Annotated in this window: 46 protein-coding genes; 24 read left to right on the forward strand and 22 right to left on the reverse strand. The window is 72.6% G+C overall.

Annotated elements, in window-relative coordinates; all coding sequences use genetic code 11:
• The first annotated feature begins 457 nt into the window (after nt 1-457).
• Nucleotides 458-907, forward strand: coding sequence for a PTS sugar transporter subunit IIA (locus tag M8J73_RS22835; protein ID WP_055540798.1), 450 nt, complete (start codon nt 458-460; stop codon nt 905-907).
• A 77-nt stretch (nt 908-984) separates the two neighbouring features.
• Nucleotides 985-2,655 carry a phosphoenolpyruvate--protein phosphotransferase gene (gene ptsP, locus M8J73_RS22840; RefSeq protein ID WP_249828996.1) on the forward strand — a complete coding sequence of 557 codons (1,671 nt, stop codon included), beginning with the start codon at nt 985-987 and terminating at the stop codon, nt 2,653-2,655.
• Between the two features lie 85 nt (nt 2,656-2,740).
• On the opposite strand, the gene M8J73_RS22845 is transcribed toward ptsP, so the two are convergent.
• A complete protein-coding gene (locus M8J73_RS22845) occupies nt 2,741-3,637 on the reverse strand; it encodes a DUF8829 domain-containing protein (protein ID WP_249828997.1) in 897 nt (298 codons plus the stop codon).
• 96 nt (nt 3,638-3,733) lie between these two features.
• Complete coding sequence (locus tag M8J73_RS22850) at nt 3,734-5,713, reverse strand: acetoacetate--CoA ligase (RefSeq protein WP_249828998.1); 1,980 nt, start codon at nt 5,711-5,713, stop codon at nt 3,734-3,736.
• Nucleotides 5,714-5,924: 211 nt separating this feature from the next.
• Between M8J73_RS22850 and M8J73_RS22855 the strand changes: the two genes are divergently transcribed.
• Nucleotides 5,925-8,291 carry a glycoside hydrolase family 31 protein gene (locus tag M8J73_RS22855; protein WP_249828999.1) on the forward strand — a complete coding sequence of 789 codons (2,367 nt, stop codon included), beginning with the start codon at nt 5,925-5,927 and terminating at the stop codon, nt 8,289-8,291.
• Nucleotides 8,292-8,333: 42 nt separating this feature from the next.
• On the opposite strand, the gene M8J73_RS22860 is transcribed toward M8J73_RS22855, so the two are convergent.
• Nucleotides 8,334-8,870 (reverse strand): NUDIX domain-containing protein, encoded by a 537-nt coding sequence (locus tag M8J73_RS22860; protein ID WP_249829000.1) that lies wholly within the window; start codon nt 8,868-8,870, stop codon nt 8,334-8,336.
• Nucleotides 8,871-9,148: 278 nt separating this feature from the next.
• On the opposite strand from M8J73_RS22860, the gene M8J73_RS22865 reads away from it, so the two are divergent.
• From M8J73_RS22865 to glpK, 5 genes are all read left to right on the forward strand, one after another.
• Entirely contained in the window at nt 9,149-9,574 is a 426-nt protein-coding gene (locus tag M8J73_RS22865; protein ID WP_055539504.1) for a Zn-ribbon domain-containing OB-fold protein, read from the forward strand.
• Nucleotides 9,571-10,761, forward strand: coding sequence for a lipid-transfer protein (locus tag M8J73_RS22870; RefSeq protein ID WP_055539505.1), 1,191 nt, complete (start codon nt 9,571-9,573; stop codon nt 10,759-10,761). Before M8J73_RS22865 ends, M8J73_RS22870 begins: the two co-directional genes overlap by 4 nt.
• A 340-nt stretch (nt 10,762-11,101) precedes the next feature.
• Nucleotides 11,102-12,754 (forward strand): GGDEF domain-containing protein, encoded by a 1,653-nt coding sequence (locus tag M8J73_RS22875; protein ID WP_249829001.1) that lies wholly within the window; start codon nt 11,102-11,104, stop codon nt 12,752-12,754.
• A 760-nt stretch (nt 12,755-13,514) separates the two neighbouring features.
• A complete protein-coding gene (locus M8J73_RS22880) occupies nt 13,515-14,300 on the forward strand; it encodes an MIP/aquaporin family protein (RefSeq protein ID WP_055541247.1) in 786 nt (261 codons plus the stop codon).
• A gap of 108 nt (nt 14,301-14,408) precedes the next feature.
• On the forward strand, nt 14,409-15,929 hold the full coding sequence (gene glpK, locus M8J73_RS22885; RefSeq protein ID WP_055541246.1) for a glycerol kinase GlpK: 1,521 nt from the start codon (nt 14,409-14,411) through the stop codon (nt 15,927-15,929).
• Between the two features lie 55 nt (nt 15,930-15,984).
• On the opposite strand, the gene M8J73_RS22890 is transcribed toward glpK, so the two are convergent.
• The 4 genes from M8J73_RS22890 to M8J73_RS22905 are packed head-to-tail and all read right to left on the reverse strand — an operon-like array spanning nt 15,985 to nt 20,322.
• Nucleotides 15,985-16,590 carry a GTP-binding protein gene (locus M8J73_RS22890; RefSeq protein ID WP_055541245.1) on the reverse strand — a complete coding sequence of 202 codons (606 nt, stop codon included), beginning with the start codon at nt 16,588-16,590 and terminating at the stop codon, nt 15,985-15,987.
• A gap of 52 nt (nt 16,591-16,642) precedes the next feature.
• Nucleotides 16,643-17,038 carry a DUF742 domain-containing protein gene (locus M8J73_RS22895; protein WP_055541244.1) on the reverse strand — a complete coding sequence of 132 codons (396 nt, stop codon included), beginning with the start codon at nt 17,036-17,038 and terminating at the stop codon, nt 16,643-16,645.
• A 9-nt stretch (nt 17,039-17,047) separates the two neighbouring features.
• The gene (locus tag M8J73_RS22900; RefSeq protein WP_055541243.1) at nt 17,048-17,485 is read right to left on the reverse strand and encodes a roadblock/LC7 domain-containing protein; all 438 of its coding nucleotides are present in this window, start codon (nt 17,483-17,485) and stop codon (nt 17,048-17,050) included.
• A complete protein-coding gene (locus M8J73_RS22905) occupies nt 17,482-20,322 on the reverse strand; it encodes a sensor histidine kinase (protein WP_055541242.1) in 2,841 nt (946 codons plus the stop codon). The genes M8J73_RS22900 and M8J73_RS22905 overlap by 4 nt, the downstream gene beginning before the upstream one ends.
• Before the next feature lie 419 nt (nt 20,323-20,741).
• On the opposite strand from M8J73_RS22905, the gene M8J73_RS22910 reads away from it, so the two are divergent.
• The 4 genes from M8J73_RS22910 to M8J73_RS22925 all read left to right on the forward strand — a co-directional run bounded on the left by M8J73_RS22910 (nt 20,742) and on the right by M8J73_RS22925 (nt 26,585).
• Nucleotides 20,742-21,290 carry a hypothetical protein gene (locus M8J73_RS22910; RefSeq protein WP_055541241.1) on the forward strand — a complete coding sequence of 183 codons (549 nt, stop codon included), beginning with the start codon at nt 20,742-20,744 and terminating at the stop codon, nt 21,288-21,290.
• A 298-nt stretch (nt 21,291-21,588) separates the two neighbouring features.
• Nucleotides 21,589-23,055, forward strand: a complete 1,467-nt coding sequence (locus tag M8J73_RS22915; protein WP_249829002.1) for an aldehyde dehydrogenase family protein — start codon at nt 21,589-21,591, stop codon at nt 23,053-23,055.
• Nucleotides 23,056-23,235: 180 nt separating this feature from the next.
• Nucleotides 23,236-24,840: an APC family permease gene (locus M8J73_RS22920; RefSeq protein WP_055540881.1), complete on the forward strand. Its 1,605-nt coding sequence runs from the start codon at nt 23,236-23,238 to the stop codon at nt 24,838-24,840.
• Nucleotides 24,841-25,034: 194 nt separating this feature from the next.
• Nucleotides 25,035-26,585: a GMC family oxidoreductase gene (locus M8J73_RS22925; RefSeq protein ID WP_055540882.1), complete on the forward strand. Its 1,551-nt coding sequence runs from the start codon at nt 25,035-25,037 to the stop codon at nt 26,583-26,585.
• 108 nt (nt 26,586-26,693) lie between these two features.
• Here M8J73_RS22925 and M8J73_RS22930 read toward each other — a convergent pair whose 3' ends face one another.
• The 5 genes from M8J73_RS22930 to M8J73_RS22950 all read right to left on the reverse strand — a co-directional run bounded on the left by M8J73_RS22930 (nt 26,694) and on the right by M8J73_RS22950 (nt 34,787).
• Entirely contained in the window at nt 26,694-31,409 is a 4,716-nt protein-coding gene (locus M8J73_RS22930) for a hypothetical protein (RefSeq protein ID WP_055540883.1), read from the reverse strand.
• 57 nt (nt 31,410-31,466) lie between these two features.
• Nucleotides 31,467-32,345, reverse strand: a complete 879-nt coding sequence (locus M8J73_RS22935; RefSeq protein ID WP_055540884.1) for a hypothetical protein — start codon at nt 32,343-32,345, stop codon at nt 31,467-31,469.
• Nucleotides 32,342-32,500, reverse strand: a complete 159-nt coding sequence (locus tag M8J73_RS22940; RefSeq protein WP_157873246.1) for a hypothetical protein — start codon at nt 32,498-32,500, stop codon at nt 32,342-32,344. Before M8J73_RS22940 ends, M8J73_RS22935 begins: the two co-directional genes overlap by 4 nt.
• Nucleotides 32,497-34,023, reverse strand: coding sequence for a hypothetical protein (locus M8J73_RS22945; protein ID WP_055540885.1), 1,527 nt, complete (start codon nt 34,021-34,023; stop codon nt 32,497-32,499). Before M8J73_RS22945 ends, M8J73_RS22940 begins: the two co-directional genes overlap by 4 nt.
• 68 nt (nt 34,024-34,091) lie before the next feature.
• Entirely contained in the window at nt 34,092-34,787 is a 696-nt protein-coding gene (locus tag M8J73_RS22950) for a GntR family transcriptional regulator (protein ID WP_055540886.1), read from the reverse strand.
• 211 nt (nt 34,788-34,998) lie between these two features.
• On the opposite strand from M8J73_RS22950, the gene M8J73_RS22955 reads away from it, so the two are divergent.
• From M8J73_RS22955 to M8J73_RS22975, 5 genes are read left to right on the forward strand one after another with little or no spacing between them, the layout of a single operon-like run.
• Complete coding sequence (locus tag M8J73_RS22955) at nt 34,999-36,321, forward strand: MFS transporter (protein ID WP_055540887.1); 1,323 nt, start codon at nt 34,999-35,001, stop codon at nt 36,319-36,321.
• A complete protein-coding gene (locus M8J73_RS22960; RefSeq protein WP_079055059.1) occupies nt 36,318-37,205 on the forward strand; it encodes a putative hydro-lyase in 888 nt (295 codons plus the stop codon). Before M8J73_RS22955 ends, M8J73_RS22960 begins: the two co-directional genes overlap by 4 nt.
• Before the next feature lie 31 nt (nt 37,206-37,236).
• Nucleotides 37,237-37,995: a LamB/YcsF family protein gene (locus M8J73_RS22965; RefSeq protein ID WP_055540888.1), complete on the forward strand. Its 759-nt coding sequence runs from the start codon at nt 37,237-37,239 to the stop codon at nt 37,993-37,995.
• Nucleotides 37,992-38,603, forward strand: a complete 612-nt coding sequence (locus M8J73_RS22970) for a 5-oxoprolinase subunit B family protein (protein ID WP_055540889.1) — start codon at nt 37,992-37,994, stop codon at nt 38,601-38,603. Before M8J73_RS22965 ends, M8J73_RS22970 begins: the two co-directional genes overlap by 4 nt.
• Nucleotides 38,600-39,472 carry a 5-oxoprolinase subunit C family protein gene (locus M8J73_RS22975; RefSeq protein ID WP_055540890.1) on the forward strand — a complete coding sequence of 291 codons (873 nt, stop codon included), beginning with the start codon at nt 38,600-38,602 and terminating at the stop codon, nt 39,470-39,472. The genes M8J73_RS22970 and M8J73_RS22975 overlap by 4 nt, the downstream gene beginning before the upstream one ends.
• A gap of 86 nt (nt 39,473-39,558) precedes the next feature.
• Here the strand turns inward: M8J73_RS22975 and M8J73_RS22980 are convergent, their stop codons facing one another.
• The 5 genes from M8J73_RS22980 to M8J73_RS23000 all read right to left on the reverse strand — a co-directional run bounded on the left by M8J73_RS22980 (nt 39,559) and on the right by M8J73_RS23000 (nt 44,970).
• Nucleotides 39,559-40,407 carry an SGNH/GDSL hydrolase family protein gene (locus tag M8J73_RS22980; protein ID WP_055540891.1) on the reverse strand — a complete coding sequence of 283 codons (849 nt, stop codon included), beginning with the start codon at nt 40,405-40,407 and terminating at the stop codon, nt 39,559-39,561.
• Nucleotides 40,404-41,591: a glycosyltransferase gene (locus tag M8J73_RS22985; RefSeq protein ID WP_055540892.1), complete on the reverse strand. Its 1,188-nt coding sequence runs from the start codon at nt 41,589-41,591 to the stop codon at nt 40,404-40,406. The genes M8J73_RS22980 and M8J73_RS22985 overlap by 4 nt, the downstream gene beginning before the upstream one ends.
• A complete protein-coding gene (locus M8J73_RS22990) occupies nt 41,588-42,718 on the reverse strand; it encodes a glycosyltransferase family 4 protein (RefSeq protein ID WP_249829003.1) in 1,131 nt (376 codons plus the stop codon). Before M8J73_RS22990 ends, M8J73_RS22985 begins: the two co-directional genes overlap by 4 nt.
• 139 nt (nt 42,719-42,857) lie before the next feature.
• Nucleotides 42,858-44,276, reverse strand: coding sequence for a HEAT repeat domain-containing protein (locus M8J73_RS22995; RefSeq protein WP_055540731.1), 1,419 nt, complete (start codon nt 44,274-44,276; stop codon nt 42,858-42,860).
• 301 nt (nt 44,277-44,577) lie between these two features.
• Complete coding sequence (locus M8J73_RS23000) at nt 44,578-44,970, reverse strand: ankyrin repeat domain-containing protein (protein ID WP_055519899.1); 393 nt, start codon at nt 44,968-44,970, stop codon at nt 44,578-44,580.
• 311 nt (nt 44,971-45,281) lie between these two features.
• Between M8J73_RS23000 and M8J73_RS23005 the strand changes: the two genes are divergently transcribed.
• The gene (locus M8J73_RS23005; protein ID WP_055540730.1) at nt 45,282-45,476 is read left to right on the forward strand and encodes a hypothetical protein; all 195 of its coding nucleotides are present in this window, start codon (nt 45,282-45,284) and stop codon (nt 45,474-45,476) included.
• A gap of 37 nt (nt 45,477-45,513) precedes the next feature.
• The gene (locus tag M8J73_RS23010; protein WP_249829004.1) at nt 45,514-47,064 is read left to right on the forward strand and encodes an ATP-binding protein; all 1,551 of its coding nucleotides are present in this window, start codon (nt 45,514-45,516) and stop codon (nt 47,062-47,064) included.
• 332 nt (nt 47,065-47,396) lie between these two features.
• Here M8J73_RS23010 and M8J73_RS23015 read toward each other — a convergent pair whose 3' ends face one another.
• A complete protein-coding gene (locus tag M8J73_RS23015) occupies nt 47,397-48,896 on the reverse strand; it encodes an SCO1417 family PLP biosynthesis transcription factor (protein ID WP_249829005.1) in 1,500 nt (499 codons plus the stop codon).
• 101 nt (nt 48,897-48,997) lie between these two features.
• Here M8J73_RS23015 and yczE point away from each other — a divergent pair, with 101 nt between their 5' ends.
• From yczE to M8J73_RS23035, 4 genes are all read left to right on the forward strand, one after another.
• Nucleotides 48,998-49,648, forward strand: coding sequence for a membrane protein YczE (yczE, locus tag M8J73_RS23020; protein WP_055537999.1), 651 nt, complete (start codon nt 48,998-49,000; stop codon nt 49,646-49,648).
• Nucleotides 49,645-50,412 (forward strand): glycerophosphodiester phosphodiesterase family protein, encoded by a 768-nt coding sequence (locus M8J73_RS23025; RefSeq protein WP_055537998.1) that lies wholly within the window; start codon nt 49,645-49,647, stop codon nt 50,410-50,412. The genes yczE and M8J73_RS23025 overlap by 4 nt, the downstream gene beginning before the upstream one ends.
• Before the next feature lie 41 nt (nt 50,413-50,453).
• Nucleotides 50,454-51,809, forward strand: coding sequence for an MFS transporter (locus M8J73_RS23030; RefSeq protein ID WP_055537997.1), 1,356 nt, complete (start codon nt 50,454-50,456; stop codon nt 51,807-51,809).
• 266 nt (nt 51,810-52,075) lie between these two features.
• Nucleotides 52,076-52,450 carry an RNA polymerase-binding protein RbpA gene (locus tag M8J73_RS23035; RefSeq protein ID WP_003977404.1) on the forward strand — a complete coding sequence of 125 codons (375 nt, stop codon included), beginning with the start codon at nt 52,076-52,078 and terminating at the stop codon, nt 52,448-52,450.
• Nucleotides 52,451-52,577: 127 nt separating this feature from the next.
• Here the strand turns inward: M8J73_RS23035 and fxsA are convergent, their stop codons facing one another.
• The 4 genes from fxsA to M8J73_RS23055 all read right to left on the reverse strand — a co-directional run bounded on the left by fxsA (nt 52,578) and on the right by M8J73_RS23055 (nt 56,838).
• Nucleotides 52,578-53,168 carry an FxsA family membrane protein gene (fxsA, locus tag M8J73_RS23040; protein WP_055542151.1) on the reverse strand — a complete coding sequence of 197 codons (591 nt, stop codon included), beginning with the start codon at nt 53,166-53,168 and terminating at the stop codon, nt 52,578-52,580.
• A 46-nt stretch (nt 53,169-53,214) separates the two neighbouring features.
• Complete coding sequence (locus M8J73_RS23045) at nt 53,215-54,030, reverse strand: polyprenol monophosphomannose synthase (RefSeq protein ID WP_055542150.1); 816 nt, start codon at nt 54,028-54,030, stop codon at nt 53,215-53,217.
• 691 nt (nt 54,031-54,721) lie between these two features.
• The gene (locus M8J73_RS23050) at nt 54,722-56,326 is read right to left on the reverse strand and encodes an amidohydrolase (protein WP_055542149.1); all 1,605 of its coding nucleotides are present in this window, start codon (nt 56,324-56,326) and stop codon (nt 54,722-54,724) included.
• A 71-nt stretch (nt 56,327-56,397) separates the two neighbouring features.
• A complete protein-coding gene (locus M8J73_RS23055; protein ID WP_033532524.1) occupies nt 56,398-56,838 on the reverse strand; it encodes an Lrp/AsnC family transcriptional regulator in 441 nt (146 codons plus the stop codon).
• A gap of 268 nt (nt 56,839-57,106) precedes the next feature.
• Here M8J73_RS23055 and M8J73_RS23060 point away from each other — a divergent pair, with 268 nt between their 5' ends.
• A complete protein-coding gene (locus tag M8J73_RS23060; RefSeq protein ID WP_055542148.1) occupies nt 57,107-57,532 on the forward strand; it encodes a hypothetical protein in 426 nt (141 codons plus the stop codon).
• The last annotated feature ends 139 nt before the right edge of the window (nt 57,533-57,671 follow it).

Genomic DNA, 57,671 nt, shown 5'->3' on the forward strand with positions numbered 1-57,671 from the left:
CCCGACCGAACCGGCCGGAGACGGGGTATCAACATATCTGGCGTTGATTTTTGGCACGCTGTTGAGTTCTCAAGGAACGGACGCTTCCTTTGTACTCACCCGATCTTCTCGGGCTTTCCTCCGGGCGCTTCCCTTCGGTGTTTCCAACACTACCAGTGTTTTTCCGTCCCCCTGACCACTCTCCCGCAGACATGCGGAAGCGGACCCCGAGATAGGATCTGACAAGTTGGTTGCCGCTTGGGGCGGGACGCTCAGTGGCGCTGCTCGGCCCCGAGCAGGTCTACGACTGTACAGCGGGCTCTGGAGCGCGTGCAAATCCGCTGGACTGGTGGTCTAGACCACTAGGCGGTATCTTCCGTGGGGAACCCCGCTTCTGACATACGCTGCTGGGCAGAGCCTCCCGTGCCAAGCGGTGCCGGCTCGTACGCGCAGCAGCTCCACCCCTGGGAGGCTTCCCATGACCACCGTGACGTCCCCGCTCGCAGGACGCGCCATCGGACTGGCCGCAGTACCGGACCCCGTCTTCTCGGGAGCGATGGTCGGCCCCGGAACGGCGATCGATCCCGCGCATGACGTGACCGAGGCCGTCTCCCCCGTGGACGGAGTCATCGTCTCGCTGCACCCGCACGCATTCGTCGTGGTCGATGGCGAGGGGCACGGTGTGCTGACGCATCTCGGGATCGACACCGTGCAGCTGAACGGCGAAGGGTTCGAGCTGCTCGTCACCAAGGGCGACACCGTGCAGCGCGGGCAGGCCGTGGTCCGCTGGGACCCTGCCGCCGTCGTGGCCGCCGGCAAGTCGCCGATCTGTCCTGTCGTGGCCCTGGAGGCCACGGCCGACGCCCTCTCCGATCTCCGCCTCGACGGAGACGTGAAGACCGGTGACACGCTCTTCGGCTGGCAGTGACGCCAGGTCCGTACCGCACGGGAAGTTCCACAACCACCGCGGCGGCGGGGCCCGCCGCACTACCGGAGACGGGTGAGATGGAGACAACGCTGCGAGGCGTCGGTGTCAGCCACGGTGTGGCGATCGGCGAGGTTCGGCACATGGGCACGGCGGTACTGGAGCCGCCTGCCAAGCAGATACCGGCGGAGGACGCGGAGCGCGAGCAGGGACGGGCGCGCAAGGCCGTGGACGCCGTCGCGGCCGATCTGATGGCGCGGGGCAATCTGGCGGGCGGCGAGGCCCAGGCGGTCCTCGAGGCCCAGGCGCTGATGGCCCAGGACCCGGAACTGATGGCGGACGTGGAGCGCCGAATCGCCGTGGGGAGCACGGCGGAGCGTGCGGTCTACGACGCGTTCGCCTCGTACCGGGCCCTGCTGGCGGGCGCCGGCGAGTACCTCGCGGGCCGGGTCGCCGACCTCGACGACGTGCGGAACCGTATCGTCGCCCGGCTGCTCGGGGTGCCCATGCCGGGTGTGCCGGACAGTGACGAGCCGTATGTCCTCATCGCCCGCGATCTGGCTCCGGCGGACACCGCGCTGCTCGACCCGACGCTCGTGCTCGGTTTCGTCACCGAGGAAGGCGGGCCGACCAGTCACAGCGCGATCCTGGCACGGGCGCTCGGGGTGCCGGCCGTCGTCGCGCTGCCGGGCGCCGGGGAACTCGCCGAGGGCACGGTCATCGCCGTGGACGGCAGCACCGGTGAGATCTTCGTGAACCCGAGCGCGGACAAGAAGGCCGAACTGGAGGCCGCCGCCGCGGAGCGCAGGGCCGCGCTGGCCGCGTCCAGCGGGCCGGGAGCCACCTCGGACGGGCACAAGGTGCCGCTGCTCGCCAACGTCGGCGGTCCCGCCGACGTGCCGGCGGCCGTGGAGGCCGGGGCCGAGGGCGTCGGACTGTTCCGCACCGAGTTCCTCTTCCTGGACGACAGCAAGCAGGCGCCGTCGGAGGAGAAGCAGGTCGAGGCGTACAGGCAGGTGCTGGAGGCGTTCCCCGAGGGGCGTGTGGTCGTCCGTGTGCTCGACGCGGGCGCCGACAAGCCGCTGGACTTCCTGACGCCGGCCGACGAGCCGAACCCCGCGCTCGGTGTGCGGGGGCTGCGGACGCTGCTGGACCACCCCGAGGTGCTGCGCACACAGCTGACGGCGCTCGCCAAGGCCGCCGAGGGGCTGCCGGTGTACCTCGAGGTCATGGCGCCGATGGTGGCTGACCGCACGGACGCGAAGGCGTTCGCCGACGCGTGCCGTGAGGCCGGGCTGCGGGCCAAGTTCGGGGCCATGGTCGAGATCCCGTCGGCTGCTCTGCGGGCGCGGTCGATCCTGCAGGAGGTCGAGTTCCTGTCGCTGGGGACCAATGACCTCGCGCAGTACACGTTCGCGGCCGACCGGCAGGTGGGCGCGGTGTCACGGCTGCAGGATCCGTGGCAGCCCGCGCTGCTCGACCTGGTCGCGCTGTCCGCGGAGGCGGCGAAGGCCGAGGGCAAGAGCTGCGGTGTGTGTGGTGAGGCGGCTTCGGATCCGCTGCTCGCGTGTGTGCTGACGGGTCTGGGTGTCACCTCCCTGTCCATGGGTGCGGCGTCGATCCCCTACGTGCGGGCGACGCTGGCGAAGTACACGTTGGCGCAGTGCGAGCGCGCTGCGGCTGCCGCTCGGGCGGCGGACACGGCCGAGGAGGCGCGCGGCGCGGCTCAGGCGGTGCTGTCGGGCGAATGACCTCGCGCTGACTGCGTGCTGGTTTCGTGCTGATCGGTGGCGGTCGAGGGGCGCTCCACCTGCGGGTGGGGCGCCCCTCGCGCGTTCAGTGGAGGTGTCCGTCCGTGGTGGTGCCTCCGGGGCCGAGGTCGGGCGGGGTGCAGTAGTCGACGCCGGACTCCGGGGAGACGAGGTCGCCGGACATCACGTCGGTGCAGTAGGCGTCGAAGACCTCTCCCGCGGTGAGGGGTTCGAGGCCGTCGCCGCGCAGGCGCCAGCCGTAGACCCGGTCGGTGGTGTCGGGGGCGCTGGTGCGCATGACGAGTCCGCCGGGGCTTCGGGTGGCGATGCCGAGGGCGAGGACGGTGGCGAACTCCAGGGCCTCGGTCTCGTCCAGGCGGGTGGCCCCGTCGGGGTCCTGTTCCGCGCGGATGACGGCGATGAGTGCCTGGGGCTTGGAGGAGACGCTGCACACGAGGTGGCGTTCGCCCGGGGCGGCCGTGTCGAGGATGCGGGTGAGGAGGTCCGTGGCCCGGGCGAAGGCCGTGCGTCCGATGTCCTCGCCGCAGCAGGCGCAGGTGCCGATCTGGGCGAGGAGCGTGGTGGCGTACTCCCAGGTGGCCTTGCGGACCGCTTCGTCGATCAGTTCGGGGACGAGTTCGGTGAGGGGTTGTCCTTCGTAGGGGACGGCGGCGCCCGTCGCGGCCAGTTCGGCGGTGAAGCGGGTGCGGCTGGAGGGGATGTCCGGTTCCAGGCCGGTCTCGGTGCAGAACTCCGCGTACTCCTCGGGGTCGAAGAGGGCGACGGTGGTGTGGTTGCCCTGCTCGGCGCGGGTGCGGAGCAGGGCTTCCACTTGGTCGAGGTAGGTCGTGTGGTCGTCGAAGGTGAAGCTGCGGTAGCGCCGCATGGCCGTGAAGTCGTGCTCGTCCGCGAGCAGGCCGATGGTGCCCGCGATCTCGCGGCGCAGGACCCTTCGCATGCTCTGGTGGCCGGTGTGTGCCATGGTTTCCCCCTGTGCGAGCAGTCGATCAATGCTCACTCACAGTAACCGGGGGCACTGACAACGGGTGCCGGGCCGGTGTCCGGCACCCGGTGTCCGTCAAGCTCGTTCGCGGGCTCGTTCGCCGGCCAGGCCCTCGTAGAAGCGCAGCAGGTCGAGGTTGTCGATGGAGCCGGGGTTGACCGCCTTCTCCATGGGGGTGCCCTGGAGGAGGCGCTTGACGGGGACCTCGATGCGTTTGCCGGTGAGGGTGTGGGGGATGCCGGGGACCTCGATGATCTCGTCGGGGACGTGGCGTGGGGAGAGCTGTTCGCGGATGGTGCGCTTGATGCAGTTCAGGAGGGCTTCGTCGAGGGTCGCTCCCGGGGCGAGGTGGACGAAGAGGGGCATCCAGTAGCCGCCGTCGGGCTGTTCGATGCCGATGACGAGGGATTCCTTGATCTCCGGGAGCCGTTCGACCGCTTCGTAGATGTCGGCCGAGCCCATGCGGACGCCCTGGCGGTTGAGTGTGGAGTCGGAGCGGCCGTGGATGACGACGGAGCCCCGTGAGGTGACGGTGATCCAGTCGCCGTGGCGCCAGACGCCGGGGTAGGTGTCGAAGTAGCTGTCGTGGTAGCGGGTGCCGTCGGGGTCGTTCCAGAAGTGGATCGGCATGGACGGCATGGGGTTGGTGACGACGAGTTCGCCGACCTCGTCGGTGAGGGGTTTGCCGCTGGGGTCCCAGGACTGGAGGTCGGTGCCGAGGCAGGGGGCCTGGAGTTCGCCGATGTGGACGGGGAGGGTGGGGACGGCTCCGGCGAAGCAGGAGCAGACGTCGGTGCCGCCGCTGACGGAGGCGATCCACAGGTCCTCGCGGACCTCGTCGTGGAGCCAGCGGAAGCCGTCGGGCGGGAGCGGGGAGCCGGTGGTGCCGACGCACTGGACGCGGGAGAGGTCGTAGTCGCGGCCGGGGTGGACGCCGGCCTTGGCGCAGGCCATGACGTAGGCGGCGGAGGTGCCGAAGAGGGTGGCGCCGGTGCGTTCGGCGACGCTCCACTGGGCGCCGGTGTCCGGGTACCCGGGGCTGCCGTCGTAGAGGACGACCGTGGTGCCGGTGAGGAGGCCGGAGACGAGGAAGTTCCACATCATCCAGCCGGTGGAGGTGTACCAGAAGAAGCGGTCCTCGGGGCCGAGGTCGCAGTGCAGGCCGAGCTGTTTGAGGTGCTCGACCAGGATGCCGCCCTGGGACTGGACGAGGGCCTTGGGCAGGCCGGTGGTGCCGGAGGAGTAGAGCACCCACAGGGGGTGGTCGAAGGGGACCTGCTCAAAGGTCGGCTCGGTGTCCGCGGAGGTGAGGGCCGACCACTCCAGGGCGCCTTCGGGGGCGTCGGTGCCGAGGAGGGGGATGTGGACGACGGCGCGCAGGGTGGGCAGTTCGCGGCGGAGTTCGGCGACGGTGTCGCGGCGGTCGTGTTCCTTTCCGCCGTAGCGGTAGCCGTCGACGGTGAACAGCACGACGGGTTCGACCTGCTGGAAGCGGTCGAGGACGCTGCGGGCGCCGAAGTCGGGGGCGCAGGAGGTCCAGACGCCGCCGACGGCGGCCGTGGCGAGGAGGGCGACGACGGCCTGGGGGATGTTCGGGAGGTAGCCGCTGACGCGGTCTCCGGGGCGTACGCCGAGGGCGCGCAGGGCGTCGGCGAGGGCGCCGACCTGGCGGCGTAGTTCGGCCCAGGTCACGGGGCGTGGTGCGTGGGTCTCGTCGACGTGGAGGAGGGCCGGTTCGTCGGCGCGGGTGGTGGCGGCGCGCAGGGCGTGTTCGGCGTAGTTGAGGGTGGCTCCGGGGAACCACTGGGCGCCGGGCATGGCGCGGTCGCCGAGCACGCGCGCGTAGGGGGTGGAGAACCGTACGTCGAACCACTCCGTGACGGCTTTCCAGAAGGTCTCGAGTTCGTCGACGGACCAGCGGTGCAGGGCCGCGTATCCGCCGTCGGCGGGGGCTCCGTGGTGCTCGGCCGCCCAGGTGTGGAACTGGGTGATCCGGGCCCGGGCGATGCGGTCCGCGTCGGGCTGCCAGAGCGGCGAGGGGTTCGCTGAGGTCATGGGTCGGCTCCCGGACTGTGCGCGTCGTGTGCGTCGGGCGCGCACGAGCGGGGTGTGCGCGTGACGCGGCCACCACGGACGATGCCATGTGATCGACTTCGGCACCAGGGTGTGCCGTGGTCGGTCGGCGACATGAAGTGTGCCGTCACCATGGGTGAACGGAAGTTGAACGACTCACACAAACGGGCCGGTCAATGGCAGGGTGAGCCGCATGGACGGTCGTGACCTGGTGCGTTCGGTGAAGGCGATCGGTTCGGCGGGGGCGGTTCAAGGGCTGCGTACCGTGCGGGCCGCGTGGCGCAGGAGGCGTTCCGACGCCACCGGGTTGGTGGCGCGGGGCGCCGAGCGGGCGCGCGTGCCGGGGTTGGTGCGGGACGTGGAGCCGGGGCCGGGCGGCGGGGTCGTGCGGTTCGACCGGACGGAGCTGCGGATCACCGTCGATGTGAACGGGGCCGTTTTCTGGGGCTGGGACGGGGCCGGGCAGGAGCCGTCGTACGCCCTCGCGGGCCGGTGCCCGGAGCCGGATCCGCGGGCCGAGCTGGAGCCGGACAAGGACGGCGGCTGGCGGGTCGTGGCCGAGCGGGTGACGGTCGTGGTGTCGCGGCACGGGGCGGTGGAGGTGTGTACGCCCGGTGGGGTGATGTTGCGGCGTGATCTGCCGCCCCGTTGGTGGGAGCCGGTGGGCGGGGGCGAGGCACGGTGGACGCAGCGCTCGGAGGTCGCGGCCGATGCCCGGTTCTTCGGACTGGGCGGGCGCTCGGCGGGGCCCCGGCTGCGTGACGGAACGTATCGGCTGTGGAACACGGATCCCGGGCACGCGTTTGAGCCTGGTGATGATCCGTTGTACATCACGATGCCGGTGCAGATGGTGGTGGCCGACGCGGGGACGCATCTGGTGTTCCACGACTCCACGTGGGACGGCACGGTGACGTTGCGCGGGGGCGAGGAGGGCGCTGGGTCGGGGCACGACCGGGCCGGCGCGTCTGAGCTGCGGATGTCCGGGGGGCCGCTGCGCTGCTGGGTGATCGTCGGTACTCCCGCGCGCGTGCTGCATGCGTGGGCGGCGCTCACGGGCGCTCCGGCGCTGCCACCGGCGTGGGCGCTCGGGCACCAGCACGCGCGGTGGGGGTTCGGCAGCGAGCAGGAGGTGCGGCGGGTCGTCGCGGGGTACCGGGAGCACGGGCTGCCGCTCGACGCGATCCATCTGGACATCGACCACTACGACGGCCACCGGGTGTTCACGGTGGACGCCGAGCACTTCCCGAAGCTGCCGGACCTCGCCGAGGAGCTGCGGGGGCAGGGCATCCGGCTGGTGTCGATCGTCGACGCGGCGGTCAAGGCGGAGCCCGGGAACGCCGTGTACGACAGCGGGACGGCGGAGGACGCGTTCGTGCGGGATGCCGCGGGGCGGGTCGTGGAGGGGCTGGTGTGGGCCGGGGAGTCGGTCTTCCCGGACTTCACGCGGGCGCGTACGCGCGCGTGGTGGGGCGGTCTGTACGAGGAGAGGCTCGCGCAGGGCTTCGCCGGGTTCTGGCACGACATGAACGAGCCGACGTCGTTCGTGGCGTTCGGGGAGAACACGCTGCCGCGGTCGGCCCGGCACGATCTGGAGGGCCGGGGCGGCGACCATCGGCAGGCGCACAACGTCTACGCGCTGTGCATGGCGCGGGCCGGCTACGAGGGGCTGCGTGAACTGGTGCCCCAGGAGCGGCCTTTCGTGTTCTCGCGTTCCGGGTGGGCCGGGATGCAGCGCTACGGGGGCGCGTGGTCCGGGGACGTGGCGACAGGCTGGCCGGGGCTGCGGGCGTCGCTGTCGCTGGTGCTCGGGCTCGGGCTGTGCGGGGTGCCGTACTCGGGTCCGGATGTGGGCGGTTTCGACGGGAGCCCGTCGGCGGAGCTGTTCCTGCGGTGGTTCCAGCTGGGGGCGTATCTGCCGTTGTTCCGTACGCACGCGAGCATGCGGGCGGGGCGCAGGGAGCCCTGGGAGTTCGGGGACGAGGTCGTCGAGCACGCGCGCGTGGCGCTCGTCGAGCGGCGGCGACTGCTGCCGTACTTCATGACGCTGGCCCACTGGGCGCGGCGTACCGGGGCGCCTTATGTGCGCCCGGTGTGGTGGGGTGCGCCGGAGAACAGGGCGTTGCGGGACTGTGAGGACGCGTTCCTGCTGGGTGGCTGTCTGCTGGTGGCGCCGGTGCTGGATCCGGGTGTGGACCGGCGTACGGTGCAGCTGCCGCGGGGGCGCTGGTACGACACGGTGACCGGGAAGGCGTACCAGGGGCCCGGGCAGGTGGTGGTCGACGCGCCCTTGTCGCGGATCCCGGTTCTCGCGCGCGCGGGTGCCGTGGTGCCGGTCCGGGGCGCCGACGGCGGCCTGGAGCTGGAGGTGTGGGCACCCGCGCGCGGGCGGACGGGGGGCGGGCTCGTGGTGCCGGACGCGGGCGACGGCTGGGACGAGCCGGAGGTCGAGCGGTACACGACGCGCTGGGAGGGGCGGCGTGTGGTGGTGGAGCGGGACGGGGACGGAGGGCCGGTCGAGCCCGCGTACCCGGTGCGGGTGCGGGGGCTCGACCAGGACTGAGCGCGGGGTCGGCTCAGATGCAGCGGTCAGCGCGGGTTCGGCTCAGATGTAGCGGCCGTCGAAGAACGCCTGTACGGCCAGGGTGTGCAGCGGGAAGGCGAGTTCGGTCGGTCTGCGCAGCAGGTGCCAGCCCTCCGTCTCGTCGGTGGCCGCGGGCGGCGGGAGGTTGGCTGCCGGGCGTTCGGGGAGCAGGCCGAACAGGAGCAGGTGGCCGTCGGGTGAGCTCATGGCGTCGGCGAGGCGGACGTCGCGGTCGGCCGCGCAGATGCCCGTCTCCTCCTTGAGCTCGCGGACGACGGCGTGCCGCCAGTCCTCCCGGTGGTCGATGAAGCCGCCGGGCAGGGCGGTGCCCCCGCGCGCGGGGGCGATGGTCCGTGTGATCACGACGAGGGCGGTGCCCTTGGTGTCGTACACGGGCTGGAGGGCCACCGCGACGGGGAGCGGATTGCGGTAGGCCACGGTGTGGCAGGCCCCGCAGGTGCGGGGCCAGCCGGAAACGCCCTCACCGTAGGGCGCTCCGCAACTGGAACAATGCGAGTCCGGTGCGGAGTTGGCGGTTGGGTGTTGATTTGCGGACACGCGGCGGACTGTATCCGATCATCTGCTGGTCGTCCTGTCGGGGCGCCGCAATGCGCCACCGCGCGGCCGGCGGGCGGGGACGAGTGAGGGGCGGCCGGAACCACCCCCGTGGGCCCCGGCCACCCCTCACGGATACTGCGACGCCGGAAGGGGCTGGTTGGTTCGCTCCGGGGCCTGCTCAATTCGAATCGCCCGTGACAGACTTTGAACGGTCCAAGTTTCTGACGATCCATCAGATTTGTTGCCGGGGAGGCGCCTTGTCGCACGGTCGCACACCTGTGGTCACGGGCTGGTTCACCGGGGAGGGCGACGGGTTCCGTCTGCTCGGCACGTGCTGCTCGGCGTGCGGTTCGGTGTTCTTCCCGCGCGAGGACGTCTTCTGCCGCAATCCCGGGTGCGGCGGCGAGGAACTGCGGGAGGTGCCACTGTCCCGGCGAGGTCACGTGTGGTCGTACACCGACGCCCGGTACCGGCCTCCGTCACCCTACGTGTCCGATCCGGAACTTCCCTGGGAGCCGTACGCGTTGATCGCTGTGGAACTGGCCGCGGAGCGTCTCGTGGTGCTGGGGCAGGCCGTTCCCGGGGTCACCGTCGCCGATCTGGCGGTGGGCATGGAGGTGGAAGTCGTCCCCGGCGTGCTGCACGAGGACGCGGGGACGACCTGGACGACGTGGCACTGGCGGCCGACGGGGGTGACGGCGTGACGGGTGAGGTGGCGGTGCTCGGCGCGGGCATGCACCCGTGGGGCAAGTGGGGCAGGAGTTTCGTCGAGTACGGCACCGCGGCCGCGCGGGCCGCGCTGGACGACGCCGGGATCGACTGGCGGGACGTCGGTTCGATCGTCGGGGCCGACACGGTGCGTGGCGGCTATCCGGGGTACGTGGCGGGGGCGACCTTCGCCAAGGCGCTGGGCTGGCAGGGCGCTCGGGTGACGAGCGTGTACGCGGCCTGCGCGTCGGGGGCGCAGGCGGTGGCCGCCGCCCGGGCCCAGATCCTCGGCGGCCTCGCGGACGTCGTGCTCGTCGTGGGTGCGGACGCGGCGCCGAAGGGGTTCTTCCGGCCCGCGGGCGGGGACCGACCGGACGACCCGGACTGGCTGCGGTTCCGGGTTCTCGGCGCGACCAACCCGACGTACTTCGGGCTGTACGCGCGGCGCCGCATGGCGGTGCACGGTGACACCCAGGAGGACTTCGCCCGGGTCAAGGTGAAGAACTCGGCGCTGGGGGCGCTCAATCCGTACGCGCGGTACCGCAAGCGGGTGACCGCCGAGGAGGTCGCGGCCTCCGCCATGGTCGCGGACCCGTTGCGGCTGCTGGACATCTGCGCGACCTCGGACGGGGGTGCGGCACTCGTGCTGTCCAGCGTGGAGTTCGCGCGGCGGCACGGCGTGGCCCGGCCGGTGCGGATCCGAGCGGTGTCCACGGTGACGCCCCGCTACCCCACCACGGTGCTGGACCTGCCGGACATCGCCACGGACTCCGCGGTGGCCGTGGAGCCGAGTGCCGAGACGTTCCGGGCGTCGATCGCGCGGGCGGCGTACGAGGAGGCGGGCCTCGGACCGGACGACCTGTCGCTCGCCGAGGTCTACGACCTCTCCACGGCGCTGGAGTTGCAGTGGTACGAGGACCTTCGGCTGTGCGGCGAGGGCGAGGGGGCGAAGCTGCTGCGGGACGGGGTGACGGCCCTCGGCGGGCGCATACCGGTGAACACGAGCGGTGGCCTCGCGTCCTTCGGCGAGGCGGTTCCGGCGCAGGCGATCGCCCAGGTATGTGAGCTGGTCCGGCAGTTGCGGGGCGAGGCCGGTGACCGGCAGGTCGCGGACGCCCGTGTGGGGCTCAGCGCGAACCAGGGGCTGTTCGGGCATGGGTCAGCGGTGATCGTGGTGCGGTGACGGTGTGGTCGGGAGGGCGGTGTTCGAGGTGCGGTGACGCCTGCCGTCGGGAGGGCGGTGTTCGAGGTGCGGTGACGCCTGCCGTCGGGAGGGCGGTGATCGTGGTGCGGTGACGCCTGCCGTCGGGAGGGCGGTGATCGTGGTGCGGTGACGCCTGCCGTCGGGAGGGCGGTGATCGTGGTGCGTCGGGCCCTCTGGTGGGGCTGTGGCCCGGGCCGGGTCGGCCGGGTGTCCGAGCGGGGCGGACAGGTGTGCGTCCAGGTTGTGCCGGACCGGGAAGCATGCGTGAACAGCTCATGAACCGGGTTCCGGAGGGTGCGGGCGGCGTCATCATGCTGCCGTGCCTTCCTGGTCGGACACGCTCCGCTTCGCCTTCCAGCCGATCGTCAATCTGACGACCGGAGGGGTGTCGGCGCTGGAGATACTCGTGCGCCCCGAGAGCGGCGACGTGCTGGCTGAGGCCCGCCGGAACCCCGAACTCGACGGCAGGCTCGCCGCGTCCGCCATCCGGGCCGCGGCCCGGATGGAGACACTGCTACCGCTGCATGTGAACGTCTTCGCGGCGACGCCGGCCGATCTGGGCGGCCTGGCCGCGCTACGGGACGCCGTACGGGACGTGCGGCGGCTGCCGTGGGAGGTGACCGTCGACATCGTGCCGCCGTACACGCACGTGCCGCGGTCGGCCCTGCTGGAGGCGGTCGCCGGCCTTCGGAGCGAGGGTTTCCGGATCTGCGCGGACGGGGTCGGGGACGGCGACGTGCCGCTGCGCACGCTGGTGGATCTCGCGCCCGACATGGTGAAGCTGGACGCGTCGCTGCTCGCGCGGCCCGCAGCCGTGCGGGCGATGCGGACGCTGTGCGACGAGATGGGCGCGCTGTTGTCGGTCGAGGGGGTGGAGACGGAGGGGCAGTGCGCGGCCGCGCGGGCGGCGGGCGCGCAGTTGGCGCAGGGCGAGTTGTTCGCGCCGCCCGCCCGGCTGCCCGTGGCGGACGTGTACGTACCACGGCTCTCCACCGTGGCCCCGGTGCCGGTGTCCGGGCCCTCGGTACGGCAGTTCCTGCGTCCGGCCGCGTTGTTGCCCGCGTCGGCGTCGGCGGGTGAGGTGCGGGCGCTGCTCACCGGGGCTCCCGAGGTGTCGGGGGTGCTGCTCGTCGACGGCTGCGGGAGTCCGGTGCGGTCGGTGCACCGGTCGCGGTTCCTGCTGTCGCTGTCGGGGCGCTACGGGCACGCGCTGTACGCCGACCGGCCGGCCGCGCGGCTTGCCGATCCGCCCCGTGCGGTCGGGGTCGACGCCACGGCCTGGGAGGTCCTCGACGTGGTGGCGGTCGGCGATCGGGACCGTACGTCGGACGATGTCGCGGTGGTCGACCGGTCCGGGCGGTGCGTGGGTGTCGTACGGCCGGCGGATCTGCTGCGGGCGCTCGCCGAGAGCCGGGTCGAGGAGGCGGCGGGGCTCAATCCGCTGACTCGGCTGCCGGGTTCGGACGCGCTGATGGGTGAGGTCGACCGGTGGCTCGCGGAGGGGCGGGCATTCGCGTTGAGCTGGCTGGACATCGACCACTTCAAGCAGGTCAACGACGGGGCGGGGTTCGCGGCGGGCGACGAGCTGATCCGGTCCGTGGGGCGGGCGTTGCAGCGAGCCGCGTCCGGGACGACCCGGGTGGGCCACATCGGCGGTGACGACTTCCTGGTCCTCGCCGAACCGGACGCACTCGATCCGTTGGCCGGGGTGATGCTCGACACCCCCTGGTCGGCGGGCGGACGCGCGGTCACGCTGTCGCTCGCCACGGTCGTGTGCGCCCCCGGCAGCGTCCCGGACCATCGGCAGGCCGCCGCGTTCCTGGCACCGCTGAAGCAGGCCGCCAAGGCGCTGGGCGGGGCCAGTTGGGTGGTGGGGAGGGCCGGTCGGCCGGGGCACGAGGTGCGGCGCGGAATCGAGGCGGTGGAGGTCGGGGCCGGGTCGGGGCAACCGGGGCGGGGCCGGGCCGGGTGACAGGCGGGGGCTCGCCTGCTGCTCGCCGGAGAGTCGGCGAGTCGGCGAGTCGGCGAGTCGGCGAGTCGGCGAGTCGGCGAGTCGGCGAGTCGGCGAGTCGGCGAGTCGGCGAGTCGGCGAGTCGGTGGGCAACGTCGAAGGGCCCCCCGGTGAGCCGGTTCCGAGGGCGACACGCTGGGGTTCAGCGGCGTGCGCAACGGTCCCCGTTGTCGGCGGAGTTCGGCACGGGCCGGGGGCACGCGCGCGTGAAGGCCGCCATGGGCGTCGGCCCGACCGGCAGAGGCCAAGCAGCGACACGAGCGCGGAGGTCCGGCCTCGCCGCTGACCGCCACACGCCCGTCCCAGACCGCCACACGCCCGTCCCACGTCCTGCGCCCCCGCACCCCGTCCAAGTCCCTGACCGCCAAGCCCCCGAGACGCGCCCCTCCAGCGGTGCCGGGCCGTCATGGTGGTCGGTGTGTCGGGCGGTCCTTCGTGAGCATTGTTCGTCCGTGTCCTTGACGCCCCCTGGGTGCCGGTGAACACTTCCGGTGTCAGTCGGCATCGCCGCATTCGGGCGTCTTTGTGCACTGCGCCGCTCGGGTCTCCCGCCTGCCTATCAGGCCCTCCCCCACGGGCGATTCGGCTGCTACGGCACGCTCGTCACGGACGCCGGGCGGGGCGCGGGACTCTCCCTGCCTTCGGCTGAAGTAGCCATGGGAACGCACCCTGCACGCATGGTCCGGGGTCGATCACCCCGGGCCGGGGCCTAGGAGCCGCCATGAGCAACGGAGACATATTCCTCGGCGAGGTCATCGGTACGGCGATCCTGATCCTCTTCGGCGCCGGTGTGTGCGCCGCCGTCACCCTCAGGTTCTCGAAGGCGAGGGCATCGGGCTGGATCGTCATCGCGTTCGGCTGGGGCTTCGCCGTCCTGGCCGGCGCCTACACCGCCGCTCCCCTGTCCGGCGGGCACCTGAACCCGGCGGTGACCGTGGGCGTCGCGGTCGACACGGGAACGTGGGACAAGGTCTGGGTGTATCTGCTGGGCCAGATGGTGGGCGCGATGCTAGGCGCGGTCCTCGCCTACCTGGTCTATCTCGCGCAGTTCCAGGCGAACGTCCGCAAGGAGGGCACCACGGAGGGCACGGCGGACGAGCCGACGCCGACCCTCGGGATCTTCTCCACCATCCCCGAGATCCGGAACCCCGTCGCCAACCTGATCACCGAGATCATCGCGACGATCGCGCTGGTGCTCCCCATCCTCGCCTTCGGCAGGAACACGGGGATCGGCATCGGTCAGATCCCCGGCGAGGAGGCCGGCGTCTACGGCTCCGGCATCTCGGTGCTGCTGGTGTCGTTCCTGGTCGTGGGCATCGGCCTCTCCCTCGGCGGGCCCACCGGCTACGCGATCAACCCGGCGCGGGACCTCGGCCCGCGCATCGTGCACACGTTCCTGCCGATCCCGAACAAGGGCACCTCCGACTGGGGCTACGCCTGGATCCCGGTCGTCGGCCCGCTGGTCGGCGGGGTCCTCGCGGGCCTCGTCTACAACGCAGCCTTCTGACCCACCGCCGAAAGACGTCTACCGACGCAAGACGTGCACCGACGCAAGACGCACATCGACGCAAGCTCGACGCAAGACGTGTATCGACGCAAGACGTAAGGGGATGTCATGCCGGACAACGCCCAGAAGTACGTCGCCGCCATCGACCAGGGCACCACCTCCAGCCGTTGCATCATCTTCGACCGGGGCGGCGCCATCGTCGCCGTGGACCAGCGCGAACACCGCCAGATCTTCCCCAAGCCGGGCTGGGTGGAGCACGACGCCACCGAGATCTGGTCGAAGGTGCAGGCGGTCGTCGCCGGGGCGATCGCCAAGGCGGGGCTGCGCCCGGACCAGATCAGCGCGCTCGGCATCACCAACCAGCGCGAAACGACCGTCCTGTGGGACCGGGCCACGGGCAAGCCCGTGCACAACGCGATCGTCTGGCAGGACACGCGGACTTCCGCGCTCTGCAACGAACTCGGCGGTCCCGACGGGCAGGACCGGTTCCGCGAGCAGACCGGACTGCCGCTGGCCAGCTACTTCTCGGGTCCGAAGGCCGCCTGGCTGCTGGACAACGTGCCGGGCCTGCGGACCCGCGCCGAGCGCGGCGAGATCGCCTTCGGCACGATCGACTCCTGGCTGATCTGGAACCTCACCGGCGGGACGGACGGCGGCCGGCACGTCACCGACGTCACCAACGCCGGGCGCACCATGCTGATGAACCTGGAGACCCTCCAGTGGGACCCCTCGATCCTCTCCGCGATGGACGTGCCGGAGGCCGTCCTCCCGGAGATCCGGTCCTCCGCCGAGGTGTACGGCACCGCCGTGGGCCAACTCGCGGGCGTCCCCGTGGCGTCGGCGCTCGGCGACCAGCAGGCGGCCGTGTTCGGGCAGGCCTGCTACGACGTGGGCACCGCGAAGAACACGTACGGCACCGGCAGTTTCCTGCTGCTCAACACCGGCAACCGGCCCGTGGCGTCGAAGAGCGGACTGCTCACGACCATGGGGTACAAGATCGGTGACGAGGCGCCGGTGTACTGCCTGGAGGGGTCGATCGCGATCACGGGCGCCCTGGTGCAGTGGTTCCGCGACCAGCTCGGCATCATCCGTACCGCCGACGAGATCGAACCGCTGGCCGCGAGCGTCGACGACAACGGCGGGGCGTACATCGTGCCCGCGTTCTCGGGGCTGTTCGCCCCGTACTGGCGCTCCGACGCCCGGGGTGTGGTCACCGGGTTGACGCGGTACGTCACCAAGGCGCATCTGGCGCGGGCGGTGCTGGAGGCGACGAGCTGGCAGACGCGGGAGGTCGTGGACGCCATGTTCCAGGACTCGGGGGTGCGTATCACGACCCTCAAGGTGGACGGCGGCATGACGAAGAACAACCTGCTGATGCAGCATCAGGCGGACGTCCTGGGCGTCCCGGTGATCCGCCCCCGGGTGTCCGAGACGACATGTCTGGGAGCCGCCTACGCGGCCGGGCTCGCGACCGGGGTGTGGAACGACCTGGACGAGCTGAAGTCGCACTGGAGCAAGGACGCCGAGTGGACACCGTCCATGGAGGACTCCGTCCGCGACCGCGAGTACCGCAACTGGCGCAAGGCGGTGGAGAAGAGCTTCGGCTGGCACGAGGACGACGCCGACTGAGAGCGCACCCGGAGGCCACGGCCCGTACCCCGGTCAGCGGGGGTACGGGCCGTGCTCAGGTCGTGACGGTCTGGCGGTGCTCCGCGGTGTACGCCATCGCGTGCTGGACGACGGCGACCAGGACGTCCTTGACGGATTCCCGTCGGCGCGCGTCGCACAGCACGACCGGTACGTCGGGGTCGAGGTCGAGGGCCTGGCGGACGGTCTCCGGCGGGTAATGCGCCGCAGTGTCGAAGCAGTTGACGCCGATGACGAAGGGGATGGAGCGGCGCTCGAAGTAGTCGACGGCGGCGAAGCAGTCCTCCAGGCGGCGGGTGTCGGCGAGCACCACGGCACCGAGGGCGCCGGACGCCAGCTCGTCCCACAGGAACCAGAAGCGGTCCTGGCCGGGCGTGCCGAAGAGGTACAGGACGAGGTCCTCGCGCAGGGTGATGCGCCCGAAGTCCATGGCCACGGTGGTGGTGTGCTTGCCCTCCACACCGGTGGTGTCGTCGACCGGGCGGCCCGCCTCGGTCAGCACCTCCTCGGTGCGCAGCGGCTTGATCTCGCTGACCGCGCCGACGAGGGTCGTCTTGCCCACGCCGAAGCCGCCGGCCACGAGGATCTTGAGCGTGACGGGCTCGACCGGAGGTGTGCCGCGCTCAGTGCGCCCGAGGATCATCGGTCTCTTCTCCTGCTGGATGGTTGTCGCGCGACGGCGGACCGCGGCCCGCTCACAGCGCCCGAAGGCCGCTGATCACGTCGCGCAGAATACTCTCGTCCACCAGTTCGGCAGGCGGAACTGGACGATTCACATGGACCAGTTCCTCGTCGACGAGGTCGCCGACGAGGACCCGGACCACTCCGACGGGCAGGTCCAGTTCGGCGCCGAGTTCGGCGACCGACTGCGGGGTGTCACGGCACATCTCCACGATGCGGACGTGTTCCGGGGACAGCGAGTGGTCGTCCTCCGGATCGTCGACGTGGGGCTCCGCGACGACCACGGCGATCAGATCGAGGCGGTGCTGCACCGCGTGGCTGGTCCGGCCGCGCGTCATGGCGTACGGACGGACCACCGGTCCGGCCTCGTCGTCGAACCAGTGGCTTCTTCCCTGACCGTCTCGGCTCATGCCATCCCACTACCCGCCCTGGGGCAGATCGGTGCGTGGGGCAGAGCCCAGATGTACGCCGACCCGCTTGACCAGCAGCGTCATCTCGTAGGCGACCTGCCCGATGTCGGCCTCCGCGTCGGCGAGGACGGCGAGGGCGCTGCCGTCGCCGGCGGCCGTGACGAAGAGGAAGGCCTCGTCGAGTTCGACGACGGTCTGACGGACGTTGCCCGCCTCGAAGTGGCGGCCGACGCCCTTGGCGAGGCTGTGGAAACCGGAGGAGACGGCGGCCAGGTGCTCGCTGTCCTCCCGGGTGAGTTCCTTGGAGACGCCCGTGGGCAGTCCGTCGCCGGAGAGCACGAGCGCCTTGCGGATGCTGGCGACGCGCTCCACCAGGTCGTCCAGGAGCCAGTTCAGCTCGCCGGACGTGCCGGTCGCGGTGGGCCCTACGGCCTTCGGTGCGGTCATCGACCGTCCCCCTCTGTCGTTCCTCGTGGTGCTGAGACGTCTCGGGCGTCGTCGCCCTCGGCGTTCTCCTCGCGGCCGCGCTGCCAGCCCCGCTGGAGCGAGGCCATACGGCTGCGTACTTCGTCGGCGTCGCGTTCGGCGGTGTCGGGCCGGTCGGCGCGAGCCCTCTCGCGCTCGACCCGTCGGGCGAGGCCGTCCTTCAACTGCGGGGCCAGATTGGCCTGTCGGACTCGGCGGGGCAGCGGGCTCGGAGCTGATTCTGCCTGGTCGACCGTCGCGTCCGTACGCGGGGTGGGCGCGCCCGGAACCGACCTCGGTGCCCGGGGGGCCGGGCCGTCGGCGGCGGTCGTGCGCCGCCGTTGGGGCAGTGCCGGGGGCTCGTCCCCGCCGGGCAGGGCCCCCGGGCGGTAGCCGTCGGGGAGCGGGGCGGGTGCGGGGTGGACAGGGGGTTCGGCGCGGTCGCCGCGCAGGGCGGTGAAGGGCCGGGCGTCGGTGGTCCCCGGCTCGCGGCCCTGCGGGGGCTCGTCCCCCGGTCGGCGCGGTTTCTGGCCCGTCACCGGGCGGCCGTGGGAGCTGACCAGGTGCGGTGTCCGGCGCTGCGGCAGCTGTACGGGGCCGACCGTGGGGTCGGGGTCGGTGAGGGGCGTCCGCTGTGCCTCGCCGTCGTGGGCCGTCCGAGGGTCGCCGTCGACACCGGTGAGGGGGCGGCGCGGCCTGAACAGTTCGCCGTGCTCGCCGTCGTCGCCGAGGGTGGTCGGGAAGCCGCCGAGGGGGTCCAGCTCGACCGGTGCCTCCAGCTCCACGGGGCCGTCGAGGATGGCGGCGGAGAGCCCGGGCAGCCGGACCGGCACCTGCGAGAGGGCGGCGTTGCGCTCCTCCTCCAGCTGGGCCTCACGGGTGGGGTGGGCGCGGTCGAGGCGGAAGCCGATGCCGTTGGTGTCGGGGACGTCGTCGGTGAGGAGGGCGTCGGGGATGAAGACCACGGCCGTGGTGCCGCCGTACGGCGAGGGCTGCAGGGAGACGCGGACCTTCTGCCGCTGGGCGAGCCGGCTGACCACGAAGAGGCCGAGCCGGTCGGTGTCGGACAGTTCGAAGTCGGGGGTCTCGGCGAGCTTCAGGTTGGCGTCGAGGAGCGCCTCGGCGGCCATACCGAGGCCCCGGTCGTGGATCTCCAGGGTGAAGCCGTTGGCGACGCGCTCGCCGAGGACCTGGACCGCGGTGTGCGGCGGGGAGAACACCGTGGCGTTCTCGAGGAGTTCGGCGACGAGATGGGTGAGGTCGGCGACGGCGGGGCCGGTGACGGCGACCCGCGGCAGCCGGCGGACCTCGATGCGCTCGTAGTCCTCGACCTCGGCGACGGCGGCACGGACGACGTCCATGAGCTGGATGGGCTTGCGCCACTGCCGGGAGGGGGCGGCGCCGGAGAGGATGACCAGGCCCTCGGCGTGCCGGCGCATACGGGTGGTCAGGTGGTCGAGGCGGAACAGGTCCGCGAGTTCCTCGGTGTCGTCGGTCCGCCGCTCCATGGTGTCGAGGAGGGTGAGCTGCTTGTGGAGCAGGACCTGGCTGCGGCGGGCGAGGTTGACGAAGACCTCGGAGATGCCGCTGCGCAGCTCGGACTGCTTGACGGCGGCCTCGACGGCGGCCCGCTGGAGGGTGTTGAGGGCTTGGCTGACCTCGCCGATCTCGTTCCTGTCGTACTCCAGGCGGGGCACTTCGGTCTCGACGTCGACCTGTTCGCCCGCGGCGAGCCGGCGCATCACGCTGGGCAGGCGCACGTCGGCCGTCTCGTGGGCCTCCTGGCGCAGTCGGCGCAGGTCGCGGATGAGGACGCGGCCGATGCGGACGGACATGAACAGCGACACCAGGAGGGCGAAGAGACCGAGGACTCCGGCGACGACGGCCTTGAGGATGACGCCGGTGGCCAGGGGGCGCACCCGGTCCTGGTAGCGGTCGCCCGCCTCGATGCTGAGGTCGCGGAGGTCGGAGAGCACGGGTTCCACCGCGCTGTCCCAGCTCTTGGCGCTGACGCCCGCCCGCTGGCCGGCGGTGGAGCCGATGACGTCCTGCTCGACCGAGCGCAGCGGCGCGGTGTTGGCGTTGCGCCAGTAGCCGGCGAATTGGTTGCGCTCGGAGGAGGGCAGCAGCGGCAGGGTGATGTCGTACAGCAGGGTCCGCTGGGCGACGAGGTCGGAGAAGTCGCGGATCTCGTCACGGTTGATCCGGCCGGCGACGAGGACGGAGCTGAACAGGGCGTCCTCGCGGGAGAGGAGCTCACGGGCGCGCCCGAGGTTGACGAGGGCGCGGCCCTGCTTGTCCATCTCCACGTTGTCCAGCGCGGGAAGATTGGACAGGAGGGCGAAGCAGGGGTCGACCAACTCGTTGTAGAAGTTGAGGCCCTGGGTGACGGTGACGGTGCCGTCGTCGACGCCCGTGCGCAGGGCCGGGAGGCCGTCGAGTGCGTTCAGGATGGTGGTGAGCCGCAGCGCGGTGGACTCGCCCATCTCGTCCCGCAGTTCCGCGTTCGTGGCGTGGTCTCGGAACTCCGCGACGGCCTTGTCGGTGGCTTTGCGGCTGCGTTCGAGTGCCTCGGCGGCGTCGGAGCCGCGCGGATCGGCGAGGAGGACGAGGGTCTCGCGGCGTTCCTGCTGGAGGACGCGGATGGTGTCCTCGGTGGGGAAGCCGATCTCCTCGACGATGTCGGCCACTCGGAAGAGGTCGCTCGCCGCGCGCCCCGTCAGCACCGTGGCGAACGCCCAGACGCTGGTGAGGGCGATCAGGGGCACGAGCAACAGCGCCACGATCTTCCGGCGGATCGATTTCCCGCGAAAGCGCATGGCCTCCCCCAGCTCAACCCCCGCCGGCCCGGGGGCACACATGTGCGTCAACAAACGGCGTGAGCCTACTACCGACACGGGGGTATCTCGAAGAACCGTCGGAACCCATAAGCGGCCCACGGCGAACCAGACATGGGGAGTTGTCCGTTCATTGGGGGAGATTGCCTCCCCCTGTCGGGCAGTTGAACCCATGGCATCCCGTCGGAGAAGTTGGCCGGTTGGCCGGATTTTTGCGTTCCTTGGGAATCTTTCGGCGTTCCTCGATCGTCTTTCTGTACGGGAATGGGGTGCGGAAGGGGCGACAGGCCCCGCAAGCCGTTCCCGGGTGGCGTAATTCGGAGGAAGTCGGGCACCAGAGGGGGGCCGGGTCTCGTGATCCGGGAGCTCTTGGTCCACCGGCGGTGGGGAGTGACAAGTTGATGGGCACGGCAGAGCGGCACGTGGCGCTCGAGAACGACACGGTGACACCACAGGCGGCGGCACAGGCCGTTCGGGCTTCCGAGCGGGGCCCCGGGGCGGGCGAGGGTGTCGCGGTGAAGGAGAGGAAGCCCGCCGCCAGGGACGAAGAGCGCATGCATGAGCGGGCGTTGTGGATCGAGGAGCCGGCGCGCAGGCGCCGACTGCCCGACCCGGTGCGGACGGCGGCGGTGCGCGCGGTCCTCATCATCGCGGTGACACTGATCCAGGCGATGGTGGCCGTGCTGTGCACCCTGGCCGGTTCCTGGCTGGCCTTCCCGATGGTCCTGAGCAGCGTCGCCAGCACGATCGCGGCGACCTGGGGCGTGCTGGACGTCTGGGTGACCCGGCAGGTGTGGAGCCAGCGCAACGGCGTGGTGTCGGCCCCCAGCAGCACCGCGCGTGCGCTGCGGCGCGAGCGGCGGCGGGCCCGCCGTGAGGCGCGCGCGGCGGAGCGTACGCAGGCACGCATACGCCGTCGGGGCGGCGCCGGCCAGCTCTCGCACCCGTAAGGGGCGCGCGGCCGTCTCCTCGTTCCTCCTGGCGCTCCGTGCGGGCCCCGTGCGGTGTCCTCTTGGGCTCCTTGCGGTGCGCCTTCCGGGGACCCCCTTCGGTGCCTCGCGTGCTCCTTGCGATGTGCCTTCCGGGGGTCCCTTTCGGTGCTCCAGCACGGGTTCCTTCTGGCGCTCTTTCCGACCGGACGTGTCAACCGTCACATTTGGCCGCACGGTCGGCATAGAACGCGCTCTTCCGGTTAGGCGCTCAGCCGCAAGGGCGTCTGCACGGCGCTGACCAGGAGGAACGAGAGACATGCCCGAACTTTTCATCGGCGGAGCATGGCGTGGCGCGCTCGACGGGCGGACCCGTGAGATCCGCTGTCCCGCCGACGGCAGCCTGGTCGCCGTCGTCGACGAGGCAGGCCGCGAGGACACCGTGGAGGCGATCGCCGCCGCGCGTCGCGCCTTCGACGAGGGCCCGTGGCCCACGACCCCGGCGGCCGAGCGGGGCGCCCTGCTGCTGCGGGTCGCCGACCTGCTCGTACGTGACAAGGACGCGCTCGCCCGCGCCGAGTCGCTCGACACCGGCAAACGGCTGGTGGAGAGCGAGTACGACATGGACGACATCGCGAACTGCTTCCGCTACTTCGGTCACGCGGCCACCGCCGAGACGGGCCGGGTCGTGGACACCGGGCAGGACGGCGTCGACAGCCGGGTCGTGTACGAGCCGGTCGGGGTGTGCGCGCTGATCACCCCGTGGAACTACCCGCTCCTCCAGACGGCCTGGAAGGTAGCCCCGGCGCTCGCGGCCGGCAACACCTTCGTGCTGAAGCCCAGCGAACTGACCCCGCACACCGCGATCCATCTGATGCGGCTGCTGGAGGAGGCCGGGCTGCCGCCGGGCACGGCGAACCTGATCCTCGGCGCCGGCCCCGAGGCGGGCGCCCCGCTCTCCGACCATCCGGACGTCGACCTCGTCTCGTTCACGGGCGGCCTCCAGACCGGTCGGCGGTTGATGGCCAACGCCGCCGCGAGCGTGAAGAAGGTCGCGCTGGAGCTCGGCGGCAAGAACCCGAACATCGTCTTCGCCGACGCCGACTTCGACACCGCCGTCGACATGGCCCTCACCGCCGTCTTCCTGCACTCGGGCCAGGTGTGCTCCGCCGGCGCCCGACTGCTGGTCGAGGACGCGCTGCACGACCGGTTCGTCGACGAACTCGTGCGCCGGGCGGAGCGGATCCGACTGGGCGGTCCGTTCGACGAGCGGGCGCAGACCGGGCCGCTGATCTCGGCGGCACACCGCACGAAGGTCGAGGAGTACGTCGCCAAGGGCGTCGCGGAGGGCGCGGTCCTGCGCTGTGGCGGCGAGCGGCCCACGGGTAAGGCGTACGACCAGGGCTTCTACTATCCGCCGACCGTCCTGGACGAGTGCGTGAGCACGATGTCCGTGGTCCAGGACGAGTCGTTCGGCCCCGTACTGACCGTGGAGCGGTTCAGCGACGAGGCGGAGGCCGTACGGCTCGCCAACGACACGATCTACGGCCTGGCCGGCGCCGTCTGGACGACGAACGAGGCCAGGGCCCGGCGGGTGGCAGCCCGGCTGCGGCTCGGCACGGTGTGGATCAACGACTACCACCCGTACGTCCCGCAGGCGGAGTGGGGCGGTTACAAGCAGTCCGGCTTCGGCCGTGAACTCGGGCCCGCGGGGCTCGCCGAGTACCGCGAGGCCAAGCACATCTGGCGCAACACGGATCCGGCACCGCAGGGTTGGTTCGCGTAACTCCCTTGTGACAAGCGGGACTTGAGGCTTAGGTATGACTCCTCTTCCGGGTCCCGCGGATGCGGTTCCCCCTCTTTGCCCGTGCCCATGGGCACCTCACCCCGGCCCCCGTTCCGGCATCCGACCCGGCACCCGTAAGAGCCGCTCCCCCTTTCCCCGAGGCCCCCCAGGAGTCCGCTCATGACGACCATCGAGCAACCGACCGGACCACAGAAATCGAACGACGACGCCGAACTCGCCGAGTTCGGCTACAAACCCGAACTCAAGCGCACCCTCGGCAACTTCCACACCTTCGCCGCCGGGATCAGCTACATCTCGATCCTCACCGGCACCTTCCAGCTGTTCTACTTCGGCTACAGCAGCGGAGGCCCCGCCTACTGGTGGTCGTGGCCCATGGTGTTCGTCGGCCAGTTCATGGTCGCGCTCTGCTTCGCCGAACTGGCGGCGCGCTACCCGGTGGCGGGCTCCGTCTACAACTGGTCGAAGAAGATAGGCAATCCGCATCTGGGCTGGCTCGCCGGCTGGATGATGCTGACCGCGTCGATCGTGTCCATCGCGGCGGTGGCCCTCGCCTACCAGCTGACGCTGCCGCAGATCTCCGATGTGTTCCAGTTCGTCGGGGACGGCACCGGCACCTATGACGTGGCGACCAACGCGGTCATCCTGGCCGCGGTGTTGATCCTGTTCACCACGCTGGTCAACGCCTTCGGCGTGAAGCTGATGGCCACGATCAACACGGCGGGTGTGTTCATCGAGTTGATCGCCACCGTGGTACTGATCGCACTGTTCGCGGTGCACATCACGCGCGGCCCGCAGGTCGTCCTGGAGACGAACGGCACCGGCGAGGGGTACGGCGGCGCCGGGTACCTGGGCGCGTTCCTCGTGGCCTCGCTGGCGTCGGCGTACGTCATGTACGGCTTCGACACGGCCGCCTCGCTCGGTGAGGAGTCGCTGGACCCGTCCCGGAACGCGCCGCGCGCCATCATCCGGGCGATCGTCGCCTCCTTCGTCCTCGGCGGTCTGATCCTGCTGCTGGCGCTGATGAGCGTCTCCAGCCTGAAGGGCGAGAAGCTGTCCACGGACGGTCTGCAGTACGTGGTGCTCGACGTGCTCGGCCCGACGGCCGGCAAGGCGATGCTCTGGTGCGTGCTGATCGCGGTCACGGTGTGCGCGCTCGCCGTGCACACGGCGGCGATCCGCCTGGCCTTCGCGATGGCCCGCGACAACAACCTGCCCGCGTCCTCGCTGCTGGCCAAGGTCAGCCCGCGCTTCCAGACCCCGGTCCTCCCGGCCGTGATCATCGGCGTGCTGGCCCTCTCGATCCTGGTCGTGAACATCCGCCAGCCGCAGATCTTCACCGTGGTGACCAGCATCGGCATCATCATGATCTACCTCGCCTACCTCGGCGTCACCGTGCCGATGCTGGTGGCGCGGCTGCGCGGCAAGTGGCAGCCGGCGGGCGACGGCAGGTTCTCCCTGGGCCGCTGGGGCGTCCTCGTCAACGCCCTCGCCGTCCTGTGGGGCGCGGGCATGACCCTCAACCTGATCTGGCCCCGGGCCTCCGTATACAACGCGACCGAGCCGTTCCACTGGTACCTGCGCTGGGGCGCGGTCCTCTTCGTCGGGCTCATCGCGGGCGGCGGCTTCGCCTACTACTGGTTCGTCCAGCGCCACAAGACCGGGGTGCTCGCCGAGCACGCCATGACCGCCACCGGAACCATCGCCGAGCCGTCCGGGCCGACGACGCCCCCCGCCCCGCCCATCGCCTCCCCGGCGGCCGACTGACCGACCCCGGTCACGGACGGACCAGGTCACGGACGGCCCAGGTCACGAGCGGGCCAGGTCACGAGCGGGCCAGGTCACGAGCGGACCGGGCCACCGACAGGGCCCCGCTCCCCGGGACCGGACACAGCACGCAACGCGCGGTCCCCGGCGCCGATCCGCCGGGGACGCCTGCAACGCAAGGAGGACAACTCCCCATGAGCCCAGAAGAGTTCGACTACGTCGTGGTCGGCGGCGGCACCGCGGGAAACGTGGTGGCGGCCCGGCTGTCCGAGGACCCGTCGGTCACGGTGTGCGTCCTGGAGGCGGGCCCCAGCGACGTCGGCGACGACGCCGTCCTGAGACTGGAACGCTGGATGGGCCTGCTGGAGTCCGGCTACGACTGGGACTACCCCGTCGAGCCGCAGACCAGCGGCAACAGCTTCATGCGGCACGCCCGCGCGAAGGTCCTCGGCGGCTGCTCCTCCCACAACTCCTGCATCGCCTTCTGGGCCCCCGCGGAGGATCTGGACGACTGGGCGGCGGCCGGCTGTACGGGCTGGTCCGCGGCCGACCTCTTCCCGCTCTACCAGCGGCTGGAGAACAACGACGCCCCCGGTGACCACCACGGCCGCAGCGGCCCGGTGAAACTCCGCACGATCAAGAGCGACGACCCGTGCGGGAACGCCCTGCTGGAGGCGTGCGTCCAGGCCGGCATCCCGACGACGCCCTTCAATTCCGGTACGACGGTGGTCCGGGGCGCCAACTGGTTCCAGATCAACTCCGACGAGAACAACATCCGGCAGTCCTCCTCGGTGGCGTATCTGCACCCGATCATGGGCAAGCGGCCCAACCTGGAGGTCCGCACGGGCGTCCGCGCCAAGAAGCTGGTGCTGGAGGGGCGGCGCTGCGTCGGTGCCGAGTACCTCGACCCGGACCAGATCCACACCCGTACCGTCCGGGCCCGGCGCGAGGTCATCGTCTCCTGCGGCTCCATCGACACGCCGAAGCTCCTGATGCTCTCCGGCATCGGGCCCGCAGAGCACCTGCGCGAGGTGGGCGTGGACGTGGTCGTCGACTCGGCGGGCGTCGGCGAGAACCTCCAGGACCACCCCGAGGGCGTCATCATGTGGGAGGCGGCGCAGCCGATGACCACCACGTCCAGCCAGTGGTGGGAGGCGGGCATCTTCTACGACACCGAGCCCGGCCTGGACCGCCCCGACCTGATGTTCCACTACGGGTCCGTGCCGTTCGACATGAACACCGCCCGGCACGGCTACCCCACGACCGAGAACGCGTTCTGTCTGACGCCGAACGTGACACGGGCCAAGTCGCGCGGCACGGTGCGGCTGCGGACCCGCGACTACCGGGACAAGCCGAAGGTCGACCCGCGGTACTTCACCCACGAGCACGACGTGCGGGTGATGACGTACGGGCTGCGGCTGGCCCGGCGGATCGCCGCGCAGCCGGCGCTGGGCGGATGGGCGGGGGCCGAGCTGGCGCCCGGCCCCGACGTACAGACCGACGACGAGTTGTTCGACTACATCCGCAAGACGCACAACACCGTCTACCACCCGGCCTGCACCGTGAAGATGGGCGCGGACGACGACCCCTCGGCACCGCTCGACGCGCGGCTGCGGGTCAAGGGGGTCGAGGGGGTGCGGGTGGCCGACGGGTCGGTGATGCCGGACCTGGTGACGGTCAATCCGTGCATCACGACGATGATGATCGGCGAGAAGTGCGCGGACCTTTTGAAGGCCGACGCCTGAGGGGCGGGGTGCCTGGGGGCGCGCGGCGACTGCGGGTCCGTCGTGGTCGGTCGCGCGGTTCCCCGCGCCCCTGTGAGGGGCTGCGCCCCTCCCTGGGCGCGGCCCCCGTCAGGCGGGGTTCGGAGCGGGGCGCTTGTACATCCTCGTCGCCGTGATCTCGCTGTGTACCGACTCTCCCGCCCGGGGCTGCTGCGGCAGTCCCGGGCGGAGGTGTTCCTCGACGCTGATGTACTTCAGGCCGGCGCGGAGGTCGGCGTCGTTGCGGAGGCGGATGACCAGGGGGAACTCGGCCAGGGCGGTCGTGTCGAAGAGACCGGTCGTGTAGAGGAGCTGGACGCCGAGGGCGTCCGACACCGCCCGCTGCAGCTCCAGCAGGTACGTCGCGTTGGCCCGGCCGATGGGGTTGTCGAGGAACAGGGTGCCGGCGTGGCGGTGCCTGTCGCGGCCCCGGTCGTTGCTGCGGAGCGCGGCCATCGTGCAGTACAGGGCGATGGCGGCGGTGAGCAGCTGGCCGCCGGAGAAGACGTCGCCCATCTGTCCCACGGGGACGCGCTCGGCGCGGAGCACGGCGTCGGGCTTGAGGATCTCGACGGCGACGCCCTTCGGCTGGAGGGCCGCGCTGACGCCGCGCAACAGCAGGGACATGCCGTCGCGCCGCATGTCGGAGTTCTTCTTGACGGCCGCGCGGGTCGCTTCGTCGACGACCTCGCCGAGCCGCTCGGTGAGCGTCGCCTGATCGGGTTCCTCGAAGCGGATGCGGAGGAACTCCTGGCCGGACCACTCCCCCAGGCCCTCGGGGAGCCTGGACAGCCGCTGGGCCGAGCGCAGGGTGGCGAGCGCCGACTCCACGAGTCCCCGTAGCCGGTCCACGATCGAGTCGCGGTTTCGCTCCAGCTGCGCCAGCTCGTCGGTGAGGACCCGCAGCCGGGGCGCGAAGGCGTCCGCCCACTTCTGGGCGTGCTCGGGCAGCGCGGAGGCGGGCAGCTCACGGATCTGCTGCCGCGCCGGGGTGCGCACCTGCTCATAGCGGGTGGAGTTGGCATGCCGTACGAGGATGTCGCTCGCCTCGCGCACCGCGCCCTCGGCGGCGGAGAGGTCGGCGGCGCAGCCGCGCAGGGAGCGGCGGGCCTCGGCGGCGGCCTTGCGCGACTCTTCGAGGCCGCCCGGGTAGGGCTCGGGTTCCTCCTGGTCGTCGTCCGGGGTGTGGTCGCGCAGGAGGTCCCGGAGCAGGGCGGCGGTCTCGTCGAAGCCGCCTGCCGCGTCCTCGGCGGCGCGGTGGGCCGCCAGCAGCTCCGCGTGGGCCTCGCGGGCCTGGGCCAGCGCCTCGGTACGGGAGGCGAGTTCGGTGGTGGCGGTGCGCAGCAGGGCCTGGGCGTGGTCGGCGTCGCGCGGGACCATCTCCTCGGGCAGCTCCGTGTGGGCCTCGCCGTCCTCGGGGGCGTGCCGTTCGGCCTCGCCGCGCAGCCGTCCGAGCTGTTCGCTCGCCGTCGACATACGGGTCTCCAGCAGCTGCACCAGCTCCTCGGCGCGGGCCGACGCGGCCTGCCGGGAGGGGCCGTCGGAGCCGTCGGGCGACTGGAGGAGCTGCTCGGCGCGGTTGCGGACCTTGTTGCTGAGCCGGTCCAGTTCCGCGCGGGCGGCGCTCTCGTCGCTCTCGGCCCGGGCCTGCTCGGCGCGCAGGTCGGCGCCCACGCCGACCTTCTCGTACACCTGGGAGGCGGCGCGGTAGGCCTCGCGGAGGGCGGCGAGGGGCTGCTTGGGCGCGTCGGTGTCCGCTTCCGGTACGTCGTCGGGGGCGCCCGCGATCTCCGCGCGCTCGGCGCGCAGCGCGCGTGCCGTACGGCGGGCGTCGTCGGCGGCACGCTGGGTGGCGCGGCGGTCCTCGTCGGCGGCGCGGGCCCGCTCCAGGCAGACCTGGGCGCGGGCCTCGGACTCGGCGGCCTCGTCGGCGAGTTCACGGAGCTTGACCTGCCAGCCGGCGCGTTCACGCAGCCGGAAGGCGAGTCCGGCGAGGGCATCGGCGGCGCGCCGGGCCTTCTGCGCGGCCTCCTGCCGTTCGTCCCGCACCTGGGCGGCCTCGGCCGCCGCCTCCTCGGCCTCCGCCCGCACGGTCCGGGCCTCTGCCAGCTCCGCCTCGGCCTCCTCGGCGAACGCGCGGGTCTCCGCCGCGGACGTGGCCAGCTCGGTGAGCCGGCCCGCCGGGCAGCCGGTGCGCCAGGAGGCTAGTCGCGCCGCGAGTTCCCGGTCCTTGCCGAGGCGTGCCGCGAGGGCCCGGATCTCCTCGTCGCGCTCGGTGGCGCGGGCGCGCAGTGCCTGGCGCTCCTCGTCGGCGGCGCGCTCGTCGTGCATGGCCGGGTTCGGCGGGACGAGGAACACCTCGGACGAGGCCCCGTGGCCCGCGTCCAGGGGCGGTGTGGGCGCGAGCAGGGCGGCGGCCGTGCCGACGGCGACGGCGGACCGCGGGAGGAGGGCCGCGTCGCTGAGCGCCGCGCGGGCGCGGACGTGCGAGTCGGGGTCGGTGATGATGACGCCGTCGACCAGCTCCGGGCGCGCGGCGAGCACGCGCGCGTGGTCGGCGGGGTCCACGGCCTGGGCGAGGTACCGCCAGCCGGGCAGGGCGGGGATGCCGTGCTCGCCGAGGAACTCGACGGTGGCCAGGACGTCGGGGCCGGGCGGCAGCAGTCCGCCGTCGCCGAGGGCACCGAGGATGCGGGAGTCGTCGGCCGCGGCGGTGCGCAGCTCGAAGAGGGTGCGCTCGGCGGAGGACACGTTCTCGTCGAGCAGCTCACGCAGCTCGTCCGCGAAGCGGTCCAGTTCCTCGGGGGTGAGGGGGCCCTCGGCCGGGGAACCGGAGGTGTCGGCACCGTCGGCCGCCGGTCCCGTCCGCTCCGGCTCGGCGGGCCTCGCGGCGGCCACGCCGCCGGGGCCGTCGCCTGCGGTGCGGGGTACGGGCACCCCGGCCCGGCTCTTGCGGGCGGCGCCCGGCAGGCTCAGCAGTTCGGCGAGGCGCTCCTCCGCCGCGAGGGCCTCGGCGGTGCGCCGCTCCCCGTCGTACGCGCGCTCGGCGGCGACGGCGGCGTCGGCGGCGCGGGCGGCCGTCAGCTCCGCGCGGGCCTCGGCGGAGGCCGCCTCCCTGGCGTGCTCGGAGGCGCGTCGTGAGGCCTCCCGGGCGGTGTCCCAGGCGGCGACGGCGGTCTTCTCGGCGTCGCTGGCGGCGAGGGCGGCCCGGGCCGGATCGGCGTCGGGCGCACTGTCGTCGAGCCAGCCGGCCCGGACCGCCTCGGCGGTCTCCTGCTCGACCTCGCTGAGCCGCTGCTTCAGGTGCCCGATCTCGCTGCGGGCGCGCTGCGCCTCGGTGGCGGCGGCGGTGGAGTCCCGGTGGGCGGTCTCGCCGAGCTCCTGGAGGGCCGCCGACCGCTCCTCGCCCTCGTTGGCGAGGTTCTCGGCGCTCTCGGCGGCCGCGTGCAGGGCCCGTACGAGGTCGACGGCGGCCTTGGCGCGGGCGGCGAGCGCGGGGGCCGCGTCCCGCTCGGCCTCCTGGATGGCGGCGGCCACGCGCGCGACGCGGTCGGCGGCGGCGCGGTGCCGGAGCACGGCCTCGGCGGCCTGCCAGGCGGAGTGCAGGGTCCGCGCGTCGGCCAGTTCCCGTTTCTGGGCGGCGGCCGACTTCTCGGCGGCGGCCAGCGCGAGGGAGGCGTGCCGGTAGGCGAGTTCCGCCGCGATCAGCGCGCTGCGCTCGCGGGCGCCCTCGGCGTGGGTGACCGCGTACGCGGCGGCCGTGACCCGCTGGGCCAGATCGGTGCCCCTGACCCGTTCCCGGGTGGCCCTGGCGGAGAGTCGCCGGGCCAGGGTGCGGGTCCGCCGCTCGGCGGCCGTGTGGATGTCACGCGCCCGTGACCGTGCCTCGGCGGCCTCCACGATCCGGCCGAGCAGGTCCACGGAACCGGCGGTGAAGTCGCGTTCGGCGATCAGCTCGGCCCGGCGTCCGAGCTTGTTGCCGAAACCGCCGACGAGGTCGGCGAGCCCGTCGGTGTCCCGGGTGTCCGTGACCGCGCGGAGCAGCAGGTCGGTGAAGTCGGAGTCCTTCTTCACCGCGAACAGGCCGGCGGCCTCGCCCTCGTCGGCGTTCATCTCCCGCTGGTAGCGGAAGAGTTCGGGGTCGAGGCCGAGGTCGGTCAGATGCTCGTTCCAGCGGTCGTGGATCTCCTCCCAGTGCACTTCGAGGTGCGGATACGCCTTGCCCGCCTCGGTGAGGGCGTCCCGGAACCCCTTCATGGTCCGCCGCCGCCCCTGCGCGCCGGAGGCGCCCTCGACGGGCGGCCGTACGGCGGTGGACTCGGCGACGGGGAGGTTGTCGAGGCTGAGGCCGGGGCCGGGCCGGAAGGAGTACCAGGCCTCGGCGAACTTGCGGGGGTCGTTGGAGACCTGGCGTCCGCGCCACTCGCTCACCTTGCCCACGACGACGCACTCACCGGTGAGGGTGTGCTGCCACTCCAACGCGACGTGTCCGCAGTCGTCGGCGAGCAGGAACTTGCGCAGCACGCCCGAGCTGGCGCCGCCGAGGGTGTTGCGGTGCCCCGGCAGCATCACCGAGAAGATCAGCTTGAGCAGGACCGACTTGCCGCCGCCGTTCTCCAGGAAGAGCACGCCCGCGGGTGCGGGCCGGCGCGGCGGCCCGGTGGGCTCCTCCTCGAAGAACTCCGCCTGCTGCGGCGCGGGGTCGGGCACCGGCTCGCCGACACCCCTCAGGTCCAGCACGGTGTCGGCGTAGCGCGCACCGGCCGGCCCGATGGAGTAGAGGCGGACCCGGGACAGCTCGTACATGGTGGGGGACTTTCGCGGTCGTGAGGGTGGTTCGTGCGGAGACGTGGTGCGGGCGGGTCAGGAGTGGAACGGCAGCCCGGCGTCGGCCACCAGCTCCAGGTCGTCGGTGTCGTCGGGGGGCAGCAGGCTGGCCGTGCCGTCGGTGACCGGGACGATCCCCAGGTCGAGCAGTTCGGCCATCGCGGCGCTGCCCGCCATGTCCCGCACCTGGAGCTGGTAGCGGGCGGTCGTGCGGTACGTACCGCCGTTGTCGTCGCCCGTGCGCTGGAGGAACCCGGAGTCGGTGAGGAAGCCCACCGCCTTGCCGACGATGCCGGTGGTGGAACCGGCGAGTCGGCGGGCGTCCTTGGTGGCTCCGGTGGAGCTGCGTCTGGCCCAGATCCGCCAGGCGGCCTCCAGTCCGGGCGCGTCCGTCGCCGGGTCGGTGTTCTCCCCCTGCTCCTCGGCGCGTTCCTCCAGCCGCCGGCAGGCCTGCCGTACGAACGAGTCGACCCCGTTCACCGACACGCGCCCGATGTACCCGTCGTCCGCGAGGTCCTCCGGGCGGGGGAACGCCATCGCGGCGACCGCGAGGTGGGCGAGCCCGTGCAGGAAGCGGTCCACGGAGTCGGCCGAGGTGCGCCGCGCGTAGTCCCCCATGCGGACGGCGAACACGGAGTCCTCGGCGGCCGTCACCGCCATCCCGGCTCTCGGTGACACCTCCAGCACCACCAGTCCGAGCCCGGTGGCGACGGCGTCGGCGAGCCGGGCGAAGGCCGGGTCCTCGCGGTAGCGGCGCAGCAGATCGCCGTACTCCTGGTCGCGGGCGGGCTGGAGCTTGGGCTGGAGCCCGAAGGCGACGAGCCGCGCCGCGTCGGCGGCGTCGGCGGGGGTGACGGCGGCGGCCACCGGAGCGGGGGCGGCCTCCGGCTCACTCCACTCGACGTGCTCGCTCACGGCAGGGACTCCTCGGTCTTGGAACAGGTCTCGAAGTAGCTGTCGCCCCAGGTCTTGGAACCGGGGACGCCGACAGCGGGGGCAGGCGGCAGGCCGCGTTCGGCCGGGAACCGGCCGGGGGCGGGGTCCGGCCGGGGGCCCATGGTCGCTCTCATGCCGCCTCCGAACGGTCCGCCGCCATCCCGGCCGCGTCCAGCAGTGCCGTCCCCACGATGAGGTCGGCCCCGCCGAACTCCGGGTCGTCCAGCTCGGTCCCGTCGTCCACGGCGAAGAGCAGCTTCTCCTCGCCCTGCCGGTAGGCCGTGCCGACCGGGGGGCTGGCCGCGTGCACGGCCAGCAGGGCGACGAGATAGGGCAGTTCGGGGTCGGACCGCCGGGCCTCGGCGAGCAGTCCCGACAGCCGTCGGGGCGCGTCGGCGGGGAGGTCAAGCAGCCGCATCGCCGCGGCCAGCTGCTCCTCGCTGAACCGGCTGTCGTCCGGGGTGGCGATCAGGTCCGGCTCCGGCATCTCCGCACCCAGGTGCTCCCGCTCCACCGGGGGTGTGAACAGGAGGTCGACGAGGTCCCCGAGCCGCGGGGATCCCGGCGTACGCAGCCCCGTCCCACGGGCGAAGAACGCGTCGGTCACCCGCCGGGCCTGCTCCACGGGCAGCGGCAGCAGCGGTGCGAGCAGATGGCCGTACAGGTCGGTCCCCGAGGTCGTCATGGGGGTGGCGAAGGCCTGCCGGTCCTGCTCCGCGCGGAACAGGGGGCCGGCCTCCAGCAGCCGGGACTGCAACTGGGTGTGCCGCCGGATGCAGTCCTTGACGATGTCGACGAGCTCGGCGGCGCGGCGCTTCTGCTCGGGGTCCTCGGACTCGTCGCGGGCCTTGCGGATGTTGGTGAGGATCGCGTTCTCGTGGCGGTAGCGGTCGGCGACGTGGTCGAGCGCCTCGGCGATCATGTCGGGGACGGCCTGGAGCCAGTCGACCGCGCGGACGTTGCGCCGGGTGGCGTCCAGGGCCCTGCGGAGCGTCTCCGAGTACTGCACGGTCCGGTAGCGCGCCTGTTCGGCGGCGAGCTGGGCGTCGGCGAGCCGGCCCCGGCTGATGAGGACCTCCAGCTTGACCTCGGCGGCGATCTGCGCGCTGGTGACGTCGGTGTCGAGGGCGCCCACGAGGACGTTGACGGCCTCGTCGGTCGTGCGGAGGTAGACACCGCCGCCGTAGCCGGGGACCTCCTCGATCAGCTTGAAGTCGTAGTCGCGGCGCACATAGGTGCCGTCGGAGGCGAAGGTGCCGTAGACGGCGCGGAACCCGCGGTCGACGCTGCCAACGTTGATCAGGTTCTCCAGGACCCAGCGGGCGACGCGCTCGTGCTCCTCGACGGGGCGCCGCGGGGCCTGGGCGGCGATACGGGGGATGAGCCGGGCGACGATCTGGTCGTGGTCGGCGCCGGTGTCGAAGTCCATGTTGAGCGTGACCAGGTCGATGGCGGCGAGGGCGACCTCCGCCATGCCGTACACCGAGTACTCACCCGCGAGGTTGGCCTTGCGCGCGTCGAGGTCGTGCAGCGGCGCGGTGCAGGCGAGCGCGCGCAGCCGCCGCGCCAGGCCCTCGTCGGCGGCCGGGCCCGGCGCCGGGCGCGGCCCCGCGCTGAGCTGGGGCGGAACGCTGTCCGTCGATACGGGTGAAGTCACGGTGCACAGATTAGGTCCTGGGTCTGACACCGACCCAAATCGCTGCGCCGGGCGGGGCCGGAACGCACTCAGGACACGTCGGCCACCCGGCGGCCGTAGACCTCGACCAGGCCCCGCAGCGAGTCGTCGAGGTACTCGGCCAGCATCTCCTCGGCCCGGTCGCGTTCGCCCCGCTGGAGCGTCCCGAGGATCAGCTGGTTCCGTGCCAGGTACGGCTCGTAGAGCTTGCGCGGGTTGTCCACCACGTGGAACGCGAGGCGCAGTTCGGCGAAGACGCTGCGCATGAGTTCGTCGGTGCGGGCGCTGCCCGCGAGGGCGACCAGCTCGCGGTGGAAGTGGATGTTGGCGGTGGAGACGCCCTTCCAGTCGCCCTCCCGCGCCTGCCGCTGACCGTCGGCGACCGCCTCGGCGAGCCCGTCGAGGCCGTACGGCGGCTCGCCGAGCCCCCGGACGACGGCGCACTCCACGAGCCGGCGGGTGCGGTAGATGTCCTCGACGTCCTGGACGGTGAGGACCCGTACGAAGACCCCGCGGTTGAGCTCGTGCACGAGGAGCCGTTCATGGGTGAGCAGGCGGAACGCCTCCCGGAGGGTGTTGCGGGAGACCCCGAGGGCGCCGCCGATGCTGTCCTCGGACAGGCGGGTGCCCGGCGGGAAGAAGCCTTCGGCGATGCGACTCCGGAGGATGTCCGAAACCCGCTCGGCGGTGCTGGTGCGGCCCAGCAGGGCCCGGTCGTCGGCGAGTCCCGTCAGTTCGGCGGCCATGCGCCGAATTCAACCGCAGTCATCAGAACGAGACAACATGGGTATTGAAGGATCGTTCAACGATCCTCTACCTTGCTGGAAAGGCGCCCCGAATCACGCCACGGTTCGCCCCACCCGACGCGACACCCGACACGGCACCACGGCACCACGGCACGGCACGACGGCACGGCTCACCCCTCACGCACCCTCCGTCCCTCATTGCGAGGTGCTCATGAGCTCGAACCCTCCCTCCACTCCGATCCCCACGACCACATCTCAGCCCCCGGCGGGCGCACCGACCGCTGACGACGGCGCGTTCGGCTGGCTGCGCGCCCTCGGTCCGCGCGGCCGCCGCGCCTTCGGCGGCGCGTTCGGCGGCTACGCCCTCGACTCGTACGACTACTTCACGCTGCCGCTGAGCATGGTCGCGCTCGCGGCCTACTTCGGGCTGGACAGCGGCCAGACCGGCCTGTTCACCACGGTCACGCTGGTCGTCTCGGCGATCGGCGGCGCCGCCGCGGGTGTGCTCGCGGACCGGATCGGCCGGGTGAAGGCCCTGATGATCACCGTGATCACCTACGCGGTCTTCACCGTGGCCTGCGGCTTCGCGCCCAACTACGAGACCCTGCTGGTCTTCCGGGCCCTCCAGGGCCTCGGCTTCGGCGGCGAGTGGGCGGTCGGCGCGATCCTGGTCGCCGAGTACGCGAGCGCCAAGCACCGGGGGCGCACGCTCGGCGCGATCCAGAGCTCCTGGGCCGTCGGCTGGGGACTCGCCGTGATCGTCTACACGGTGGTCTTCTCCGTCTTCGGCGACGACCTCGCCTGGCGCGTGATGTTCTGGACGGGAGCCCTGCCCGCGCTCCTCGTCGTCTGGGTGCGCCGCTCGGTCGAGGACGCCCCGGAGGCGGCCGCCGCGCGGGAACGGAGCGCCGAGAAGGGCTCGTTCGCCGCGATCTTCCGGCCCGGCACCGCGGCCTCTCCCGGCCTGCTGCGCACGACGCTGTTCGCCGTGCTGCTGTCCACGGGCGTCCAGGGCGGCTACTACACACTGGCGACCTGGGTGCCGACGTATCTGAAGACCGAACGCGACCTGTCCGTCGTCGGCACCGGCGGCTATCTCACGTTCCTGATCTCCGGAGCCTTCATCGGCTACCTCACCGGCGGGTACCTCACCGACCGGCTGGGCCGCAGGCGGAACATCTGGCTGTTCGCGGTGCTGTCGGCGCTGTGCATCCTGGCGTACGCGAACATACCGAGCGGCGCCAACGGCCTTCTCCTGGTGCTCGGTTTCCCGCTCGGGTTCTGCATGTCGGCGATCTTCAGCGGCTTCGGGTCGTACCTGAGCGAGCTGTACCCGGCGGCCGTGCGCGGCACCGGGCAGGGCTTCACGTACAACACCGGGCGCGCCGTGGGCGCCGTGTTCCCGACGACGGTCGGTTTCCTGGCGGACAGCTGGGGGGTGGGCGGCGCGCTGGTCTTCGGAGCGATCGGCTACGCCCTGGCGGCCGTCGCTCTCCTCGGTCTGCCGGAGACGCGCGGGAAGGAGCTGGTATGAACCCCGCGACCGCGCAGGACCTCCCGCTGTCCGACGCAGACCCGACGCGGGACGGCGCTTCCTCCCTCGCCCCCGACGACCGCCCCGTGACCCTGGTCGAGCCGCACGCGCACGCGTGGAGCCCCGGTGAGGCCCGCGCCCGGTTCCGCGCCGGGCTGTCCGGGCCCACCGCAGGGGTCGCCGCCGGGCACACCCAGGCGAACCTGATCTCGGTGCCCGCCGACTGGGCGTACGACATGCTGCTGTTCTGCCAGCGCAATCCGAAGCCCTGTCCGGTGCTCGACGTGACGGACGCGGGAGCCTGGACCACCCCGCTCGCCGAGGGCGCCGACCTGCGCACCGACCTCCCCCGCTACCGGGTGTGGGAGCACGGCGACCTGGTGGGCGAACCGACGGACGTGGTCGACGTCTGGCGGGACGACCTGGTGTCGTTCCTCATCGGGTGCAGCTTCACCTTCGAGTGGGCCCTCACCGAGGCCGGCGTCCCGATGCGCCACATCGAGCAGGGCCGCAACGTCCCCATGTATGTCACCGGCCGCCAGTGCAGGCCCGCGGGCCGGCTGCACGGGCCGATGGTGGTGTCGATGCGCCCGGTGCCGCCCGAGCACCTCGCCGCCGCGATCCGGGAGAGCGGTCTGCTCCCGGCGGTGCACGGCGGGCCGGTGCACTGCGGGGAGGCGGCCGGCCTCGGCATCGCCGACCTGTCCCGTCCGGACTTCGGCGAGGCCGTGACCGCCGAGCCGGACGACATCCCGGTGTTCTGGGCCTGCGGGGTCACCCCGCAGGCCGCCGTGATGGCGTCGCGCCCACCGTTCGCGATCACCCACGCGCCGGGGCGGATGTTTTTGACGGACGCCCGCGACGAGCAGTACCGCGTGGCCTAGCAGGCACCGCTGAAAGAGGAGAATGGGAACCATGACGTCGATCGACCTGAACGCCGACCTCGGCGAGGGTTTCGGCCGCTGGCAGCTGACCGACGACGAGGAACTGCTCTCCGTCGTCACCAGCGCCAACGTGGCCTGCGGCTTCCATGCCGGGGACGCGGTCACCATGCGCCGGGTCTGCGAGCTGGCGGCGGAGCGCGGGGTGCGGATCGGCGCCCAGGTCTCGTACCACGACCTCGCGGGCTTCGGGCGGCGCGCGATGGACGTGCCGGCCGCCGAGCTGGCGGCCGAGGTGGCCTACCAGGTCGGCGCCCTGGAGGTCTTCGCACGCGCGGCGGGCACACGCGTGTCGTACGTGAAGCCGCACGGCGCGCTCTACAACCGCGTCGTGCACGACGCCGAGCAGGCGGCGGCGGTCGTCGACGGGGTGGTTCTCGCCGACTCCACGCTGCCGGTGCTCGGCCTGCCCGGATCGCACCTGCTCAAGGTGGCGGAGCAGGCCGGACTGCCCGTGGTCACGGAGGCGTTCGCCGACCGCGCGTACACCGAGCGCGGCACCCTGGTACCGCGGAGCCAGGACGGCGCGGTGATCACGGACGCGGCCACGGTCATCGAGCGGTCGGTGACCCTGGCCCGCTCCGGCACGGTCGTCTCCCACTCCGGCGAGCACGTCACCGTGCGCGCCCGCTCCCTGTGCCTGCACGGCGACACACCGGGCGCGGTGGAGCTGGCGCGGCGGGTGCGTACCGAGCTGACCGCGTCGGGGATCCGTGTGGAGGCGTTCGTATGAGGGCCATGCCGGTCGGTGCTCGCGCGCTGCTGATCGAGCTGGACTCGGGCGCAGAGGCCGAGGCGCTGCACGCCGAGCTGCTGCGCCGCTGCGCCGCGGGTGACCTCGCGGTCACCGAGATCGTCCCCGCGGCCCGTACGGTCCTCCTGGACGGCCTGGAGGCCCCCGCGCGCGTCGCCGAACGCCTCGCCTCCTGGGAGGTGCCGTCGGCCCCGGCCCGCGCAGAGGAGGTCATCGAGATCCCCGTCCGGTACGACGGGCCCGATCTGCCGGACGTCGCCGCCCACTGGGGTGTGGACGAGGCCGAGGTGGTCAGTATCCACGCGGCGGCCGAGTTCCGCGTCGCCTTCTGCGGTTTCGCGCCCGGCTTCGGCTACCTGACGGGCCTGCCCCGTGAGGTGCCGCGCCGGGCGACCCCACGTACCGCCGTCCCGCCGGGCTCCGTCGCCCTGGCCGGTCCGTACACGGGCGTCTATCCACGCTCGTCCCCCGGCGGATGGCAACTGATCGGCACGACCGACACCGTCCTGTGGGACCCCTCGCGCGTGCCGGCCGCTCTGCTGACGCCGGGTGTCCGGGTCCGCTTCAGGCCGGCGGCGACCCCATGAGCGACCGTGCCCTCGCCGTCGTCCGGGCCGGTGCCCTGACCACCGTCCAGGACCGGGGGCGGCCCGGCCACGCGCACCTCGGCGTCCCCCGCTCGGGGGCACTGGACGCGCCCGCCGCCGCCCTGGTCAACCGTCTGGTGGGCAACGCCCCGGAGGCGGCCGTCCTGGAGACCACCGTCAACGGCTGCTCCGTACGGCCCCGCGCGACGGTCACCGTCGCCGTCGGGGGCGCGCCCTGCCCGGTCACGGTGGACGGCCGCCCGGCGGCCTGGGGAGCGCCCGTACGGGTTCCCGGTGGCGCGCTGCTGGACATCGGGGCGGCACACGCGGGGGTACGCAGTTATCTCGCCGTCTCCGGCGGCGTGACCGTCGAGCCGGTCCTCGGCAGCCGTTCCACGGACCTGCTGTCCGGTCTGGGTCCTCCCCCGTTGACGGACGGCACGGTGCTCCCTCTGGGACGCCCGAGCGGGCCCCACGCGTGCGTGGACGCCGTTCCGCATCCGGCGCCGCCCTCGGAGCTGGTCCTGCGGGTCGCGCTGGGCCCCCGCCACGACTGGTTCACGGATGCGGCGCTCACCACCCTGGCCGCCCGTCCCTACGCCGTGTCGTCGGCGAGCAATCGCATCGGGCTGCGCACGGAGGGCCCCGCGCTGGAACGGGCGCGGCCGGGTGAGCTGCCCAGCGAGGGCATGGTGCTGGGAGCGGTCCAGGTGCCGCCGGACGGTCGCCCGGTCGTCTTCCTCGCCGACCATCCGACCACCGGCGGCTATCCGGTGATCGCGGTCGTCGACCCGGCGGACCTGGCGGCCGCGGCACAGGCCACACCGGGCACACCGGTGCGGTTCATCGCCGTACGACACCGCCGCTGACCGACCGCGCGACGCCGCCTCCTCCCCTCTCCGCGGTGCTCCCTTTGTCGGCGCTCCCTGGTGCCGGTCCCCCGTCGGCCGTCGCCTCACGCCACCTCCGGCCGCTGCTCGGACCCCGTCAGCGCCGCGAGGGCCGAGGCCACCGCGTGGGACGCGGTCAGGTCGAGGCGGGCGCTGGTGCCGCGTGCCTTGTGGCGTACCTCGGCGGCGGCGAGGGTGAGGAGCTGCGGCAGCAGGTCGGTGCACCGCCGGGCCACCCACCCCGTGCCCGCCGTGGCCAGCCACCACAGACCGGCGGCGCGGGTCGGCGCGGGGGAATCGGGTTCCGGTGAGGGCGCGGGGCCCGTCGCGAGCCCGGCCTGGCTGAGCAGCGCGTGGAAGCGGACGGCGAGCTGCCGGTGTCCGCGCTCGCCGGGGTGGAGCCGGTCCGCGCTCCACATCGCGCGGTCCGTCAGCCAGGCGCCCTCGCAGGCGTGCAGATGGACCGCTCCGTGGCGCTCGGACAGGGCGTGCACGACGGTGTTGACGGCCCGTTGCCGCCGGGCGAGCGGCCGGGCGAGGGCTCCGGGCAGGCCGAGCATCGCGCCGGGGTCGGGCAGGCACGCGGTGAGCAGTTCGGCACCCTGGTCCCGCAAGGCCCCGTACACCTCGTCCAGGCGGGCGGCCACGGCGTGGATGTCGAAGGTGCAGCGCAGGGTGTCGTTGACGCCGATGACGACCGAGGCGATGTCCGGGCGCGGCGTGAGCGCGGCGGACAGTTGGCGTTCCAGGACGTCGCACGTCTGGGAGCCGCTGACGGCGAGGTTGGTGAACTCCACCTCGGGGGCCAGTCCGTCGGCGAGCAGCGCGGCCCAGCCCCGCCAGGCGTCCGCCACGGGGTCCCCGACGCCTTCGGTGAGGGAGTCGCCGAGGGCCACGAAGCGCAGGGGTCTCATCCGACGCCCTCCCATGCCGGGCGTCCGGCGTGCGCGTCGTGGGCGGCGAGGAAGGCGTCCACGGCGGTCTGCCAGCCGAAGCACTCCGCACGCGCGCGTGCCGCGTCCCGGCGTTCCCGCTCGGGTCGGTCCAGGAGCGACTCGACGGCGTCCGCGAAGGAGGTGCCGCTGTCCGCCGCCGTGGCCCCGGCCGACCCGACGACCTCGGGCAGCGCCGAGGAGGAACTGGCCACAACCGGCGTGCCGCAGGCCATCGCCTCCAGTGCGGCCAGCCCGAACGTCTCGGCGGGCCCGGGCGCCAGGCACACGTCGGCGGAGGCCTGGAGGGCGCCGAGCAGGTGGCGGTCGGCGACATGGCCGAGGAAGGTCACGGGCAGCCCGCGGGCCCGCTGTTCGAGCCGGGCCCGCAGCGGTCCGTCCCCGGCGACCACCAGCACCGCGCGCCGTCCGCGCTTGAGCAGCGCCTCCAGCGCGTCGAGCGCCGCGCCGGGACGTTTCTCCACCGAGAGCCGGGAGCACATCACCAGCAGCACGTCGTCCACGCGCGCGTGACGCTCACGCAGCCCCGGATCCCGGAGCCCGGGGTGCCGTCCCACAAGGTCGACGCCCAACGGGGCGCGGACGACGTTCCGGGCGCCGATCCGTACGAACTCCCGCTCGGCGAACTCGGTGGTGCACACCACGCGCGCGTAGGTGTGGGCGGTACGGGCGTTGAGGGCGTCGGCGGCCCGCCGCGCCATCGCCTCGGAGAGCCCCCAGGTCCGCAGCACCCCGTCGGCGGTCTCGTGGGAGACCATCACCGCGGGCACCCGGGCCCGTCGCGCCCACGCACCGGTCCAGCGCAGGGTGGTGCGGTCGGAGACCTCCAGCCGGTCGGGGTGGAGGGACTCCAGGAGGGACGCGACCCGCCGCTTGTCCATGAGGACGCGGTAGCCGCCGGTGCCGGGCAGCAGGGGCCCGGGGAGGGTGATGACGCGGCCCTGTTCGGTCTCGCGGTCGGTGTACCGCTCGCCGGGCACGACGAGCACCGGGTGGTGACCCGCCGCCTGGTAACCGCGGCCCAGTTCCCGCAGGGCGGTGCGCAGTCCGCCCGAGGCGGGTGCGACGAAGTTGGCGAGCCGCACGATCCGCAGGCCCGAGCGGGCGGCGTCGTTCCGTGCGGCCCCGGAGGAAGCCCCGTTCACGCCGCCACCGCCGTCCGCGCCGCGAGCACATCGGCGTAGTGTCCGATGAGCTGGTCGCCGACGGCCGCCCAGGTGCGCCCCTCGACCATGGCCCGCCCGGCAGCCCCGTAGGCCGCCCGTAGCACCGGATCGTCGGCCAGCGACGACACGGCGTCCCGTACGGCCGCGGCGTCGCGCGGCGGCACCAGCAGCCCCGTACGCCCGTGCGCCACGAGGTCCAGCGGTCCGCCGGCGGCGGGGGCGACCACGGGCACGCCGCTGGCCATGGCCTCCTGCACGGTCTGGCAGAAGGTCTCGAAGGGGCCTGTGTGGGCGAAGACGTCCAGGGAGGCGAAGATCCGGGCGAGGTCGTCGCCGGTGCGGCGGCCGAGGAAGACGGCGCCGGGCAGGGCCTCGCGCAGCCCCGGTTCGCTGGGGCCGTCGCCCACGACGACGACGCGTACGCCGTCCAGGCCGCACACCCCGGCCAGCAGTTCGACCTGCTTCTCGGGGGCGAGGCGGCCGACGTAGCCGACGATCAGCTCGCCGTTCGGCGCCAGTTCGCGGCGCAGCGCCTCGTCGCGCAGGGCGGGCCGGAAGCGGACGGTGTCCACGCCGCGCTGCCACAGCTTCACCCGGGGCACCCCGTGTGCCTCCAGGTCACGCAGGGCGACGCCGGACGGGGCGAGGGTGAGGTCGGCGGCGGCGTGGACGGAGCGGATGCGCCGCCAGGCGGCCGCCTCGCCGGCGTGCACATAGGTGCGGGCGTAGCCGGCGAGGTCGGTCTGGTAGATGGCGACGGCGGGGACCCCGAGGCGCGCGGCGGCGGCCATGCCCCGCACGCCGAGGACGAAGGGGCTGGCCAGGTGGACGATGTCGGCCCTGTGTTCGACGATCGCCCCGGCCACCCGGCGGCTGGGCAGGGCGACGCGGACCTGGGGGTAGCCCGGGAGCGGGAGGGAGGGGACACGGACGACGGGGCACGGCGCCTGGAGGTCGGCGCCCACCGCCGCGCCCGCGGCGGTGGCCGGCGCCACGACGAGCGGTGAGTGACCGCGCGCGACGAGGTGCCGCGCGGTCTGCAGGGCGCAGTGGGCCACGCCGTTCACATCGGGGGGAAAGGACTCGGTCACGATGACGACACGCATACCGGTGTTGTCGTCGTACCGGACGTGGCCGCGTCAACGTGGATCTTTCCGGACGAGGAACGTCCCATGAGCGTTGCGCTGCACACATGTCCAGGTCAGACCGTGTCCATGCCCTCCTGACCTCCGGGTCACGGGGTGTTCACATTGCGGGCATGTCAGGACCGATTCGGCTGCGTACGGCTGTCTGGACCTCGGCCTCCTCGGCCGGGTCGGCGGCCAGTCGGCGGAGCTGGTCGACGACACGTGTGTCACCCGTCTCGGCGTGCCGGGCGGCGATCTCGCGGGTGGTCTCCTCGCAGTCCCAGAGGCACTCGACGGCGAAGCCGGCCGGGAAGGAGGGGTCGGTGGCGGCGAGTGCGCGGGCGGCGCGGCCACGTAGGTGGGAGGAGGCGGTCTCCCGGTAGATGTGGCGCAGCACGGGTGCCGCGCAGACGATGCCGAGACGTCCGGTGCCGTCGACGAGGGTCCACAGGGTGGGCGCGTCGGGGCCCTCGCCGCGTACGGCCTCGCGCAGGGCGCCCAGCACCAGGTCGCTGTCCTGTGCGCCGCCCCGGCAGGCGAGCATGCGCCCGGCGGCCGCGCCCAGGGCGTCGGGCCGGTGCACCCAGCCGCGCGCCCGGTCGACGGCGGCCACGCTGCGCATCCGTTCGAAGGCGGCGACGGCAGCCTCCACGACCATCGTGGTGCCGTCGGCCACCGCGCCCTCGATGAGATCGAGGGCGTCGGGATCGTTGCCGTCGGCGAGATAGCGCAGGGCGGTACAGCGGGCGGCGTCGTCGCCGGACCGGGCGGCCTCGATGATCTCCGGCCGGTCCTCGGGTCCGGCGACGGCCGTGAGGCAGCGCGCGGCCGGCACATGGAGGACGGCTCCGCGTTCGATGCCTTGTCGGGCCCATTCGAAGACGGCGCTGACGCTCCAGCCGGGCCGGGGTCCGCTGGGCCGCATCTGCCGCTGCCAGCGGTCGAAGGAGCCGGTCTCCTGGGCGGCACGCACGCGTGTGGCGACCGCTTCGCGGGGGTCGTCGGCCCACAGCCGCCAGGGCCGGGGTTCGAAGGCGTCCCGGACGGTGGCGGCGAGTTCGGCCTCGCCCTCCGGGTCGGTGGTGAAGCGGGCGAGGACGGGTTCGGCGAGGGCGCGCAGCCCTTCGTCGTCGTCCCTGAGGGCCAGTTCGTCCAGGGCCCACGCCCAGTTGGTGCCCGTGGCGGCGTACCTGCGCAGCAGGTCGAGCGCGTCCCGCCTGCCGTACGAGGCGAGGTGCCCGAGGACCGCGAGGGCGAGTCCGGTGCGTGACTCCTCGGTGTCCAGCACGTCCTCGGCGTCGAAGAGGTGCCGCTCGATCTCGTCGAGTTCGCCGTGCAGGTCGAGGTAGAGCCGGGCGTAGTAGAGGGAGCGGTTCTCCACCTGCCAGTCGTGGCGGGGGTCGCTCAGTACACAGGTGTTCAGTGCCGCGAGCGCCTCGGCCCGCGGGGCGGTGAGCGCGTGCAGCGTGCCGTCGCCACGGCCCCGCTGCAGCAGGCCGAGCAGCGTACCGCTGGGCGCTATGAACGGTTCGAACATGGGAAACAGCCTCACATCAAGCGTCGACGCAACCGGGATCTTGCTCTACCTGGCCGCGTGACAACACGTCGGGGCGCCCGCCGTTTCCTGCTTGCTGTAGACCATCTTCCTCTGCCTCTCGTCAGTGGCCCATGCGGACCGCATCACGGCCCACGTGGTGCGGCAACACCTGCCCAGCCATCGCGTCCGTGAATCACGACGTCATGATGACCCGGCGGTTCTTCCTGCCGCGACCGATATTTCCGGCGGCCCTGTACCGCCTCCCCCGTCTTTCGTTTTTTACCTGGTCAGAACATGTGGATCAGTGTGCGCCGAACAGCTCCAGCAGCTCGGTCCTGCCGAACATCCGCGCCGTGTCGACGGCGTTCGGCGTGCCCTCCAGCGGGTCGGCGCCGCCCTCCAGGAGAACCCGGATGACACCCGCCTCCCCCTTGAAGACCGCCCCCGCGAGGGGGGTCTGCCCCCGGTCGTTGACGCGGCCCGCCTCGGCGCCACGGGCCAGCAACTCCCGTACCGCGTCGGCGTGTCCGTGGTAGGCGGCCAGCATCACGAGCGAGTCACCGCGGTCATTGGTGAGTTCGGCCGGGACGCCGGCGTCGACGTACGCCACGAGCGCCTCCGTCTCGCCCCGCCGGGCCAGATCGAAGACCTTGGTCGCCAGCTCCACGACCTCCGGGTCGGGGGCTTCGCTCATCGCCGGGTCCACCTCTCACTTCGCGTTGCCGCCACGAGCACGTGTGCTTCTGGAGCGTACGACGACAGCGCCGCCGTACGGGTGAATCGCCAGAGTACTGGCTTCTCACGCACATGAGCGGTCGTGGCCGAGGCAAAGATCACACCGAGTCGCGCGTGGCGCAACAGCCCAGCTCGGACGGCCGAACGTCCGCTCATCCACCCAAGTGAATACGCCGGAATTTCCCTCATTTGCACCTTTAATCGTATGGATACATGCTGTGACCTTGGAAGAACTCATGGTGACTGTCCCCATCTACCAGGAGAACGCACATGATCCTGAACATCTCCGGCGTCGTTCTGCTCGGCGTCATCGTCTTCCTCTTCTTCCGCAAGGACGGCCTCAAGGCCTCGCACGCCATCGTCGTGACGCTCTTCGGCTTCTACCTGGCCAGTACGGGTATCGCCCCGAGCATCACGGCGGGCGGCGAGAGCCTCGCGAGCCTCCTCGGCGGGATCAAGTTCTGACCCCGTCCCCATCCGTACGGACCTCCAGGAGACAGCCGTGGCCCGGGTCACCCTCCCCCGCATTCTGAGCAACGGCAGCGCGCATCTCGCCAAGAGCCGGGAGCTGGCCCGGACGGCGGCCTCCAGCGCCACCGACGTCCTCCATCCGCTGATCACGATCACCCGTGGACTGCGCCGACTGGCCGCGGCCGGCCGGCGCAGATGGGTGGAGACACCGACGGACCGGCGCAGCTCACTGCTGTTCCTGGCCGCCTCGGTGGTCCTGGTGGTGACCCTGGTCCCGTACGGAGCGCTGCTCGCCGTCATCGCCCTGATGGCGGCGGCAGCCTGGGCGGGCCGCGACGGCGCGAACCCCGAACCCACCGGCCCCGACGAGTCCCAGACCCAGCGTCTGCGCTCCCTCTACGAGGCCCTGGTCCCCTGTTTCTCGGCCGCCGAGGACCCCGAGCCGCTGTATTCGCACGGCGGTGCCTGGGACAAGGCCTTCCCCACCTACGCGTTCGACGGCACCGGGCGGATCAGCCATCTACTGATCCACTATCCGGCGTACTTCGCCGACGGCGAGCCCGAGTCCCGGGCGCGTGTCGAGCACCTGCTGCACGCCAAGGCAGGCCGCGGCCGCGAGTACCGCTTCGACTGGGACGAGGAGGGCAACACCCTGTCCGTCAGCGTCCTGCCCCCACTCGCCACCGACATCGCCGCCCAGCGCTTCGTGACGGCTCCGGGCGAGACGGTCCTCGGCTTCACCGACCCGGCCCAGGTGCAGCGCACGCTTCCCCTCTCCTTCGGGGAGGAGCGGCGCGACGTACCGCCGGTCGTCTGGCGCACCGGCGCCCGCTCCACCGAACCCCATCTCCTGGCCGTGGGCGAACCGGGCAGCGGTACGACGACGCTGCTGCGCTCCATCGCCCTCCAGGCGCTGCAACACGGCGACGTCGTCATCGTCGACGGCGCCGGCAGCGGCGACCACGCGTGCCTGACCGGCCGGGACGGCGTCCTCGCCGTGGAGAGCGGGCTCTCCGGGGCGCTGGCGAGCCTGGAGTGGGCGTCCCAGGAGACGGAACGCCGGCTGATCGCCACGAACCGCGCCCGTCAGGCGGGGCATCCGGCCCCGGACGACACCAAGCGGCCCCTGTGGCTGCTGCTCGACCGCCCGACCGTACTGGCGCATCTGGCGGCGGCCGACGGCGGACGCGACCCGCAGTCCCTCCTCCAGGTCCCCCTGCGCCATGGCCGGGCCGCGAACGTCACGGTCGTCGTGGCCGAGCAGTTCGACCACCTGGACGCCCTCGGCGAGGCGGTGCTGCGTCACACCCGCGCGCGCGTGGTCCTCGGCCCCGCCACCGCCGAGCAACTTCAGTCCGTCCTGGGGGCACCACCCCCCACGACCCCGACCCCCGACGTCCCCGCGGGCCGCGGCTACGCACGCCTGGGCACCGCCCCCGTCCTGCGCCTCCAGGTCCCCGCCACCCCGGACCCCCACGACCCGGACTCGCCCGAACCCCACCGCGAGTCGGTCCTCGCCCTCCTCCCACCCCACACGACCCCGGCCGACGACCTGGAGAAACTCGCGGCAGCCGACAACTGACCCACCGCACGGACCGCGCCAGGCACGGGCCGGCTGCCCAGCTGCGGACGATCGCGCCGCTGCCACGGCAGAGGCACCCTCGCTGCCGATCCCCAGCCGCCGACCGCCACACCCGCCGTGACGAGCCGCCGACCGCCGTGCCCGCCGTACCCAGCTGCGGGGCCGCCCCGCCCGCCACACCCAGCCACCGACCCCCATGCCCGCCATACCCAGCTGCGGGCCGCCATGCCGCTGGGGCGGCGGGGGCGCGGCGGCACCTCGTCACCGCCGAGCCGCGGGACCAGCCCCGCCCAGGCACAGCGGACCCGGCACCCCACCCCCGACCACACCCCTCACGCCACGAACGTCCGCGGCCCCTCGTTCCCCCCGGACGCCCCGCTCCGCACCAGCCGCGCGGCCGCGGCCAAGCGGGTCGCCGCCTCGTCCGCGACCGCCCCACCCACGGTGAACGGCAGCCGCACATACCCCTCGAACGCCCCATCGACCCCGAACCGCGGCCCGGACGGCACCCGGACGCCGACCCGCTCCCCCACCTCCGCGAGCCGCGACCCGGACAGGCCCCCGGTCCGGACCCACAGCGTCAGCCCGCCCCGCGGCTCGGTGAACTCCCAGTCCGGCAGCTCCCTGCGCACGGCGGCGACGAGCGCGTCCCGGTTCTCCCGGGCCTGCTCCCGCCGCATCCCGACGGCCTGCTCCCAGCCGCCGGAACCCATCAGCCAGTTCACGGCCAGCTGCTCCAGCACCGGCGTGCCCAGATCCGCGTACGCCCGCGCCGCCACCAGGCTGCGGATCACCTCGGGCGCGGCCCGCACCCACCCGATCCGCATCCCCGCCCAGAACGCCTTGCTGGCCGACCCGACCGTGATCACGGTGGAGCCCGCCGGATCGAACGCGCAGACCGGCCGGGGCATCTCCACCCCCTCGTCGAGGTACAGCTCGGCCATGGTCTCGTCCACGACCAGCACCGTCCCCGCGGCCCGGGCCGCGTCGACGAGCCCCCGCCGCCGGTCCTCGTCGGCGAGCGCTCCCGTCGGGTTGTGGAAGTCGGCGACGACGTACGCGAGCCGCGGCGCCGCCTCCCGCAGCACCTGCCGCCAGCGGTCCATGTCCCACCCGGCGAGCCCCTCGGCCATGGCCACCGGCACCAGCCGGGCCCCGGCCTCCCGCATCAGCTGCAGGATGTTGGCGTACGAGGGCGACTCCACGGCGATCCGTTCGCCGCGCCCCGCGAAGAGGTGGCAGATGGCGTCCATGGCGCCCATGGCCCCCGTGGTCACCATGATCTGCTCGGGCATGGTGGGGATGCCGCGCGCGGTGTACCGGTCGGCGAGCATCGAGCGGAGCGCGGGCAGCCCGGCCGGATAGTCGCCGTGCGTGTGCGCGTACGGCGGAAGCTCCTCCAGTGCGCCCTGCACGGCCCGGGTCAGCCAGGGCTCGGGCGCGGGCAGCGCCGCGCACCCCAGGTCGATCATCGAACCGAGCGCCTCCGGGGGCAGCGGCTCCAGACCGCGCGCCGGCAGCGGCTTCCCGGCCGGCACGGCGGTCCAGCTGCCCGCCCCGCGCCGGGACTCCAGGAACCCCTCCGTGCGCAGCGTCTCGTAGGCCGCCGCGACGGTCGTACGGGAGACGGAGAGCGCGAGCGCCAGCTCCCGCTCGGCGGGCAGCCGGGCCGCCACCGGCACGCGCCCTTCGAGGACCAGCAGCCGGACACCGTCAGCGAGCGCGCGGTAGGCGGGTGGGCGCTTGCTGCCGGGCCCACTGGGGCGGTCCTGCTGGGAGTTGAGCATGCGAGCGAGCTGCGCGGCCCCGACCGCGGAAGTCCACTGAGACACGTTTCCAGTCCACCTTCCCCGAATTGGCCATGGAGCACATCACTCCTCAAGCCACAGGGTGACATGCGACAGGCCACTACCACCAACAAGGGGGACATCTCGTGTCCGCACACGGGCATCTCACGCGGCGCCTGCTCCAGCTCTACGTCGGTCTCACCCTCTACGGCGTGAGCTCGGCGCTCCTCGTCCGCTCCGGTCTCGGTCTGGAGCCCTGGAACGTGCTCCACCAGGGACTCTCCGAGCGGACCGGCCTGTCGATGGGGCTCGTCCTCACCATCGTGGGCGCCTCGATCCTGCTCCTGTGGATCCCGCTGCGCCAGCGCCCGGGCCTCGGCACCGTCTCCAACGTCCTGGTGATCGGTGCGGCCATGGACGCGACGCTCGCCCTGACCCCCGACGCCCGCACCTGGACGGCCCGCATCGCCCTGATGGTCTTCGCGATCGTCCTGAACGGAGCCGCCACCGGCCTCTACATCGCCGCCCGCTTCGGCCCGGGCCCCCGCGACGGCCTGATGACCGGCCTGAACCGGGTGACCGGCCTGTCGATCCGTCTCGTCCGCACCGGCATCGAACTGACGGTGGTCGCGACGGGCTTCGTCCTCGGCGGCACGGTCGGCGTCGGCACCCTCCTGTACGCCGTCTCCATCGGCCCGCTCGCCCAGCTGTTCCTGCGCGTGTTCGCCGTTCCCTCGGCATCCGTCAGCACGGTCGTTGCCACCGGTCCATCGGAGCGAGCCATACTTCCCAGGTGACCGCCGTGATACGCCACCCGTACCTCGACCATCCGGGCCCGATCGCCTTCGCCCACCGGGGCGGGGCGGCGGACGGCCTGGAGAACACCACGGCCCAGTTCCGGCGCGCGGTGGAGTCGGGCTACCGGTACCTCGAGACCGACGTGCACGTCACGCTCGACGGCAAGCTCGTCGCCTTCCACGACGCGACCCTGGACCGGGTGACCGACGGGGCAGGCCGGATAGCGGACCTGCCGTGGAAGGAGGTGGGGCACGCGCGCGTGGCGGGCGTCGAACCGGTCCCCCTCTTCGAGGAACTCCTGGAGACCCTCCCCGACGTCCGCTGGAACGTGGACGTCAAGGCGGAGTCGGCACTCCACCCCCTGCTCAATCTGATCGCCCGCACCGACACCTGGGACCGCGTCTGCGTCGGCTCCTTCTCCGAGCCGCGCGTCGCCCGGGCCCAGCGCCTGGCCGGCCCCCGCCTGGCCACCTCGTACGGCACCGGCGGCGTCCTCGGGCTGCGGCTGCGCTCGTGGGGGATCCCCGCCCCGCTGCGCCGCTCGGCGATCGCCGCGCAGGTACCGGAGTCGCAGTCGGGCGTGCCGGTCGTCGACCACCGTTTCGTGCGGGCCGCCCACGCCCGCGGGCTCCAGGTCCACGTGTGGACCGTGAACGAACCGCAACGTATGCACCGTCTCCTCGACCTCGGCGTCGATGGCATCATGACCGATCACATCGACACGCTGCGCACGGTGCTCGAAGACCGGGGGACCTGGGTCTGAGGCCGTCGCGCGGCCCTTCCCGGGGAAGCGAGGGGGCACGGGTGGGCACCGACACCGTGCGGGCGGACGAGGCCGACGAGGCCGCGGACCGGCGACGCGAACAGCGCGGCTGGTACTTCTACGACTGGGCCTGCTCCGTCTACTCGACCAGCGTCCTGACCGTGTTCCTCGGCCCGTATCTGACCGAGGTCGCCAAGTCCGCCGCCGACCCGGAGGGCTACGTCCACCCGCTGGGCATCCCGGTCCGGGCGGGCTCGTTCTTCGCGTACTCGGTCTCCCTGTCGGTGATCGTCGCCGTGGTGGTCATGCCGCTGGTGGGTGCCGCCGCCGACCGCACCGGCCGCAAGAAGCCCCTCCTGGCGGCGGCCGCCTACGTGGGCGCCACCGCGACCGCTGGAATGTTCTTCCTGGACGGCGACCGCTATCTCCTCGGCGGCGTCCTCCTCGTCGTCGCGAACGCGGCGCAGTCCGTCGCGATGATGCTCTACAACTCCTACCTCCCCCAGATCGCGCCGCCCGAGGAACGCGACGCCGTCTCCTCCCGGGGCTGGGCCTTCGGCTACGCGTCGGGCTCCCTGGTCCTCGTCGCGAACCTGGTCCTCTTCACCTCGCACGACAGCTTCGGCCTCTCGGAGGGCATGGCCGTCCGTATCTGCCTGGCCTCGGCGGGCCTGTGGTGGGGCGCCTTCGCCCTGATCCCGCTGCGCCGGCTGCGGGACCGCCGCACACCGGTGGCGGACACCGGGGAGGCCACCGCGCCGGGGCTGCGCCAGCTGGCGGCGACCGTCCGGGACATGCGCCGCCACCCCCTGACGCTCGCCTTCCTCCTCGCCTACCTGATCTACAACGACGGCATCCAGACGGTGATCTCGCAGGCGTCGGTCTACGGCTCCGAGGAACTGGACCTCGGGCAGTCCACGCTGATCGTGGCGGTACTGCTGGTGCAGGTGCTCGCGGTGTGCGGCGCCCTCGGCATGGGCCGGCTGGCCCGCCGCTACGGCGCCAAGCGGACGATCCTCGGCTCCCTGGTCGCCTGGACACTGATCCTCTCCGTCGGCTACTTCCTCCCGGCGGGGGCACCCGTCTGGTTCTTCGTCCTGGCCGGCGGCATCGGTCTGGTCCTCGGCGGCAGCCAGGCCCTGTCCCGGTCCCTCTTCTCCCACCTCGTCCCGGCCGGCAAGGAGGCCGAGTACTTCTCGGCGTACGAGATGAGCGACCGCGGGATGAGCTGGCTCGGCCCGCTGCTGTTCGGTCTCACCTACCAGCTGACCGGAAGTTATCGGGACGCGATCATCTCCCTGGTCCTCTTCTTCGTGCTCGGATTCGCCCTGCTCGCAAGGGTTCCGGTGCGCCGGGCGATCGGCGACGCGGGCAATCCCGTTCCCGAGAGGATTTAGCACCGGGAGCGAAAGGGCTGTAGTGTACGCGTTTGGCCTGCCAGGCGTACCGTTACTGCGCGTCAAAGATGCCGAAACGCTGGGTGACATCTGCTGTCAGATGTGACAAACCGGGCGCCGGTGGGTACAACAAGGGCGGCTACGACGGCGACGCATAACCCGGAACGGGACACGGAACGGGAATCTTTACCGCCGACCGGACGTTGACCGGATGACGACGACAGCGACACCTGTCCTGTGGGCGACAAGCCCGGGAGGCACGATTCATGAGTGAGCGAGCTCTTCGCGGCACGCGCCTCGTGGTGACCAGCTACGAGACGGACCGCGGCATCGACTTGGCTCCGCGCCAGGCCGTGGAGTACGCATGCGAGAAGGGGCACCGCTTCGAGATGCCCTTCTCGGTGGAGGCGGAGATCCCGCCGGAGTGGGAGTGCAAGGTCTGTGGGGCCCAGGCACTCCTCGTGGACGGCGACGGCCCCGAGGAGAAGAAGGCCAAGCCCGCGCGTACGCATTGGGACATGCTGATGGAGCGGCGCACCCGCGAGGAACTCGAAGAGGTCCTCGAGGAGCGCCTGGCCGTTCTCCGCTCGGGCGCGATGAACATCGCGGTCCATCCGCGAGACAGCCGCAAGTCCGCGTAGCCCCTGCGGGGGCTGGGCGGCAGACCCAGAGCGCACCAAGACCGCGGGCGCCGTACGTGACGTACGGCGCCCGCGGTCTTGGTGCGCTCCCTGAGCGATGCGCTGCGAGCGTTTCGCTGCCAAACCCTCAGTACCCCAGCGGCGGCCGCGCGTCCCCCTGCTCGTCGGCGCCGCCCGGCGCTCCGTCCCTGATGACCTCGCCCGGGACGACCTTGCCGTCGGGCCGGTGGATCCGCGCCTGGGTGTACGCGTCCCCGAACCCCCCGGCGCCCGCCTCCCGAAGCTTCCGCTCGAAGGTGCGCTCCGTGTACCGCCCCAGCGCCTTCTGCACCGGCGGCACCAACAGCACCAGCCCGACCGCGTCCGAGACGATGCCCGGCAGCATCAGCAGCAGCCCGCCCAGCATCAGGAAGCCGTTGCCCTCGTTCTTGCCGGCCTCACTGCCCGACGCCGCGCCGCCACCGCCCTGCTGCTGTTGCAGCGTCTCGGTCAGCGACCGGAACGCCCGGCGCCCGGCCCGCTTGACCACCGCGGACCCGGCGAGGAACCCGGCGACCAGCAGCACGACCACCGCGAGTCCACCGGCCGCGCCCGCGACCACCGTGAGCAGCCAGATCTCCAGCACCAGCCAGGCGGCGATCCCCAGGGGCAGGAACGTGCGCAGCCGGGAGCGCCGAGGCCGGGCGGGGTACGTCGGGGTCGAAGCGCCAGTCGTCATGCTCCCAGTGTGCCTGCCGCCGTCTCAGGACGGGATAAGGGAACGATCAGCCCTTCGCGTCCGGGGCCGCGCTCCTGCTGTCGCGGCCGAGGACCTTGCCGACCCGTTCGCCCACGCCCCAGGCGGTGACCCGCCACAGCGCCTCGACCAGGATGTCGCGGCTCATCTTGGAGTCGCCCAGCTCGCGCTCGACGAAGGTGATGGGCACCTCCACGACGTGGTAACCGGCCTTGATCGCCCGGCGTGCGAGGTCGACCTGGAAGCAGTAGCCCTGGGAGGCGACCTCGTCGAGGCCGAGCCCTTCGAGGGTCTCACGACGGAACGCGCGGTAGCCGCCGGTCACGTCGCGGACGGGGACGTCGAGCAGGACCCGGGAGTAGAGGCTGCCGCCGCGGGAGATGAACTCGCGGGACTTGGGCCAGTTCACCACGCGCCCGCCCGGCACCCACCGGGACCCGAGGACGAGGTCGGCGCCCTTGAGCGCGGTCAGCAGCCGGGGCAGCTCCTCGGGCTGGTGCGAACCGTCCGCGTCCATCTCGATCAGAACGCCGTAGCCGTGCTCCATGCCCCAGCGGAAGCCCGCGAGGTACGCGGCGCCGAGTCCTTCCTTGCCCTTGCGGTGCAGCACCTGGACCTGGTCGTCCTCGGCGGCCAGTTCGTCGGCGAGCTTGCCCGTGCCGTCGGGGCTGTTGTCGTCGGCCACCAGGACGTGCGCCTCGGGAACAGCCTTGCGCACCCGGCCGACGATGGTCTTGATGTTCTCCGCCTCGTTGTAAGTCGGAATGATCACCAAGGCCGTGCCGAGCGGGCCGAAGCGCCTCTCCTGGCCTGCTGCCGCGAGGGTCCCGTCGCCGTCGTTCACTACTGCCCCTTCAAGTCCGTACGCAGGGGTCCACCATAGTGGCCGCGGCCTGCGCTGGAGTGTCGGCTCCTGTCCAGAGGGGTGTCGATTCGACAGGGGGTGTGTGGGAGCACGCCCCGGGGGGCGTGTGCGCCGGGCCAGAACACGGTGGCGACCGGCGCGGAACGGACCGGGGCCGGCCTTCCGCCGGTCGCGGAGCCGGGTGCGCCGGGTGCCGCCCGCAGGTCGCGAAGCCGGGTCGCCTGGTGCCGTCCGCCGGTCGCGTCGCGGAACTGGTGCCGTCCGCCGCGGCGGATGGGGGCCCGGTGCCCTTCGGGCCGACCTGGGGCCCGCTGGCTGCGGGTCGACCGAAAGCCGTTGTCTACTGAGCTGCCGGGCCCCACCCGGGTCGCACCTACCCGACCGGGCCGGAACGTTCCCTCGCCGAGCGCGAACCCTGGGCCTGGCTGCCAGCGGTGGTGCGCCGGTGCGGCACATCACCCCTGACCCAGCGGCGCTTCGACGACCGCGCGAAAGCTCCTCGGTCGGACGTCCGGTGGTGGACCCGGCCGAACCTACCGGCCTCCCGCCGCCCACTGTCAACTGCCGTCTGACCTGCAGGTATTCCGTATGTTGCCTGGTGAGCGCGGAGGATGCGCAGGTCGCACGGCGGCCGGGCGGGCCCTCGCCCCTCCCCCGCCCGCCGTGGAGATCACTCGCCCGGCCGTACGAAGACCGTGCGTCCGGCCACGACGGTCCGCAGACAGACGGGCAGGTCGGTGCCGGGGCTGAGATCGGGCAGGCCGGGGGTGCCGGAACGGGGATCGGTGGACCAGCGGGCGACCCTGTCGTCGGGGGCCTGGACGACCAGTTCGCCGGTGCGCCAGACCGCGTAGTCGGCGGGGGCGCCCGGGACGAGGACGCCCGCGTCGTCCCGTCCGACGGCCCGCCAGCCGCCCCGCGTGTGCGCCGTGAACGCCGCGCGCACGGACACACGGTGCTCCGGCGTGCGGTGGAAGGCCGCCGCACGGACCGTGCCCCAGGGGTCCAGGGGGGTGACCGGGCTGTCGGAGCCGAAGGCGAGCGGCACGCCGGCCCGCAGGAGGGCGGCGAACGGGTTGAGGGCACGGGCGCGCTCGACTCCCAGGCGCTGGGCGTACATGCCCTCCTCGCCGCCCCACAGCGCGTCGAAGGCGGGCTGGACGGAGGCGGTGAGGCCGAGTTCGGCGAAGGCGGCCACGGCGTCGGGGGTGAGCATCTCCGCGTGTTCGACGCGGTGGCGGGCGGCCCGCACGCGGGGCAGGCCGACCTTCTGGGCGGCCGCCCGGACTCCGTCGACCACGGAGGTCACGGCGGCGTCCCCGATGGCGTGGAAGCCCGCCTGGAGGCCCGCCTCGGTGCACGCGACCACATGGGCGGCGACGGCGTCGGCGTCGAGGTACGCGGTGCCGGTGTGCGGGGCGTCGGCGTACGGCTCGCGCAGGCACGCCGTGTGCGAGCCGAGGGCGCCGTCGACGAAGAGATCGCCCGCGGCGCCGACGGCCCCGAGCGCCTGCGCCTTGGCGACGTCCCGCTCGGCCCAGTAGCCGACGACCCGGGGGCCCGGCTCCTCTGCGGCGAGCCGCAGCAGCCCCGTGAAGTCGTCCTCGGAGGAGATCTCCGGGCCCGCGCACTCGTGGACCGAGCCGATGCCGAGGGAGGCGGCACGGGCGAGGGCCGCGCGCTGCGCCTCGGTGCGCTGGGCGGGGGTGATGGCGCCGAGGGCGGTGGCCCGTACGGCGTGGTGGGCGTCCCGGGTGAGCGGGCCGTCGTCGAAGCGGTCGGCGCCGGGGACGAGGTCGAGCAGGGCCGTGGTGGCGACCGCCGAGTGGACGTCGATACGGCTCAGGTACAGCGGGCGTCCGCCGGTGGCCTCGTCGAGTTCGGCGCGGGTCGGGGGACGGCCGCCGGGCCAGCGGGCGGCGTCCCAGCCGTGGCCCAGCAGAACACGGTCGGCCGGGCGGGCGGCGGCGAATTCCCGGACGAGAACGAGTGCGGCCTCCAGGGAGGGGGCGGCCGAGAGGTCGAGTCCGGTGAGGGCGAGACCGGTGGAGGTGGTGTGCACATGGGCGTCGGTGAACGCCGGGGTGACCAGGGCGCCTTCGAGGTCGATCACCTCGTCGACGCCCTCGGCGAAGGCGTCGGCGGCGCCCTCGGACCCGACCCAGGCGACCTGTCCGTGTTCGACGACCATCGCGGTGGCGAACGGGTCGGCGGGGCTGTGGACCTCTCCTCCGCGCAGCAACACGGTTTCCGACGAGGCGGTGCGTTCACTCATGGGGGACAGTCTCGCGCCTGCCGCCGGCCCGGCCGCACCTGGGCCCGGGTCGGCGGCTGCCGCCGCCGGGGTCAGATCCGGGGCGGCCTGGCCTCGTACGGGGTGGACAGCACCACCGTCGTACGGGTGGAGACGCCCGCGAGGGAGCGCAGCCGGGCCAGCAGTTCCTCCAGCTCGTGGGGGGTGGCGACGCGGACCTTCAGGATGTAGTTCTCGTCGCCGGCGACGCTGTGGCAGGCCTCGATCTCGGGCACACCGGCGAGGCGTTCCGCGATGTCGTCGGGGGCGCTGGGGTCGAACGGTTTCACCGAGATGAACGCGGTCATGGGCAGCCCGACGGCCTCCGGGTCCACGACCGCGGCATAGCCCCGGATGACACCGCGCTGCTCGAGTCGGCGCACGCGCTGATGCACCGCCGACGTGGACAGGCCCGTGGCCTTGCCCAGGTCGGTGTAGCTCATCCGCCCGTCCGCGACGAGCAGCTGCACGATCTGTCGGTCCAGCTCCTCCATGGCGCAAGAACCTACAGGGCGGTTGATCTCCTCGGATACCTCAGCGGCGCAGGTCATACCCGGTTCGTGATGTGACCGGGGGCCCACCGCGGGCCGTCGGGGCGATCGGGCCGGTGGGCGGGGCATCTGCGAGCGGCATGTGACGAAGGCCACAGTGCCCGAACAGGCTTCGTGATGATCTCGCGATTACCCCCAACACGGGGCGGGAAGTGCTTGCTGTGGTCGAGGCCGCAGTGCCCGAACGGCCCAGCCCGAGGGGGAGAATCCCATGCAGAGTCTTAAGCGCCCTGGTCGTACCGCGCCCAAGCGCCTCCAGTCGGTCATCGAGCCCGAGCCGGAGGGCGTCGAACCGGACGACGAGTTCGACGCGTACGACACCTTCGAGATGTACCGGGTCATCTGCCCGGACTGCGCGCAGCCCATCGCCCTGCTGTCCGACGAGGACGCTCTGCCGGAGCACGCGCAGGTCGTGTCACCGTGGAACCCGTTCGGGCTCACGGTCTGCGCCGGTACGGGCCGTGCGGCCACCGACGCCCGGTCCGCGGACGAGTCGGTGGAGCCGCAGGAGCAGGACACCGCCCTTCTGTTGACGCTCCCGCAGGGGCTCGACTGGCGGACGCAGCCCTTCTCGCACGTCGGCGGCCCGGGTTCGCGCCCGATGCGTGTGCCGATGACGCGGCGCCAGGCCGCCTGATCCACGGGCCGTTCGGCCCTCCGTGTCCGCGGCCTCCCGCCGTCGTGACCGCCCCCGAGACCTTCTGTCGTGGTCGCTCGCGCCATGGCGTCCGTCAGGCCGCCCTGGTGCGGGTTCGGTGCGTCCGGCACACAGGTGT

Origin of the sequence: Streptomyces neyagawaensis, assembly GCF_023516595.1 — a bacterium.
GTDB classification, from domain to species: Bacteria; Actinomycetota; Actinomycetes; order Streptomycetales; family Streptomycetaceae; genus Streptomyces; species Streptomyces neyagawaensis.

Coding starts and splice junctions, on each gene's coding strand:
- M8J73_RS22835 (WP_055540798.1), top strand. CDS start 458: ATGACCACCGTGACGTCCCCGCTCGCAGGACGCGCCATCGGACTGGCC.
- ptsP (WP_249828996.1), top strand. CDS start 985: ATGGAGACAACGCTGCGAGGCGTCGGTGTCAGCCACGGTGTGGCGATC.
- M8J73_RS22845 (WP_249828997.1), bottom strand. CDS start 3,637: ATGGCACACACCGGCCACCAGAGCATGCGAAGGGTCCTGCGCCGCGAG.
- M8J73_RS22850 (WP_249828998.1), bottom strand. CDS start 5,713: ATGACCTCAGCGAACCCCTCGCCGCTCTGGCAGCCCGACGCGGACCGC.
- M8J73_RS22855 (WP_249828999.1), top strand. CDS start 5,925: ATGGACGGTCGTGACCTGGTGCGTTCGGTGAAGGCGATCGGTTCGGCG.
- M8J73_RS22880 (WP_055541247.1), top strand. CDS start 13,515: ATGAGCAACGGAGACATATTCCTCGGCGAGGTCATCGGTACGGCGATC.
- glpK (WP_055541246.1), top strand. CDS start 14,409: ATGCCGGACAACGCCCAGAAGTACGTCGCCGCCATCGACCAGGGCACC.
- M8J73_RS22890 (WP_055541245.1), bottom strand. CDS start 16,590: ATGATCCTCGGGCGCACTGAGCGCGGCACACCTCCGGTCGAGCCCGTC.
- M8J73_RS22895 (WP_055541244.1), bottom strand. CDS start 17,038: ATGAGCCGAGACGGTCAGGGAAGAAGCCACTGGTTCGACGACGAGGCC.
- M8J73_RS22900 (WP_055541243.1), bottom strand. CDS start 17,485: ATGACCGCACCGAAGGCCGTAGGGCCCACCGCGACCGGCACGTCCGGC.
- M8J73_RS22905 (WP_055541242.1), bottom strand. CDS start 20,322: ATGCGCTTTCGCGGGAAATCGATCCGCCGGAAGATCGTGGCGCTGTTG.
- M8J73_RS22910 (WP_055541241.1), top strand. CDS start 20,742: ATGGGCACGGCAGAGCGGCACGTGGCGCTCGAGAACGACACGGTGACA.
- M8J73_RS22915 (WP_249829002.1), top strand. CDS start 21,589: ATGCCCGAACTTTTCATCGGCGGAGCATGGCGTGGCGCGCTCGACGGG.
- M8J73_RS22920 (WP_055540881.1), top strand. CDS start 23,236: ATGACGACCATCGAGCAACCGACCGGACCACAGAAATCGAACGACGAC.
- M8J73_RS22925 (WP_055540882.1), top strand. CDS start 25,035: ATGAGCCCAGAAGAGTTCGACTACGTCGTGGTCGGCGGCGGCACCGCG.
- M8J73_RS22930 (WP_055540883.1), bottom strand. CDS start 31,409: ATGTACGAGCTGTCCCGGGTCCGCCTCTACTCCATCGGGCCGGCCGGT.
- M8J73_RS22940 (WP_157873246.1), bottom strand. CDS start 32,500: ATGAGAGCGACCATGGGCCCCCGGCCGGACCCCGCCCCCGGCCGGTTC.
- M8J73_RS22950 (WP_055540886.1), bottom strand. CDS start 34,787: ATGGCCGCCGAACTGACGGGACTCGCCGACGACCGGGCCCTGCTGGGC.
- M8J73_RS22955 (WP_055540887.1), top strand. CDS start 34,999: ATGAGCTCGAACCCTCCCTCCACTCCGATCCCCACGACCACATCTCAG.
- M8J73_RS22960 (WP_079055059.1), top strand. CDS start 36,318: ATGAACCCCGCGACCGCGCAGGACCTCCCGCTGTCCGACGCAGACCCG.
- M8J73_RS22965 (WP_055540888.1), top strand. CDS start 37,237: ATGACGTCGATCGACCTGAACGCCGACCTCGGCGAGGGTTTCGGCCGC.
- M8J73_RS22970 (WP_055540889.1), top strand. CDS start 37,992: ATGAGGGCCATGCCGGTCGGTGCTCGCGCGCTGCTGATCGAGCTGGAC.
- M8J73_RS22975 (WP_055540890.1), top strand. CDS start 38,600: ATGAGCGACCGTGCCCTCGCCGTCGTCCGGGCCGGTGCCCTGACCACC.
- M8J73_RS22980 (WP_055540891.1), bottom strand. CDS start 40,407: ATGAGACCCCTGCGCTTCGTGGCCCTCGGCGACTCCCTCACCGAAGGC.
- M8J73_RS22990 (WP_249829003.1), bottom strand. CDS start 42,718: ATGCGTGTCGTCATCGTGACCGAGTCCTTTCCCCCCGATGTGAACGGC.
- M8J73_RS22995 (WP_055540731.1), bottom strand. CDS start 44,276: ATGTTCGAACCGTTCATAGCGCCCAGCGGTACGCTGCTCGGCCTGCTG.
- M8J73_RS23000 (WP_055519899.1), bottom strand. CDS start 44,970: ATGAGCGAAGCCCCCGACCCGGAGGTCGTGGAGCTGGCGACCAAGGTC.
- M8J73_RS23005 (WP_055540730.1), top strand. CDS start 45,282: ATGATCCTGAACATCTCCGGCGTCGTTCTGCTCGGCGTCATCGTCTTC.
- M8J73_RS23035 (WP_003977404.1), top strand. CDS start 52,076: ATGAGTGAGCGAGCTCTTCGCGGCACGCGCCTCGTGGTGACCAGCTAC.
- fxsA (WP_055542151.1), bottom strand. CDS start 53,168: ATGACGACTGGCGCTTCGACCCCGACGTACCCCGCCCGGCCTCGGCGC.
- M8J73_RS23050 (WP_055542149.1), bottom strand. CDS start 56,326: ATGAGTGAACGCACCGCCTCGTCGGAAACCGTGTTGCTGCGCGGAGGA.
- M8J73_RS23055 (WP_033532524.1), bottom strand. CDS start 56,838: ATGGAGGAGCTGGACCGACAGATCGTGCAGCTGCTCGTCGCGGACGGG.
- M8J73_RS23060 (WP_055542148.1), top strand. CDS start 57,107: ATGCAGAGTCTTAAGCGCCCTGGTCGTACCGCGCCCAAGCGCCTCCAG.